This window comes from Legionella maioricensis, assembly GCF_023618015.1.
Lineage (GTDB): Bacteria > Pseudomonadota > Gammaproteobacteria > Legionellales > Legionellaceae > Legionella > Legionella maioricensis.
This window is the reverse complement of the sequence record NZ_JAJKBJ010000002.1, coordinates 173,015-230,685: the sequence shown is the minus strand read 5'-3', so window position 1 is coordinate 230,685 and position 57,671 is coordinate 173,015. Positions and strand designations below refer to the sequence as shown.

The following is a 57,671-nucleotide window of genomic DNA, read 5'->3' as shown; positions in this document are numbered from 1 at the left end:
CTCTATCAAGGGTTATCGCCGATTATATAATGAAATAAAGATCAGCCCAATTGCATCAAACAGCATACAAGACAGTTGGATAACCACCAAAATTCGCAGTCAGATACTCGCTGATTCTTCAATAGATCCTAATGCATTTAAAGTAGTTACTTCAGATCGCGTTGTCTATTTGATGGGGGATGTAAAACAAGATGAAGCTGAAAAAGTGATTAAAATTGCGAGATTTACCAGTGGGGTAGAGCGCGTGGTTAAAATACTACGCTACTTTACCTATCAAGCAAAATGAAAGGATGATCAGAATAAATATGGCCTGAACAAAATCAGGCCATCAGCTGCGCGTCCAATCCAGGAAGTGGCTAACCTGGGAGGATAACATATACTGTATCAATGGATTCTACCTTTATCCAGTCGTTTACGCATTTTTCGTAATTTAAATTCTCTTAAGAGCCCCGTGGACTCATTTAACATGGATTCTTCGTCTTTATCTTGGTTCTGATTGCAGGGATGTGATTTATAGTGTTGCCGATATGCGAGGTGATTTTTGTTGTGTTTATGGTATAACTCATCGCCATAGCGATTGAGCATTTTTTCGCGCAGACTAGCTGCTGTATGTTGAGTTTTTTCAGACATATTAATTCCTTTGGCGAGATTTAATTAAAGCTGCTTAACCACCATATTTTAAGATGATAAGCCCTACACTTATATTATAGCTTGAGAAATGAATAACGGCGTTGATTATTCCAAATGATTGATTTATAATTCGCGCGGTGAAATTAGGTAAATATGTGAACAAACAGCTGAATAGACGTGGTATCATCCGATTATGGTTGGCGCAGATTGCTATTACTTTAATCATTGCAGCTATATGCGCAATATTATTTAATGCGAATGCAGCGACTTCAGCACTACTCGGTGGCATGGTATGTATTATTCCGAATGCATATTTCGCTAGCAGAGTATTTAAATATCAAGGTGCACGAGCCGCAAAACAAATAGTTAATAGCTTTTATAAGGGCGAAGCATTAAAGATAATTTTGTCGATATTCCTGTTCACAGCAGTATTTGTATTATGTAGGATCACACCGCTTGCGTTTTTTGCATCGTATATTTTAGTACTGATGACGCATTGGTTTGCCCCATGGATTATTGTCAATAAACTAAATAGGCCTGAAAGTGACTGAAATGGTATCTAGTACAAACTATATCAAGCATCATCTAACGTACCTTACCTATAACGTTAGTGATATGAAAATGGGTTCATCAGGTGGTTTTTGGACCTTGAATCTTGACACGATCTTCTTCTCTATCGTTTTAGGAACCATCGCTCTCCTTTTAATGTACTATGGAGCCAGAAAGGTAACTACGGGTGTCCCTGGGAAGTTACAGAATTTTGCTGAACTTATGCTGCAATTTGCAGACAATCAAGTGAAAGATTGCTTTCATGGTAAAAATAATTTAATTGGTCCTTTGGCACTGACTATATTTATATGGGTATTCCTAATGAATTTTATGGATATCCTGCCTGTAGACGTATTGCCAATGGCTGCTCAACTGGGCGGGGTTCACTATCTGAAGGTCGTTCCGACTAATGATTTAAATTTAACTTTTGGTTTATCTATTTCGGTATTTTTATTAATAATTTTTTATAGTCTTAAGATTAAAGGTCCAAAAACGTTCTTAAAAGAACTGACTCTTCAGCCTTTTAATCATTATGCTTTTATCCCGTTTAACCTATTGCTTGAGCTGGTAGGCTTAATTGCGAAGCCTATATCATTGGCATTACGGCTATTCGGTAACTTATATGCTGGCGAATTAATCTTTATTTTGATAGCCTTACTAACCTTAAATGCTACATCGACATCACTAATGAGTGCTGTGACTCTTGGCTCGGCTCAGTTTCTTCTGGCTCTTGCCTGGTCAATTTTTCATATTTTAGTGATAACATTGCAAGCATTTATTTTCATGGTGCTGACTATTGTTTATCTCAGTCTGGCACACGAAGAACACTAACCGATTTAATTTTCATCATCCATTGTAAAGGGGATAAATATGCAAGCTGCTGGTTTAATAGCACAAGTTCAAAGTATGACCGTTATTGCGGTTGCGTTGTTAATAGGTTTAGGTGCATTGGGCACAGCGATAGGATTTGGTTTGCTTGGTGGCAAATTCCTTGAAGGTTCTGCTCGTCAACCTGAAATGGTTCCTATGTTACAAGTTAAAATGTTTATCGTTGCAGGTTTATTAGACGCGGTAACTATGATTGGCGTTGGTATAGCATTGTTCTTTACTTTTGCTAACCCATTCCTCAGCAACTTGGGTTCTTGATAACACATAAACAGGGCGCCTTTGCGCCCTAATTGTTACAGGAGATATTACTTTGGATATTAATTTAACATTAGTAGTACAAATGCTGGTTTTCGCCGCGTTTGTTCTGTTTACTATGAAATTAGTTTGGCCTCCATTAGCCAAAGCATTAGAAGAAAGACAAGAAAAAATCGCTGACGGTTTATCGGCTGCAGAGCGTGGTCGAAAGGAACTTGAATTGGCGCAACATCGTGTTAAAGATGAGTTAAGACAAGCAAAAGCTCAATCTGCTGATATTATTGATAAAGCGAATAAACGCGCATCACAAATTATCGAAGAAGCAAAAGAGGCAGCAAAGCGCGAAGCTCAAATTCAGGCAAAACTCGCACAGGAACAATTAGCGCAACAAGTAAATCATGCCAAAGAAGAACTGCGTAAGCAGGTTGCCAAATTGGCTATATCCGGCGCTGAAAAAATACTGATGCGTGAAGTGGATGCTAAAGCGAATAGCGCACTGTTAGATAACTTGATAGAAGAGATTTAAAATGTCTGATAGCACCACCATAGCCAGACCTTATGCAAAAGCTATTTTTGAGCATGCGTTGGCGGAAAATAAATTAGCTGAATGGTCTGAGTATTTACTTATTCTTGCTCATGCAATCCTGGATCCAATAGCATTTGAATTTATTACAAATCCTGCATCAAAAGTGGAACAGCAAATCGACCTTTTGCAATCAATATGCGGCTCTAAAGTTAAAGAGACTAAGTCATTACATAATTTGATTGCTTTACTAGCGACTAACAAAAGACTGATGTTATTGCCAGAAATTAACGCGCTTTATGAGGCTCATAGAGCAGAACAGGAAAAAACATTAGATGTGGTTGTGGTCAGTTACTCTACGCTAACATCCGCTCAACAGCAGCAAATGATAGATTCATTAAGTAAGCGCATTAAACGTAAAGTGTCGTTAAAAATAAGTATTGATCCCTCCTTGCTTGGCGGAGCAGTAATACGAGCAGGTGATTTAGTTATCGATGGTTCAGTTCGGGGCAAGCTCAATAAACTTGGCACCGGCTTGGCCGCTTAATTTAGAGGATAGTTTTCATGTCAGAACAAGTAGCGTTAAATCCTTCTGAAATCAGCGAATTAATCAGAAAGAAAATAGATCAATTCAATGTGGTCTCAGAAGCTCGTAATGAAGGGACAGTAGTTAGTTTAAAAGACGGTATCGTTCGTTTACATGGTCTTGCTGATGCAATGGCCGGTGAAATGATTGAATTCCCTGGCGGTGTTTATGGTCTGGCACTTAACCTGGAAAGAGACTCTGTCGGAGCAGTAATCCTTGGCGATTCTTCATCCTTAGCTGAAGGACAAAAAGGTAAATGTACTGGCCGCATTCTTGAAGTTCCAGTCGGTAACGGTCTTTTAGGCCGGGTTGTAGATGCATTAGGTAACCCTATTGACGGAAAAGGACCTATTGAATCTGCCGGAATGTCTCCAATCGAGAAAGTTGCTCCAGGCGTAATTTCACGTAAGTCAGTTGATCAGCCAGTACAGACTGGATTGAAAGCAATCGACGCGATGATTCCTGTTGGTCGTGGACAACGTGAGCTTATTATTGGCGACCGTCAAACAGGTAAGACAGCAATTGCGATTGACGCGATTATTAATCAAAAAGGTACCGGCGTTAAGTGCGTGTACGTGGCTATAGGCCAGAAAGCGTCGTCAGTAGCTTCTATAGTACGTAAATTAGAAGAACACGGCGCATTGGAACATACTATTGTTGTCGTTGCAGGTGCCTCTGATTCTGCAGCACTGCAGTTCATTGCCCCTTACTCTGGTTGCACCATGGGCGAGTACTTCATGGAGCGCGGCGAAGATGCACTGATCGTTTACGATGATTTGACCAAACAAGCTTGGGCATACCGTCAAATTTCCCTATTACTGCGTAGACCACCAGGTCGTGAAGCTTATCCTGGGGATATTTTCTATTTACATTCACGACTGCTGGAAAGAGCGGCTCGAATTAACGCTGAAGAAGTTGAAAAATTAACTAAAGGCGAAGTAAAAGGTAAAACAGGATCATTAACTGCATTGCCGATTATTGAAACTCAAGCAGGTGACGTATCTGCATTCGTACCAACAAACGTAATTTCTATTACCGACGGTCAGATATTCCTTGATGTAGATTTATTCAACTCAGGCGTAAGACCTGCGATTAACTCTGGTTTGTCTGTTTCACGGGTTGGTGGTGCAGCGCAAACGAAAATTATGAAGAAACTAGGCGGTGGTACACGTTTGGCTTTAGCGCAATTCCGTGAATTGGAAGCCTTCTCGCAGTTTGCTTCAGATTTGGATGATGCAACCCGTAAGCAGTTAGAACGCGGTCAACGTATTACCGAATTAATGAAACAAAAGCAGTATTCACCATTCTCTGTTGCAGAAATGGGTGTGTCTTTATTTGTTGTTGAAAAAGGATATTTGGATGATATTCCCGTGAACGAAATCAGTTCATTTGAAGCATCACTTCATGATTACATGCGCAGCACACATGCAGGCTTGTTGCACTCAATAAATGAAGCCGGTGGTTATGATGACACTATCGAAGCAAAACTGAAAGCTGCTGTTGAAGATTTTAAACGTACGGCTAGTTGGTAAGTTATAAGGTCATTGCACTTGTGGCAATGACCTATAAATCAATAAAGGCGAAGTGAGATATGGCTGGAGCAAAAGAAATCCGCACCAAAATTTCGAGTATTAACAAAACTCGAAAAATTACCCGTGCGATGGAAATGGTGGCAGCAAGTAAAATGCGTAAGACGCAGGAAAGAATGCGTGCATCTAAACCTTATGCCAATAAAATCTATGATGTGGTAAAACATATTGCTCGCGCGAACTCTGAATACCGGCATCCATTTATGGATACGCGTGAAATAAAACGTATAGGTATTATTGTAGTAACTACAGACAGAGGATTATGCGGGGGTTTAAACGCGAATTTATTACGCGAAACTATTCGCACTATTCGCAATTGGAAAGAGCAAGGTAAAGAAGTCGATGTGGCTGTAATTGGTCGAAAAGGCCAGGCTTTCTTTAAGCGCGTTGGCGGTAACATCCTTGGTTCTGTTGATCATCTTGGTGATACTCCAAGCATTAATGATTTTATCGGTCTTGTAAAAGTGATGTTGGATGCTTATTACAACGGTACTATCGATGCATTGCATGTAGTATATAACGAATTTGTTAATACCATGACGCAAAAACCAACGGTAAAACAATTATTACCATTACCGAAATCAGAAGATGACAGCAAGGTCATGGGGCATCATTGGGATTATATTTATGAACCCGACGCTAAAGATCTGCTCGATGATATTTTAGAACGATATATTGAATTACAAGTTTATCAGGCCGTAGTAGAAAATATTGCTTGTGAACAGGCCGCTAAAATGATTGCAATGAAAAGTGCAACGGATAATGCGGGTGATTTAATTAAAGAATTTCAATTGGCCTATAACAAAGCCCGACAAGCTGCAATTACTCAAGAGTTGGCAGAGATTGTCGGTGGCGCAGCCGCTTTATAAGAGGGTATATAATGAGCTTAGGAACTGTAATAGAAGTAATTGGTCCGGTGGTCGACGTAGAGTTTCCCCGTGATGTTGTCCCTAAAATTAATGATGCTTTAACACTTGTTGATGGTGATCTGGTTTTTGAAGTACAACAACAGCTGGGTGACGGAGTGGTTCGTACTATTGCTATGGGTACAACGGATGGACTGAAACGCGGGCTAAAAGCTCAAAATACAGGTAAGCCAATCCAGGTTCCTGTTGGTACAAAAACATTAGGTCGTATTATGGATGTTTTAGGACGTCCTATAGATGATGCGGGTCCTATTGATGCTGAAGATCATTGGGCTATTCATCGCAAAGCACCAAGCTATGAAGAACAAGCCGGTAGCCAAGAACTATTAGAAACAGGTATTAAAGTAATTGACTTGCTCTGTCCTTTTGCGAAAGGCGGTAAAGTCGGTCTGTTTGGTGGTGCGGGTGTAGGTAAAACCGTAAACATGATGGAATTAATCCGCAACATCGCAATCGAGCACAGTGGTTATTCTGTGTTTGCCGGTGTGGGTGAGCGTACTCGTGAAGGTAACGACTTCTATCATGAGATGAAAGATTCTAATGTATTGGATAAAGTATCATTGGTTTATGGTCAAATGAACGAGCCACCAGGTAACCGTTTACGTGTTGCTTTAACTGGTTTGACTATGGCAGAAAAATTCCGTGATGAAGGCCGTGATGTATTGTTATTTATTGATAACATCTATCGCTACACCTTGGCAGGGGTTGAAGTTTCTGCACTATTGGGTCGGATGCCCTCTGCAGTAGGTTATCAGCCTACGCTGGCAGAAGAAATGGGTATGTTACAAGAGCGTATTACTTCTACTAAAACAGGTTCTATTACCTCGATTCAAGCAGTATATGTTCCTGCGGACGACTTGACTGACCCATCACCTGCAACTACCTTTGCTCACTTAGACGCGACAGTAGTTCTTTCACGTCAAATTGCTGAGCTTGGTATTTACCCAGCAGTAGATCCTTTGGACTCTACTTCTCGTCAATTGGATCCACTAGTCGTTGGCCAAGAGCATTATGATACTGCACGTCGCGTGCAGCAAACTTTGCAACGGTATAAAGAATTAAAAGATATTATTGCGATTCTTGGTATGGATGAGTTATCTGAAGAAGACAAACGTGTGGTAACTCGTGCGCGTAAAATTCAAAGGTTCTTGTCGCAGCCATTCTTCGTTGCAGAAGTGTTCACTGGCTCTCCAGGAAAATACGTATCACTTAAAGATACTATTAAAGGTTTCCAAGGCATTCTTGCTGGTGAATATGATGATTTACCTGAGCAGGCATTTTATATGGTTGGAAGCATAGAGGAAGCTGTAGCTAAAGCGAAAACCTTATGAGGCAAGCAGATATGACTATTACAACGCACTTGGATATTGTTAGTGCAGAACATGAAATATTCTCCGGATTGGTAGAGATGGTTGTTGCTACTGGAGAGTTAGGTGAAGTTGGTATTACACCGGGTCATGCTCCATTGCTTACTGTATTGAAACCTGGGGAAGTTAGATTAACTTTGCCAGGTGGCGCCCAGGAAATTTATTATGTCCAGGGCGGCATGCTTGAGGTTCAGCCTAACTGTGTGACCGTACTTGCAGATGTAGTCGAGCGTGCGGATCACTTGGATGAGACTGCTGCACTTGCTGCTAAAGCTCATGCTGAGGCTGCAATGGCCAATAAAGGCGGCGATATAGATTACTCAGTAGCAGCTGCTGAGTTAGCTCGCGCAGTTGCTCAGATACGTGCTATCCAGAAATTTAGAAAAATTGTTAAATAATACCTTTTTAAAGATAAGTGTCGGTAACGTTTAACCGACCTTATCTTGTTTTCTCTTCAATAGATATTACTTTCTACCGAATACACCTTTATTGATAATATGTGTTGGTATGGTTTCATTCTTTCTTTAGTATTACAGAATAAATCACGTATATTACATAGAGTTACTCTACTTATTCATGATTCATACACAAGGTTATCCACAGGCTAAATAAACGGCAATATAATTTAATAAAAAAAATTGATTAAATATCAATGAGTTAATTGAGAGGTGCTTCAGTGCATAAAATAAAGCTCAAAGTTATTCACAGTTAACATGGTGTTTACATTTCTAACATCATGAATATTTTGCTAAAATAGCTTTGCAATACGCACCATGATTGCACTACGATGATCAAATAGCGATTAATAACATAATGACTAAACCTACTATGAATGAAGCGACTGAAAAAAAACCACTGACGGAGTTTACGGAAAAAGCATACCTTGATTACTCCATGTATGTCATTTTAGACAGAGCCTTGCCCAACATAGCTGATGGATTAAAACCAGTTCAACGTCGTATCGTTTACGCTATGTCAGAGCTGGGACTAAAAGCTACAGCAAAATATAAAAAATCAGCTCGCACTGTAGGGGATGTATTAGGTAAATTTCATCCACATGGTGATAGTGCATGCTATGAAGCAATGGTTTTAATGGCGCAACCTTTTTCTTACCGCTATCCCTTTGTGGATGGGCAGGGAAATTGGGGATCTCCTGATGATCCCAAATCATTTGCCGCAATGCGGTATACCGAAGCGCGCTTGTCACCTTATGCAGAGGTTTTACTGGGCGAGTTATTGCAAGGCACCGTTGATTGGGTGGATAACTTTGATGGTACCTTGCAAGAGCCTGCATTGCTTCCCGCTCGCCTGCCTAATATTTTATTAAATGGAGCTACCGGAATCGCGGTGGGAATGGCCTCTGACATATTGCCGCATAACTTAACGGAAGTAGCCAATGCTTGTGTGCATTTATTAGATAATCCTCTGGCTGATTTAGCCGCTATTCGCGAACATATAAAAGGCCCCGATTTCCCCACTCAAGCAGAAATCATTACGCCACGTGAGGCCATTACTGCCATGTATGAAACAGGCAGCGGTTCAATTAAAATGCGGGCTGTTTATGTACAAGAAAAGCACAATATCGTAATTACTGAACTGCCCTACCAAGTCTCTGGGGCTAAGATAATTGAGCAAATTGCCTTGCAAATGCAGCAGAAAAAATTGCCGATGGTAGAAGACTTGCGCGATGAATCCGATCATGAACATCCCACTCGATTGGTCATCATCCCGAAATCCAATCGTGTTGATGCAGAAGGATTGATGTCTCATTTATTTGCCACAACGGATCTTGAGCGTAGTTACCGGGTTAACTTTAATATGATAGGCCTGGATGGCAAGCCTCGAGTTAAAGGATTGCTGCAAATTCTTAATGAATGGCTGATTTATCGTTTAGCTACGGTAAAAAAACGTTTGCAGCACCGATTAGAAAAAGTTTTAGAACGTATCCATGTTCTCGAGGGATTGCTGATTGCCTATTTGAATATTGATGAAGTAATAGCCATTATTCGTGAGCATGAGCACCCTAAGCAAGGACTAATTGCCCGGTTTAATTTGAGTGAGCGGCAGGCCGAAGCTATTTTGGAAATGAAACTGCGTCATTTAGCTAAATTGGAAGAAATAAAATTACGTGGTGAATTGGACGAACTGAGTGTCGAACGAGATAATTTACAACAGATCTTAGCCAGTGAGTCACGGTTGAAATCATTAGTTAAAGAAGAGATTATTAAAGACAGGAATGAATTCGGCGATGCGCGTCGTTCACCAATAATTGTCAGACAAGATGCTCAGGCTTTAAAAGAAGAGGACATTCTCCCTAATGAGCCCATTACGGTTGTCTTATCCAAAAACGGTTGGATAAGAGCAGGGAAAGGACATGACGTTGACGGTAAGGAGCTTAATTATAAAGCGGGTGATGAATTTAAAGCACAAGCTTTGGCCCGATCCAATCAACAAATTGTATTTTTTGATAGCGAAGGAAAAGTGTATTCTTTACCCGGGCACGTACTTCCCTCGGCACGAGGGCAGGGTGAACCTTTAACCGGCAAATTAAATCCAGCGGAAGGGATGGTATTTGAAGCCATAGTTGGGGGAGAGCCAGAACAAAAAGTACTCTTGGCCAGTGATGCAGGATACGGATTTATTGCTAAGGTAAGCGATCTTTATGTAAAAAATCGTAATGGTAAAGCATGCATTAAATTATCCGCAAACAGTCGTGTATTGCCCCCAAGACTCCTGCCCAGTCATGAAGAAATACTTGTTGCTTGTGCTACCAGTGTAGGGCGTTTGCTTATTTTTGCAGTTAACGAATTGCCGGAGTTATCGCGCGGCAAAGGAAATAAATTAATTAGTATTCCTTCAGCTAAAGCAGCCGCAAGAGAGGAATATATAATTGATTTACAGGTTCTATCAATAGAAGATTCGCTAACCGTTCATGCAGGTAAGCGGCATTTTACTCTGAAGGGCGCTGATCTGGCTCATTACAAGGGAGAACGGGGACGAAGAGGTAACCATCTTCCCAGAGGATTGCAGAACGTCACTCATTTACAGGTTACAGAGGCAGGAGCCAGCCAATAGGTACAACTTTCGTGGAGAGTAACCGTTCTCTGGTAGGTAAATTCCGTCGTTGCGAGCCTTGGCGAAGCAATCCAGAACAATGTTTCGTTAGAGTTACTGGATTGTTTCACTGCGTTCGCAACGACGACCTATTGGGAACGGTTACCGTGGAGAAGGGAAAATTAGATGTTCAGTATTTTATTCGCAATGAAGGGATGAGAACTGTTTCCCGTGAAACATTAATTATTTTAACCAAAGCATAGGTAAACTATTTGTGGGGTATGTAAATTCCGTCGTTGCGAGCCTTGGCGAAGCAATCCAGAACAATGTTTCGTTAGAGTTACTGGATTGTTTCACTGCGTTCGCAACGACGACCTATTGGGAACGGTTACCGTGGAGAAGGGAAAATTAGACGTTCAGCATTTTATTCGCAATGACGACTATTTGAGTATGCTATTTTAATAAAATTACATATCCGCAAATTGTTATAACTAATAATGCTGCATGGTTCATAACGATCTAACCCTCGAATTCAGGTTGAAGTAATTGCGTAATGACCTGCTTTTTATCTTCTGTGAGCGATGTTAGCTGAAGAGTAGCTAATCCTGCTGCTTTATAAAATTGTTTCATGACGGGATCTTCCATTGCCTGGAGATGCAGGGCAAGGGTCTCATGATCGCCACGCATTAATGGTCCAGTGAGTGATTCTGATACGTGCGCGGTTTGTTGTAAGTTATTTAAATTTCCCTGCATTAATTTGCAAGTAATTTGTCGGGCTTGTTCTTGAGTTAACCCTGACTGGTGAAGCAATTGTTCACTGCAAGAGGCTAGGGTGATTAAATAATTTGAGGCCAGACACGCTGCGGCATGATAGGTTGCTTTAGTTTCGGGTTTTAAAGAGATGATGTTGGCACCTAAAGCTGTGAAGACGCGATGCAACCAAGTGCAGGCCTGTTCATCTCCTTCTAAAGCACAGTCTACACGGTTAAAGGCATTTGCATCCAAATAGTCCGCTCTAAATGCTTTTAAAGGGTGAAGGCTGGCAACAAGGCAGCCCTGTGCTTTAAGTGGCGCTAATAAAGTGGAATTTAATACACCACTGCAGTGGACGACCAGACTGCCGGCTTTTAATGAAGAATGGGCCATGAGATGGCGTACTATGGATTTAATCGCGTCGTCATTACAGGTAATCCAAGTAATATCTGCAGGAGGTAAATCGTCGATTTGATTTACCGCATTGCCAGAGCCCAATTTAAGACAAGCCTCTTCCCCACTTTTAAGCGTGCGATTCAATACGGATTGTAATAAGGCAATCTGAGCAGTGGAAAGGGCCAAAGCGATATTTTTACCCAGTCTTCCTGCGCCAATGATATTAAATTTCATATGTTCCTTGAGGCAAAAAGCGATGATTTGCGGAAAATTCAATCAATAACAAGATTGCCGAGCTATGGTATCAAAAAACCAACTTTTTTAGTAATTTTTATTTAAAGTGGTTTATAAAAACTATCTATATTCTATTTTGTTGTTCATTACTCCGGTTATGGCAAGAAAAAGCAGTTATCTGGTTGTTGTCTGCAAAAAGAATCAAAATGGCATGCCAGTCAATTACTCATCTGTCGATGAAACAAATAAAACTCATCTTCAAAAAGATGCCTAACCTTAGCGATTAATAAATTGTTAATATTTAGATGATATTATTCTTCTTCTAAATTAATGGAGGAAAAAATATGACTCATGTACAACAAAGCATTGCAAACTTTAAAGAAAGAATGAAAACAACTTTTCAAGTTAGCCTTTCACCATGGTCATTGTTGTATGGGCTGTTTACCGTAGATGGTAGTGGCGATTATGGTTTCATATTTAAATTCGGTGCACTCTTTTTTGGCATAACTTCAAGCCCTGTACTCCTGGCTGCTGGAGTCATTACGGTGGGGCTCGGGATAGTGGCCGGGATAGTGCAATCTTTTATTTTCCCTTTTCAGTTGTTAGCTTCTCAAATTCAAGACACTTTCTCTCCCCTGCCTACGGTTACCCCAAGTAAAGCCTATCCTCTAACTCAGGTCCAGAATTGCGATGCGGAAAAGAGTTTGGAACAGGACCAAGTGCCAGGCCATTTCTCCTCATTATTTGAAATGAAAAATCCACATGAAGAGCTTGGCAAGAAGCATTTAATGGAACAAGATACCTCTGAAGATAGTGCTTCAGTTGCACAGAGAGTATTATAAGCGTTCTGTTGAGGGGCATAACTACTTGGTAATAGCTGGTTTATTTTTAGTGAAAAGTAACCTGCTATTACTAAGGCTTGGCGAGTATGGTGGTTAAGCGTTGATAAGTAGGATGAAAATAATACAGATTTTCGCCAAAAAATCCCTATGAAGCAGCATTCCTGGTTATAATGTCTGCAATTTTAAGGCTTGAGATAATTCATTATGGTTTATTTAGTACAAGGCAATGCGCAAGATCTATTTCGTGCTTGTGGGCAGGAGTGGATGATTGTACCAAGTTCTGATGCTCATCGAATGGAGCAAGATATGCCGCAAACCAGATTTCTTGGTACCGATGCTCAGGCCAAGTATTTTATTAGAACCTGGGAGGCCGAAGCTCAAGGCTCCTATTATTTACCGGGAAACATGTCGGCTGGTAATTTATATTGGTTTATGGGTGAGCCTCTCCCTTTAATCAATAGAAATGAAAAACCCAAAGATTATCAAGAGAATTATGTCCATCAGTATTTTGCCTACGTCAATGAGCATCAAGAGCCTTGTGGTTTCATGTTAATGTTCAGGCAAGATGACCCAAAAAGATGGGTATTGGGCTTGGTAAAAAATAATCATCTGGCCCCCGAAGCAAGAACCGTTGTTCTTTTATCCAGTTTTGATTTGACCCCCTATGTTAAAACGACAGAAGGTATTGTCGTTTCTTCAACAGATCCTTTAAAGAATCCATTAATGGAGCAAATTGACTCCCCCTTCCTCCACAGTTGGTTGCAAAAAACCATTAAAGCGGATACTGGAGAAATGGATCCCAAGGCTGTCCGGTTGGCTCATTTGGTACGTTTGATGCCCGTTTCCGACCAGGTAACTGCAATAAACTTTAATGAATTCAGACCTGATGTAGTGCTTGCAGAAAATCCTACCCTGGATTTAATAGCCGAATATCAGCTTACTTTATCTCCTGCCATGTTAAAAGATTGTTTATCAGAACATAGTGGATTGCGAAAGGAAATTGAAGGCACATCACTATGTGATAGTGAAAAAATCAATAAAAACTTGTTACAAATGGTCATTTTATTTTATGAAGAGAAGATCCTGAGCGCCAATAGAGATTTTCTTGAAAAAAATGTCCTTGCAAAAACCATGACTGGCACGGTGTGGAAGGATGCCCAAGTGCAGTTAATCCCTTTTTTGGTTAGAGAAGCTTATAGCGCTGATTTATTTCAATTAATTTTATCGGAAGAGGCCTATTATCGCTCGGTCCGCCTGCTGGTGCAGCTGGGGTACACTGAGGATATAAGAGAATTTTTTAGAAATCCGGATAAGTGTAAAGAATTAGAATACATAGATCGCTTAGAGGATGGCAATACCAAAAAATTGTGTCTTATTTTTTGGGCTAAAAGCGATTTAAAGCTCAAAGATTATAAAAAAATAGTGGAAGCAACTATAGCCTATCCGTTACTTGCCGAAACGTTAGTGGCTCTAGATCAAAGAGAAATTATTCCCATTAAAAGTTTAAAAAAGCTGGTTATGGATCCCTTTGAACACCAGCAACAATCGATTTTATATCATTTCTCTGCACAACTTGCCCAATCGGGTTCAATAAAAGCAGATTTAAAGAAATTGAATGTGGAAGAATTAGCCGAATTGAGTAAAGCTTTTTTTGTCCTCAAAAAAACAGGGATACCTGCCGGCAATTTATATACCTGGGCTTTAAAGAATAATAAACAGGGGCAATTATTACGCCTGTTTTTACCTCACTTAGATAAAGTCGATAATGTTTCTCATCGCGAGGCATTAATAAATATTCTTTATACCGGAATTCAGTATGGTCCGGTGAGACAAGGCAGAAGTATTCCCGTGATCACCGATAGCGCCCTATTGGTGTTAGCTAAGAATTTACATGAGCGTTTTATTTGCGCCAAACAAATGCAGGACTTGAATTTTGAAAAAGAAATTGTTGCTTTGACTGCTGATGATAGGGGAATACAAGGGAGTCGTTTAAGAAAAATCATTCTGCGGGTCGAGGCGCAATGCAAGGTCGTCCACGAAAGATTACGCGGCTCTTCTGCAGATCAAGACACGATTGGCCAATGGCAACGTGCAGAAAAAAACTATAGACGGTTGTTGTATTGTATTGCCTATGACGGTCTTACCCAACCCAATGTCGATATCCACGACAGGATTAAGCAGGCAGAAAGAGAAGTATTAAATATAGTCGATCCAGAGGTTCGGTCAATATTATATAAAGCCTTTATTGTTATGGCCAACATCGTAATCACTGCTTTAACTCTGGGCATAGCGAATGACATCAAGGAAAAAAGGACGGGAAATTATTGGTTTTTCAATCAAACACCTTTGGGGGAGCAGGTACGTGCTCTGGATAAAGAGGTTATGGAGCTGATCGATTTACCACGTCCTGCCTCAATTTTGACTCCTTAAGGGGCGGGGGTGCCAGACCTTGGGTTACGCGTTTCCTTATTTTGCTCATAATTTCTTATAAGGTGTCTTTTTTTATATCCTTAGTCAGGTTAAAAAAGACATGATGTTCATTATTAACCCAGAACCCCCCTTATTAATAACTATTTGTATGAAAAATACTCTTGAACTTCTTGATTATTTCTGCTTAATATGATGCATGGACGCATTGATTAGATAAAGGGATTTGGTATATGGGGATACCCAAAAAAGGACTTAGACGAAAACAATTAAAAGATTTAACGGCTGGTAAGGCTGTTGAGGGTTCTCATCCAATTATTCGTGTTGAGTTCATAGAAGATGGAATCACAAAGTTCGGCTATTTTAAAGAATTAGAGCCTAAAAATCATTACCCAGAGCTTCTGGCCAAAATAAGCGTTGGCACTTCTCTTTTACAGCGATTGTATCTCGGAAAAAATTGTGCGGAAGAACGGTTGGTCTTTAATGAGAGAGATGAGCTGGTTGGTACTTTATCAATAGCTATTGATGGTTTTAAGCCTTTTAATTACTCCAATGAAACAGTGCCCGAAGAGATTGCCGCCAAAGAACAGGTGGTGCCAAGCACAAAAACGTTACTTAAAAAAAAGCATATAGAAGCCGCCTTTGCATTTTGGTATGGTGATAATGACGATGGGCATCCTCACAATAATGGTTTTGCGGGTGAGGAGGCCGTTATTCTAGATTTCGATATGTTTTTTTATTGGCTCACTATTTTGATGAAGGAAGCCAGGGCTGTTATTGGTATTCCTAAGAAAAGTATTGCCTTAACTGTACGTGATTGGGAAAGTTTTCCCATTGTTAAAGACTCCAAACCTTATCATTGGTTTACTTATTTACATCCAGGGCAGGAAAGTTTACCGATACAATCATCCCTTTTAACTCGAATTCTTCCCAAACCGTATGCTGATCCTTCCCAATTTGAGCAATTAGCACACGAACCTGAAGCTCATGAGCAAAAATTCGCAGTGGCCCTGAAAGCGCTATTAACGTTCCAACCCGAAGTAACGCGAAAGCGTTTAACGGAACTTTTTGGCGACATGACTTTAAATTACACCTCTTTAGATGATACCGATGTCAGTCTGCGGCTAGCCTATGAAAAAGAGTATCCCAACTTATTCAATGAGACGACTAACACCAAGCCATTTGTCGACTTTATGATGGATATTTATCAAAAACATTATGATAATTTGTATCGCGTGGTTGTCTTTTACATGGGCTGTGAAAATAATGGATATGGGGTTCCTCTGCCAGCCACTTGCACGGCTCTTTATCGCAAGCCTTCTTTTTATAGAAAAATAGAGGAATGGGTAAAAACCCAAAATGAGACTATATACAGCAAGGATGAGGCGAGTACTAAGTATAATTTGCCCGAATTACAAAACCGTTATCATCAGGTTTGGCGTGATGCGCATTTTCCAACATATAAAGAATTATTACACAGCTGTTTTCAATTAAATAATAAAGTTTTGTATTTGGTATCATCACAAGTAGAGCTTCCCGAAGTAGAGGGAAAAAAAGTAACGGATGATACTTTAACCAGTGCTTGGGAAATGGTTAATACAATGCCGGAACTATCTAAATCTAAAATTGAATCTTTAATTCTTGTAGATAAAGAAAGTAAGCTGCGAAATGCATGTCTGTTGCTTGTTGATTTTACTAACACATTCCAAGCTATAGGCAAGGATTACTTTGATAAAAAACGCGAGGATTTGACTGAGGAAGATAATCTTCTTTTTGCCACCCAATTAAAACAATTATACGAAAAATTCGATTTGCCCATCCGTGAAAATTTATTGCATACCATGACTCCCGGGGGAGAGTTTAATCGTATTTCCATTCTGCTAAACCAATTTGCTGAGCGGATAAACTTCAAGCGTCATTTAACCACGACCGATGAGCAAATGAAGGATGCTATAAGCTCAATCGCCCCCAAAGAAGTATTACCTCATACTGATGAAAGCATAATAAAACAGTTTAATGACTCTTTATTCCTCTGGGCAAAGGGGTTAAAACCAGGAGAGTTGAGTCTTCACATTAATGAGATTATTGATACTTATTACGCCCCCTATGTGTCTGCCCTTTCAAAACGGCAGCGAACCCAGCCAGTTAAAGAGTATCTGCAGGCCAGCCAGGAGGAAAGTGGTGATCATCGGTTGGCCCATATTTTTAGTTCAGGTATGGTAGAAACAGGGGAGCTAAATCAATTACTCATTCAACACCTCACTCCTCTCATGCTCCAATCCTATCCTTTGCTCAGTGTGCGCAATGCGGTAAGAGACGGGGCTTTTAAAAAGGATATTTTGCTTTATACGGCAGCAACCGTATCCTTTGCCAAACATGATAAACGCTTTACCCATCTTTATAGTGATGGGGGAGTAAAGTTATTCTATAAGACAATGTATGAGTGGGTCGAATCTTTACCGCAAAAAAAATTTCAGGGAATAATCAATTCCGCTCTTTATGATTATGAGCAACAATTATGGTGGGGCACCTCAAGAAGGAAGGAGGTAGAGGGTTATTTTAAAACGGCTAGCAGCCAGACTCAAATTCTTGCTCTGATCTTTCTTAAAGGAGAAAAATCCTCCTCTTTAAATGATAAATTATTTCAGAAAATAATTGCCGGAATTAAAACGGAAATTGAGTCGAGCACGGAGATGAAAAAAGTGCCAGGTTATAAACTCATTAGTCAATTTAATCCTGCAGAAGATTTGAGCATTTACAAAGAGCTGCACACTTATGCTGAAGGCCCATCCCATAGTCAAGGATCTGTACCAAGCTCTTCTACTCTAGTTCATTAAAATAATTCTGTTAATGCTCTGATAAGCATGCTCTTCTTGTGACAATAGAGCGTGCTTTAGGTTATGATTCTATTTTTCAGGATCTGTGAGTACGTTGTATGTTTTTCGATTTATTAAAAACACTGCCGCAATATGTCATCCCGCAACATGGACTTACTACTTTTGCCGGTTGTGTGGCCAATGTCAAAAACCGAAAAGTAAAAAACTATATTATTCAACGTTTTATTAATAAGTATCAGGTTAATATGAGCGAGGCTTTAATTGAAGACCCCCGTGCCTATGCTTGTTTTAATGATTTTTTTATTCGTTATTTAAAACCTGAATCCAGACCCTTGGCCCAGGCAGACATTGTTTCTCCAGTTGATGGTTGCGTCAGTGAAATGGGCGCAATAAAAGAGGGCCAGTTAATACAGGCTAAAGGACGGTATTATTCTGTAGCAGAGCTTCTGGCTTGTGAGCAAACCATGGCCAGGCAGTTTGATGGGGGGCAATTCGCTACTTTATATCTATCTCCTAAAGACTACCATAGAGTCCATATGCCCATAGAGGCCGAGCTTAAATCCATGACCTATATTCCGGGAGCATTATTCTCAGTGCAGCCCACTACGGCTCGGGTTGTGCCTAAATTATTTGCTCGTAACGAACGGCTTGCCGTATTTTTTGAGACCAGAGTGGGCCCTATGGTAATGGTTCTCGTCGGTGCCACTATAGTCGGTGCTATAGGTACAAGTTGGCATGGTGATTTAAAACGAACCAGAAAGAAAGTCAGTTTTGATTATACCCAGAACTCTATGCACAAAATGCTGGCTAAAGGAGAAGAAATGGGCTTCTTTAAATTAGGTTCTACAGTAGTATTGTTGTTTGCCAATGGCCAACAGGTGCAATGGAGCGAAAATTTAAAAGCAGGAAGTACTATTCGTTTGGGGCAAGCATTTGGGTCTATTAACTGAAATTATAATGGTACCGAGAAGAGGACTCGAACCTCCACGGGGTTGCCCCCACTAGCACCTGAAGCTAGCGTGTCTACCAATTCCACCACCTCGGCATTGGGCGCTAAGTTACGCAAATTTTGCTCGTCTGTCAATAGACTTTGCATCGTAGCTGTGCCCGGGCATGTAAATTTCGTCGTTGCGATTGCCCGGAACAAGAAATACCTTAAAAGAGCCCTGTATTTTTAGTAATGACTTTTAACCCGAATTTTGCTACTGAGTTCAGGTTAAATAGAGAAGGGATGGCCTGCTTTTAAAATTCGTTCTCTAACCCCTTGCCACTCGCTGGTTTCAGGAGGGAGCTCTATAGCAATACAAACAGCATTGGAGGCATCTGCTTTTCTTAGTTGATAATATAAATCGAAAGCCACCACTTTAGGGTCAGCTGCCAAAAGATGGAAATGTTTGGTTTCTACGCTTTCAGGTTGTTTGCTGGCGATGACGTATACATCCCCTTCTCTTTTTTTACAAAAGCGGGTCAACATTTCATATTGCTCAAAATAGTATAACTTTTTTTGCGGTTGATAATGACTTTCTAATTTTCCCGGAACGCGAATCGCATTTTCATGAGTTGAGTATTCAGTAGAAATTACTGCGGCTATTGCTTTTTCATCAATAAGACCATGACGTAAAATTTGATAGTGGTCACGTTGCGTTGCGTTAACTATCGTTGACTCTATCCCGACCTGGCATCGGCCTCCATCCAATATGGTCAACTCATAATCATGAAACGCTTGCTTTACATGTAATGCTGTTGTCGGGCTGATTTTACCAAAAGGATTAGCTGAAGGAGCAACAACAGGAGCATCCAGCTTTTGCAATAAGCGCTGCGCTAACGGGTGGGCAGGGCACCGTATGGCTACCGTAGTTTGGCCTCCGGTAATTAAAGGATTAATTTGCTCTTTTTTAGCCTGCAATACCAAAGTTAAGGGACCTGGCCAAAATTCTTGAATTAATTGTTGTGCGTATTCAGGGATGTCTTCAACAAGTTCATTAAGATCATAATCATGTGCCACATGAACAATTAAAGGATGATTAAGCGGTCTATTTTTCATGGCAAAAACGGCTTTAATTGCTTTGGGTTTATTGATCAGCGCAGCCAATCCATAGACCGTTTCCGTAGGTATTGCTACGGGTTTACCTGCTTGTAAATCCAAAACAGCCAGTTCCAGATTGGTAGTAATTAAAGGCATATAGAGATCTCGGGAGTAAAATTAGCTAATAAGACGAGTCTACCGCTTAGCATGGATTAAAAAAACATTGAGTCTACATTATTTTTACACAGTGCGGCCTGTCAATGGAATAGGCGAGGATAAAAAATCAAAACTTAAAGTATGCATGAAGCCATTATTTATCAGAAGGCTGAAAGAAATACTTCATCCTGCCCCTGTTTTGCCTTTTAATCTTGGCCAGCATAGAATGTTTTTATTACCAAAGATTGGGATGAATTTGAGTGTTGCTTACATTAATGGAAAAGATAGTGGATGGTTATTTTGCTGCTCTTCCCAGAAGAAAACCTTACCCTGAGAATTTTAATAATGCACGGTTAATCGCCCATAGAGGGGCTCATAATAATAGGGAGGGTATTTTTGAAAATACTTGTGAAGCGTTTAGATTAGCAAAAAAGGCTGGCTGTTGGGGGATAGAGCTTGATGTACATGCGACAGCAGATAATATTTTAGTCGTTAATCATGATCCTACCTTAAATCGCTTATGGGGACAGGATATTCCCATTGCTCATTTAACTTTTAGTGCGTTACGCTCCCTCGTCCCTGCAATACCCTCCCTTGTCGATGTGGTCGCGGAGTTTGGGGGCCAAATGCATTTGTTTATTGAGCTGAAGACCCCTCTCCAGGATGAGGATGTTTTAGTACAGGCTCTGCAAAGTTTAACACCCTGCAAGGATTACCATTTATTATCCCTTGATCCAGGGATTTTTAGTTCTTTGGCGCAATTTCCCCCCAAGTCATTATTGCTTGTTGCCGTACATAACAACGTTAAAGCGTTTTGCGATTTAAGTATTAAAAATAATTACGGAGGGGTGATGGGCAATTACTTGTTACTAACCAATAAACGACTACAGCAATTAAATGCAGCACATCAGTTTTCAGGGGTCGGTTTTGTGAATTCGAAAAACAGTTTATTCAGGGAGCTAAATCGGGATGTAAAATGGCTATTTACCAATCAAGCGCTGGTTGTTGGCCATTACCTGCATCAATTGAGACTTCATTAAACGGTGCTTACTTATAATATTTTCAGATCTTTTCTAGATCTAAATGAGCCAAAAATAAAATGCAAGCGAAGGAAGAATTCAAAAACGCCATCGAGGAAGCGACTCCGACTTTAGAAAGAGATTTAGGCTGGGGAGATTATCTAAAGAATCTGTTTAAGAAATTGGCCAATATTGTTATGTCGGCGGTAAGATGCGGAGGAGAGCCTTCTACTTTCTTTGCTATTGAGCGATCTTCTTTAGCGCAAGCGGTTGACGCGGCCAAGACCCCTTTAGATAATGCGGCAGGGGAGGATTTGGATCTTGGTTCGGCACCGTAACTGTAAGTTTTAAACCATCATGCTGCTAAGGATAGCAGCGTAAGATGTCTTATAAAGCAACAAACACGTCATCTCGAGCATAGCGAGAGATCTCCCGTATATTAGGAGATCCTTCGTCGTAAGCCCCTCTGGATGACGATAGCAGTGACTTCTCACTGCCGCTCGAGGATAATGTTTATTAATTAGGCAGTAAATTGACTGATGGTTAGTGTCAAACGTTTTACCAACTCGTCTATTTCATCTTCATTAATAATCAACGGGGGTAAAAGCCTTATCACCGTTTCGGCGGTAATATTGAATATTATCCCGTTAGCCAGGCCCACAGCCCTGATATCGTTTGCTGGTCTATCTAATTCTATACCTATCATATAACCTTTGCCGCGTATGGCTTTTACGTGAGGATGTTCTCCAAGGTTACGTATTAATTTATCCATTAAAATAGCGCTATTTTTCGTTACTTTTTCACACAGTTTATCGCGCTCGATGACCTCCAAAACCGTTAAGGCTGTTGCACAGGCCAGAGGATTACCGCCGAAGGTTGAACCATGATTACCGGGTTTAAATAAATTAACCGCTCTTTTGCTCATTAAGCAGGCACCGATGGGCATGCCATTACCCAGTCCTTTAGCGGTAGTGAGAACGTCGGGCTGAATATTATAATGCATACAGGAATACAGTTTTCCTGTACGGCCATTCCCCGTTTGAATTTCATCTAAAATAAGCATCCAGTCATGCTGCCCACACAGTTGAGCCAGAGCACGCAGGTAACCTTCTTCTGCCGCGTAAATTCCTCCTTCGCCTTGAATCGGTTCAATCATGACCGCCACGACATCCTCTCTATTGGCTGCAATCTTATGAATGGCCTCGAGATCATTAAATGGAGCTCGAATAAAGCCAGGTACAAGCGGTTCAAAACCGGCCTGGACTTTGCGGCTTCCAGAGGCGGTTAAGGTGGCCATGGTTCGACCATGGAAGGCTCTTTCCATGACGATAATTGACGGTGTTTCAATTCCTTTTTTATGACCAAATAGACGAGTGAGTTTAATGGCCGCTTCATTGGCCTCTGCTCCTGAATTGGCAAAAAAAACCTGTTCCATTCCAGCCATTGCCGTGAGTTTTGCGGCAAGTAGTTCTTGTTCTTTAATGTGAAAGGCATTAGAGGTATGCAGTAATTTAGCCGCCTGTTGTTGTATGGTATGAGTTACATCGGGGTGAGCATGGCCTAATCCACAAACTGCTATTCCGCTTAAACCATCAAGATATGCTTTGCCCTGTTCATCATATAACCAAACTCCTTCACCGTGGGTGAAGGCAATTGGCATGGGGTTATAGCAAGTAATTAAAGCCATGATCTCTCCCTTTTCTCTTTTATTTCAAATTTTTGGCAACAAATTCCCAATTGACCAATGACCAAAAGCCATTGACGTAATCAGGTCGTGCATTTCGGTAATCGATATAATAAGCGTGTTCCCAGACATCACAAGTCAGCAGCGCCGTTAATCCATCAGTCATTGGCGTGCCTGCATTGCTGGTACTAATGATTTTTAAAGCCCCTGAAGCATCTTGAACTAACCATGTCCAACCTGAACCGAATGTGGCTATTGCGGTTTGAGTAAATTGTTCTTTGAATGCAGCAAAAGAACCAAAATTTTTATTAATGGCGTCAGCTACTTTACCCGTAGGTTCACCGCCACCGTTTGGGCTAAGGCTATGCCAATAGAAAGTATGATTCCAGATTTGGGCTGCGTTATTAAAGATACCGCCCTTGGCTTTCAGGATGACCTCTTCCAGTTTCATTGATTCAAATTCAGTTCCTGCTGCCAATTTATTTAAATTGTTAACATAAGCCTGATGATGCTTGCCGTAATGATATTCTAAGGTTTCTTTAGAAATATGAGGCGCCAATGCGTCCATTACGTAGGGAAGTGGCGGCAACGTAAAAGTCATAAACAATCTCCTGAAAAGTATAAGTATAATGAATAAAGGAGTTAGTGTAGCAGGATGGATATGATATTCAATGCAGCAATGTGGCAATTTGTTAAAAGGCGTCCATGAAGCGCATTGGAGCCTTGATCTAAACGGAGTGGAAAAAAGATAAAGGAGCTGTGAAAAGCACCAAAGAGGGCGTTGCGCAAAAATTGAACTCATAATATAATGCAACAACTAGAAAAATTTTTTTAGTTGGGATATGACACATCCAGGTCATTTTGGTGGTCGAACAATCTGAGTTAGCTGCATTCCTGGGCTCCTGTTCGTTACGATTAGGGTTTATAGAAATCTTAATCGCGAATCAGAATCATTTGTTGCGAGCTCACTCGGTTTTCGCCATAATTAGTTCTATGTAATTTATTAAAAGGTGCATAAGTGGATACTTTAGATAAAATTAAAAAGCAAATTGCAGAGAATGCAATCATGCTTTATATGAAAGGCACACCTAAGATGCCACAATGTGGATTTTCAGCCCGCGCGGTGCAATGTATCGAAGCATGCGGTGTGGATTTTGCCTATGTAGATATTCTTGCTAATCCTGATATTCGCCAAACGCTACCTCAAGTCTCTGATTGGCCTACCTTTCCTCAATTATACGTGAAAGGCGAATTGGTTGGCGGATCAGATATTATTGCTGAAATGTTTCAACAAGGTGAGTTAGAACCAATGTTACGTGATGCGATTGCTGCATAATTATAATAAGAAGCGCAGGACATCCTGCGTTTTGCAATGGAGATCATAGAATGAGTGTATTAGTAGGACGTAAAGCTCCTGATTTTACCGTCGCCGCAGTGATGGGAAATGGTGAAATTGTCGATAAATTTAATTTGCATGAGCATTTAAAAGGCAAGTATGGATTAGTATTTTTCTATCCTTTGGATTTTACTTTTGTATGCCCCTCTGAATTAATTGCTCTTGATCATCGCATAGACGAGTTTAAAAGTCGTAACGTCGAGGTGGTTTCTGTTTCTATTGATTCTCATTTTACTCACAATGCGTACAGAAATACTCCAGTAAAAAATGGTGGTATTGGCCCAGTTCGTTATACGATGGCTGCTGATATGAACCATAGTATTTGCCAGTCTTATGGTATCGAGCATCCAGTTGCCGGCATTGCTTTCCGAGCAGCATTTATTATTGATACCAACGGTATGGTTCGTTCTCAAATCGTTAATGATTTGCCTATAGGCCGAAATATAGACGAAATTATACGCGTTGTAGATGCGGTACAATATTTTGAAGAACATGGTGAAGTGTGTCCTGCAGGCTGGAAAAAAGGCGATGCTGGAATGAAAGCTTCTCCACAAGGTGTTGCAGCTTACCTGGCTGAACACGCAGATTCTCTCTAAGTAATTCTTCTACCCGCAACAAGCTGGACTTGCTGCGGGTTTTCCATCTCCGTCATTCTTAAGCAGTACCCCTTTTCCTTCTATGTGTAAATGTTCACTCAACTTAAGGATGTGTAGCCCTAATTAGACGAAGTCGTAATCTGAGATTGAGATTATATTTCCATATTACACTGCGTTAAGAGGGCCTACGTAAAGCTTAAGTGGATGCCATTGCGTGAACGCTTATTTCTATTCTTTCACCATCTTTCGCCATTGATTAATCATTTCACAAAATAAATCTGCTGTTTTTTCTGCATCATAAATTGCCGAGTGCGCCTCATTGGGATCAAAGGAAATTTTTGCCGCGTGAGCCGCTTTGGCTAAAACAGTTTGGCCATAAATCATCCCGCCTAGTGTTGCCGTGTCAAAACAGGTAAAGGCATGAAATGGAGATTGCAGGCTTGTTCTTTTAATGGCTTCTTTCACAAATAATAGATCAAACCAGGCGTTATGGCCGACTAAAACGGCGCGTTGACAGCGTGCTTTTTTAAGCGCCTTGTTAATCGGAATAAAAAGACGCTCAAGAGCTATTTTTTCATCAACGGCAAAACGCAGCGGTTGAAAGGGATCGATTTGGTTAAAAGCCAAAGATTTTTGATCCAGTTCTGCTCCTGAAAAAGGTAAAATATGTTCAAAATAGCTTTCTCCTCTATAAAGAAAGCCTTGTTCATCCATTTCAACCAAAACGATACACATTTCCAAAAGTGCATTTTTTTGCGGGTCTATTCCAGCCGTTTCCACATCGACCACTACCGGTAGAAAACCACGAAAACGCTCTTTAATATTGAGACTTAAAATACTATTAAGTGAGGTCATGAATACTCCACTGTATGGTTTCTCCGGCAGCCATAGGAACCACTTGATTGAGCCCAAAGGGCATAAACGCGGGTATTTGTTGCGGTGATTTTATCAGCTCAATTTCTTTCTGATTTATTGGCAGTTGATAGAATTCAGCACCAAAGCGGCTGGTAAAGGGGTTGAGTTTTTCCAGCTGATTGAGCTCATCAAACAGTTGAGCATAAAGCGCCAATGCAAAAGGAGCCGAATAAATACCGGCGCAACCGCAAGCATTTTCTTTAGTATTGACTGCGTGGGGTGCGCTGTCAGTCCCTGCAAAAAACTTGGGGTTGCCGCTGCTGACGGCAATTTGCAGCGCCTTTTGATCCTTTTCATGCTTTAAAATAGGGAGACAATAATAATGCGGTCTAAGTCCCCCAGCCAAGAGCCGATTACGATTATATAATAGATGGTGGGGGGTTATGGTTGCTGCAACGGTTGCCGGAGCTTGGGTAACAAAATCGACAGCTGCCTGAGTTGAAATATGTTCCAGTACTATTCTCAATTTGGGGAAATTGGTCACCAAGGGTTTTAAATACTCTTCGATGAATAATGCTTCTCGCTCAAAAATGTCGCTGTGAGTGACTTCACCATGGATTTGCAACACCAAATTATTATTTTGTAATACTTCAAAAAGAGGATACAGAGCGGTTAATGATTTCGCTCCAGCTTCTGAATTAGTGGTAGCCCCTGCGGGATAGAGTTTTGCCCCTAAAATATAAGGAACTAAAGTCGCCTGCTGCAGCGTTTCTGCCGTTACTGATTCATTGAGATAAAAAGTCATATAGGGAGTAAATGACGTATTTTGGGGAATTGCAGAAATAATTCTATTTCTATAATTTTCGATTGCTGGCAAAGTAGTTAAGGCGGGTTTTAGGTTAGGCATCACTAAAGCGCGGGCAAAATGTTGTGCTGTTGCTGGAACCGTATGGCGTAACAGCTCATCATCCCGAAGGTGGACGTGCCAATCATCAGGGCGATTGATAATGACAGTTTGCATAATAAAGATTCCTGAACTATTGCCGATAAACAAGGATAACATGAATTAGGTCATTGGGATGAGCAAAAAATGGCGTTTGGACATAAAACAGGCAAACTTATAAGGGCGAGCGCGATGTATTATCTGCTCGCGATCAATACCGCTTTTGCAGTCCCCCATGTTGATTTTTTAAGCCCTATGGGGGATGAGCAATGGCGGATGAGCGGCAACCCTATTCGCTGCGGTTTGTCCTTGATGATTCCGAATTACGGTATTGGCTATTTTGAACAATATGCAACAAAACCACCTCATTTTATTTTACGCAAGTGGGATCAGGTTCAGCGGGCTTTACCCGCGCAGGTTGTGGCAAGGCCACCGGTTTGGAAGCCTTTTGGACAATCTTTTTGGGTCACTCGATCGTTTATTAAACCAGGGGCCTACGGAATTTTTTTACCGCGTGAACCCACCTTGAAGTTATTAACTTATTTGTCTCAAGGTTATCAAGCAAATTTTAACTATCAGTCTGAAGAAGGGTTTGGGGTGACTGTTGCTCTTTCTCCCATACGCTTTCAAAAAGTATATTCACGCTATCAACGGTGTCTGGGAAATTTATTGCCCTTTAACTACGAGCAGGTGAAAGAAAGTGTGTTTCATTTTGATGTGGACAGTAAACTTTTAACTGATGCTGATAAAGAGCAATTAAGACGAATTGCTCAATATGCCGAGGCAGATGTCCAGATTGAAGTCATTAGAATAGTTGGATATGCTGATGAAAGTGGCCGTAAAGGATATAATAATGCGGTGTCTCAATTTCGGGCTGAGGCAGTAAAACATTATTTATTGTGGCTTGGTGTACCTAAAAAGAAATTATCAGTTACATGGTATGGTGCTCTGAAACCTATTGCCAGAAACGATACGGATGAGGGGCGGGCTGCTAACCGCCGTGTTGTTGTCAATCTGCTCAAAAAATAGCGCTAATGGGTAATAAGAAGATATCCCCATGAAAATATTGATTTTTTTTCCTTGAAACTCTTGACATATGTAAAATCCCTGCAGATACTGGTATCGTTGCATGCTTCGAACCTAAGCGACGATGCGTGCTATTGACAACTCCAAACGGTGAGTTATCAATGAAATGGGAACTCAATAATAATCTAGTGGAGACAAAGCATGTTTAGTTTGAAAAAAACAGCAGTAGCAGTACTCGCTTTAGGAAGCAGTGCGGTATTTGCTGGTACCATGGGCCCAGTTTGCACTCCAGGGAATGTAACCGTTCCTTGCGAACATACTGCATGGGATATTGGTGGTCAAGCATTATACCTGCAAACAGTTTATGCTGGCAGCAATAACAATTTTGCTAATTTAGCTGATTTTCTTGCTTATGGTACAGTTAATGGCTTCAGTAACAACAATAACAACTGGGATTGGGGCTTTAAATTAGAGGCTTCTTATCACTTCAATACTGGTAACGATGTGAACATCAATTGGTACCACTTGGATGTTGATAACAACGACAACAACTTCTTCGGTAACTCTTACGGTTATAACTTCAACCGTGCTAAATGGGATGCTGTTAATGGTGAGTTAGGTCAGTTTGTTGATTTCAGTGCTAACAAGAAAATCCGTTTCCACGGTGGTTTCCAATGGGCACGTGTTACAACTGGTGACAACAACAATAACAACTTTGTTGTCTTCAACCCATTCCATTCTACATTCAACGGATTCGGTCCACGTACTGGTATCGACATGAACTACGTGTTCGGTAATGGTTTTGGTGTATACGCTAAAGCAGCTACTGCAATTTTAGTTGGTACTCAAAACAACCAATTGAATAACGTTGCTCCAGCTGGCTTCGTATTCGATTCACTGAATGCAATCGTTCCTGAAGTTGAAGCTAAGTTAGGTGCTGATTACACTTATGCTATGGCACAAGGTGATTTGACAATCGATGCTGGTTACATGTGGTTCAACTACTTCAATGCTGTGAACAATGGCTTGGGTGGATTTGGATTCGGCGTTAACCACAGAACTGACTTTGCTGCATCTGGCCCATACGTTGGTCTGAAGTATGTTGGTAATGTATAATTTGTTAACTTTTTAAGAAATTTCAGCAATACTGTTGACTTTATTAAAGTCCAGCTGGATAATTTATCCAGGTACGCTCTCGATTAGAGCGAAAAATGCGTACTGTTGCTGATAATTTTAAAATTAGTAACGAACGGAAATTAATAATAAAAAAGTGGAGATAAGCATGTTAAATTTGAAAAAAACAGCGGTAGCTGTTCTTGCTTTAGGTAGCAGTGCAGTATTTGCTGGTACTATGGGCCCAGTTTGCACCCCAGGAAATGTAACCGTTCCTTGCGAACACACTGCATGGGATATTGGTGGTCAAGCATTATATCTGCAACCAGTTTATGCTGGCAGCCAAAACAATTTCGCTTCTTTAGCTGATTTTCTTGCTTTTGGTACCGTTAATGGTTTCAACAACAACAATAACAACTGGGACTGGGGCTTTAAATTAGAAGCTTCTTATCACTTCAATACTGGTAACGATGTAAACATCAACTGGTACCATTTGGATGTTGATAACAACGACAACAACTTCTTCGCAGCTTCTAGCTTTAACGGTTTCAACCGTGCTAAATGGGATGCTGTTAATGGTGAGTTAGGTCAGTTCGTTGATTTCAGTGCTAACAAGAAAATCCGTTTCCACGGTGGTTTCCAATGGGCACGTGTTACAACTGGTGACAACAACAATAACAACTTTGTTGTTTTCAACCCATTCCATTCTACATTCAACGGATTTGGTCCACGTACTGGTATCGACATGAACTACGTGTTCGGTAATGGTTTTGGTGTATATGCTAAAGCAGCTACTGCAATTTTAGTTGGTACTCAAAACAACCAATTGAACAACGTTGCTCCAGCTGGCTTCGTATTCGATTCACTGAATGCAATCGTTCCTGAAGTTGAAGCTAAGTTAGGTGCTGATTACACTTATGCTATGGCACAAGGTGATTTGACAATCGATGCTGGTTACATGTGGTTCAACTACTTCAATGCTGTGAACAATGGCTTGGGTGGATTTGGATACGGCGTTAACCACAGAACTGACTTTGCTGCATCTGGCCCATACGTTGGTCTGAAGTATGTTGGTAATGTATAATTTCTTAATTAATTAAGATCTATAATAGAGCCCATCATATAACTGATGGGCTTTTTTTTTAGGAATGGAGTTCATATGTTGAAAAAGACAACTTTAGCTGTAATTGGATTGGCAGCAAGTGGTTTTGCATTCGCCGGAACTATGGGACCAGTTTGTACCCCAGGAAATGTGACTGTTCCTTGTGCAGCAAATCTTTGGGATTTAGGTATTCAGGCGCTGTATTTACAAACTATTTATGGTGGTGCTAAAGAGCGGGCCGCGATCAATCAATTCAATCATGTAGAAAATGACTGGAATTGGGGATTTAGAGCAGAAGGCTCATATCACTATAATACTGGAAGCGATATCAGTGTTAATTGGACGCATTACAGCAGTGACACTGGCCAAGCCGGATTTATTGGCCTTATCCCAGTGGCTCCTTTTATTAGTCCATTTACCCAAGCTAATCAGAATAGATTAGATCAAATCAATGTGGTAGCGGGACAACATGTCGATGTGGGCTTAGTAAAGAAAATGCGTTTCTATGGCGGAATGCAATATGCTAATATCCAGACAGAAGTGACTAATTATTATCCTTCTGCATTTATTCCTCCTTTGGCGCAAAGATCTCCTATTAGCTTATTTGACAACAGTGATTTTAAAGGATTTGGTCCAGTACTCGGAATTGATTACTCTTACAATGTAACTCCTGCATTCAGCGTAACAGCTAATGGCGCGACTTCAATTCTTTACGGAACCAGTCGTTACGATGCGGGGTATGTTGCTGAGAACGTTGCACTGGTTCTCTCCTCGACTTACAATGCCAAGAAAATAGTGGTTCCAGCTTTTGAAGCGAAGCTTGGATTGAACTATGCGTACACTATGCCTCAAGGCGTCATGAATTTTGAAGGCGGTTATCAAGTAATAAACTATTTCCATGCCCTAAAAACGCAGCCTCTCCAAAATCCTCTGCAGCCTATTTTAAGTACTGACTATGGGCTCTATGGTCCTTACTTTGGTTTTAAATATTTAGGCAATGCATAATCGTAAATGGTTCACTAAGAGCCCATCGTAATGATGGGTTTTTTATTGCCTAAATTCAACAAGTCATAGACTATACACCCTCATCGCTAGCCTGAAATAGCCGCGTTGCCTCAAGAAAAAATCAAAAGATATTATTCATTCTGAGTAAAATTAAATCAAATTTAATCAATAGCTTATGTATAATAGAATCTATAAATTTAGCATACCTGCTAATTTATAGTAAGTTCGATTAATTATAGGTCTAGCCAACCTTAATTTGCCGAGATATAATCCTTCGCCCAATGGGAAGTAAAAATAATACGCAGGAGTAACCGCATGAAGTTTAAAAAAATCATATTGGCTCTAGCCTGTTTATCATCGCCACTATATGCGGAAAATGATCAACAATTGCTTCAGGAAATTCAACGGTTACAAAAACAAACGCAAATGTTGCAGTCGCAATTAAATAAACTTCAAAAAAGAATGGTGTCTCATCATACCCGTCATGAACAGCATGCAAAGAGAGCAACAAAAAAACCGGTTATCAATACTGCTCCTCATAGCCAGAAGAGTGGGAGAGCCCGAGATCACTATCATTCAAGCCATGTTACGGTGCATGCTCCTGAATTACATCCAGAATCTATCGGCTTTTATCCTACGGCCTTGGTTGCTGAAAATCGCGTGGTAACTTATATTGCCGGAACGCCTGTTGTAAGCTCTCCCTATTTGGGAGACAGACCTGCTTTTGATGGATCTGATTATATTGTTAACATTTCAAGTATTAACCGTGATATTCGTTTAATGCAACAACGCCGTCGTTTATATGATGCCTATAAAAGTATAGGTTATCCCGTTCCACACATGCCTATCATTGCCATCAGTGGAAAGGCAGAGCCTGTTGGGGTGATTAATGCTCCCTTCCGTTCAAATACCAGTGCAGATATTACCCTGGGCTCGAGCGAGTTGGATGTTGCAGCGGCTTTAAACCAAAATGTAGAAGCCTATATGTCCATAGCCTATGACGAGACGCCGCCTGCTGTTGGACCACGAATTAATAATTCGGCCTTCAATTTGAACATGGGCTTTGTCAATATTGGGAATCTGGATAAGACCCCCATATATTTTACTGCCGGGCAGTTATATGTACCCTTTGGACGATATTCCAGCTCAATGGTTAGTTCTCCTTTAACCATGAATTTAGCACGAACCAAAACAAGACCATTTATTTTAGGGTATAAATCCCAGGAAAATACTGGACCATTTGCCGCAACTTATATCTATCGAAGTGACACAACCTTAGGTAAATCAGGGGTTGGCGGGGTTAACTGGGGTTATAACTACGACTTTAGGGGGCTAAGTGGAGAAATAGGAGCAAGTTATATAAGCTCCATTGCTGATGCTGCTGGAATGCAAAGCACAGGTGCTGATATTGGTACAACCTTTGGTGGCTTTGGATCCTTTACCAATGGAAATGAAGCTGTACGTAAGACTCAAGCTGCAGATGTGCACGGTAACGTGAGCTTCGATCGCTTTAACCTCTTTGCGGAATGGGTGGGTGCTGTACAACGCTTTAGACCTCAGGATTTGAGTTTTAATGGCCTGGGAGCCAAGCCACAAGCTGTCCAGACAGAATTAGGCATGACCTTTAGAGCCTTTAATCGACCCTCGTCAATAGGCATAGGATATCAATGGTCAAAAGAAGCTCTGGCTTTAAACATACCACAACATCGTTTCATTGGTGTATTTAACATATCCATTTGGAAAGATACTGTGGAAAGCTTAGAGTACAAACATGATGTCGATTACAATATTTATCAATTTGCAAATGGAGCCGCCCCAGCAGGGTTGGTGAATGCAACCTCTTTTGGTACTGGGCGATCAGCAGATACTGTATCCGCTCAAATCGGGGTTTATTTCTAAGCAATTCATCTCGTCAAAATATAACCCGTAAGAAAGTTATGTCTTGCGGGTTATAAAAGCTAATAATGCCAAAATCACTATTTTTCACACAAGTTGTGCTATCTTTTATCATATGGCCCCTCAAAAGGAACCGGGCATGTGTAAATCCTACTGCATGCGGGAGGCGGTTAATTTGCTCGCTAGACCAGAGTTATTTTTATCCCGATTAATGAATCATCTACTCATCTTAATCGTTCTGACTGTGTTGGGATCTTCGCCTATTTATGCGGCAAAAATAGTAGAACTTAGCATAAAAGGGCCAATCGGTCCCGCTACTGCAGATTATATAGATAGAGGAATAGCTAAGGCTCAAAATGCAGACTTAATTCTGGTTTTATTGGATACCCCCGGTGGTCTTGATGACGCAATGAGGGCCATTATCCAAAAATTTTTAACTTCAAAAGTGCCCATTGTGACTTATGTAAGTCCCAATGGGGCAAGAGCTGCGAGCGCTGGAACTTATTTATTATATGCCAGTACTTTAGCCGCTATGGCGCCCGGAACTCAATTAGGAGCAGCAAGCCCGGTGAATATTGGAAGTGGATTCGAGAATAAGAAATCTACTACTATGGAGAAAAAGATGCGCAGTGATGCTGTAGCTACCATTCGCTCATTGGCCCAGCTACGGGGGCGGGATCCGCTTTTTGCTGAAAAAGCTGTAGTCGATGCGGTTTCCATAACCGCTCCAGAGGCTCTGAAAGCTGGAGTAATTAATTATATTGCAACGGACGAGGCCGATTTATTGGCTCAGCTTAATAAAGTGACCGTCATGCAAAATAATCAAAAAATATCATTAAACACGCTTAATCCATCAATTGCAGTGGTGGCGCCCGATTGGCGCCCCCGTTTTTTATCAGCTATCACCAACCCAACAGTAGCCTACCTTTTAATATTGTTTGGCATATATGGTCTTATTTTCGAGTTTATGAATCCAGGAGTTGTTCTGCCTGGAGTCGTTGGTGCAGTAGCCATGATTATTGCACTCTATGCTCTACAATTATTACCCGTTAATTATGCTGGACTTGGGTTAATTCTTCTAGGAGTAGTCTTTGTTATAGCAGAAGGATTTACACCGAGTTTTGGTGCCTTGGGTTTGGGGGGAACGGTAGCCTTTATTCTTGGTTCCATTTTGTTAATCAATACCACGAACGAGACATATCAAATCGCTTGGTCAGCAATATGGGCAATGGCCGCGGCTAATATTGTAATTTTTGTGTTTCTTTTAGGCGCGGTGATTAAATCCCGACGTCAAACCGTTAAAAATGGACTCATTGTGTTAGTTGGCGCTAAAGGCCGGGCATTAGGGGCGATTAATTTACACGGTCAGGCGGTAATTCGAGGGGAAATATGGAGTGTTCATGCCAAGATGCCAATTGCCGCGGATAAAAATATTAAAGTCATAGCAACATCAGGACTGTTACTCGAAGTAGAAGAAGAGGATTCAGCGGAGTAGTTTATTGGTGTGATGAGGATTCAAGGAGAAAAAGATGGCTGCTTTTTTCGGAGTATTGATTGTTATACTTGGTTTATTGTTGGTGTCCATGTTCCGGGTATTCAGAGAATATGAGCGCGGGGTGGTTTTTATGCTGGGACGGTTTTGGCGCGTTAAAGGCCCCGGTTTAGTCATTATTATTCCAATTATTCAACAGGTGGTTCGCGTTGATTTAAGAACTATAGTGATGGATGTTCCTAGCCAGGACGTAATATCCAGAGACAACGTGTCGGTAAGAGTTAATGCCGTATTGTATTTTCGGGTGGTCGTTCCAGAACACGCGATAATACAAGTAGAAAACTATTATGAAGCGACCAGCCAATTAGCGCAAACAACACTGCGCTCGGTTCTGGGACAGCATGAGCTCGATGAAATGTTATCTGAGCGCGAACGCTTAAATAGCGACGTGCAAAAAATATTAGATGCACAAACGGATAGCTGGGGCATTAAAGTATCCAATGTGGAAATTAAACATGTAGATCTGGATGAAAGTATGATTCGCGCGATTGCAAAGCAAGCTGAAGCCGAGCGGGATAAAAGAGCGAAAATTATTCATGCCGAGGGCGAGCTGCAAGCATCGGAAAAGCTATTACAGGCATCACAAGTTTTAGCACAACAACCCCAGGCCATGCAATTAAGATATCTCCAGACTTTAGCAGCAATTGCCGGGACGAATAATTCAACCATAGTGTTTCCCATGCCTATGGAGTTGGGCGAAATATTAGCGAATATGGCCGCAAAGAAAAAATAAGTGTCAACTGCTTCTAGGATAAAATAACTTAAGTTGGGTACTCAGAGGAGGCCTGCTTTTGTAAAAAATTTAACCTAAACTTTCGTTTGAGCGTAATTTATGATAGAACTCTATTTTTTGCAGAATTAAAGAGGTTTAACCATGTCAATTAAATCAGATCGATGGATAGAAAAAATGGCTCTGGAACATGGGATGATCACTCCATTTCAATCTGGCCAAGTGCGCGAGAACGACGGTGGTCGGATCATTTCTTATGGCGTATCCAGTTATGGTTATGATGTACGTTGCTCCAATGAGTTTAAGATTTTCACTAATATTAACTCTGCCATTGTAGATCCCAAGGCCTTTGATGAGAATAGTTTTGTTGATGTGCATTCAGACGTATGCATTATTCCGCCTAATTCTTTTGCTTTGGCACGAACAGTAGAGTATTTCCGCATCCCTCGAAATGTATTGACTATTTGTCTTGGAAAATCCACCTACGCGCGATGTGGGATAATCGTGAACGTAACCCCTTTAGAGCCAGAGTGGGAAGGACATGTAACCCTTGAATTTTCCAATACAACAACTCTGCCCGCTAAAATTTATGCAAACGAAGGTGTAGCGCAAATGCTTTTTCTTGAAGCCAGTGAGGTTTGTGCCGTTTCCTATCGTGATCGTAATGGTAAGTATCAGGGGCAAACAGGCGTTACCTTACCTAGAACCTGATAAAAAATAACGCCCATTTTCCTTTCTATTGGATGGATGGCGATTCCTAAACTGCCCCTCAATGAGATGATAGGAAATAGTCCGATTTATTCATCTTCTGGCAGAGGGCAGTTCATGCGTGACGCGTCCACACGTTCGCGCAATTCTTTTCCTGGCTTAAAGTGAGGACTGTGTTTGGCTTCAGTCACTACTTTTTCACCTGTTTTAGGATTATGAGCATTTCGTGGTGGTCGGTAATGGAGTGAAAAGCTACCAAAACCACGAATTTCTATTCTTTGTCCATTAATGAGTGCTTCGCTCATTAACTCTAATATTCTATTAATTCCATCAGCCACTTGTTTTTCAGTAAGATGCGTCATTCGAGCAGCGATGTGTTCAATGAGTTCCGATTTAATCATACCCACCTCGTTTTGTCGCGTGTCTGTCATAGTCTGTCACCAAGACACATCAGGTGCTGACAATTTATCCTTTGTTTTATAAGTATAGACTGGGTAAAAAATTATTCAATCTTTTCAAGCCAGTTAGTACAAATTTGTTTTTCGCCTGTGAATATAAGCCTCGACCACGCCCCAACTCATCTCTATTTTAGTGTGATTTGTAACTAAAAAATTATTGGAGATTAGGGTTTTACTGGTTGTAATTACGGTATTCAGTTGGGGTAGATCATTGATCCGTGCACAAAGACTCTCCCACACGGTACCCAATAGAGTCGTTGAATTGATAAAAACTAGCGTTGCCTCATTGAGATTAACTTCTAAAAAACTTCCCAGGATAAACTCAATTTTCTTTGCTTTTTCCGCGTAGTTTGGATCCATTGCCAACTGTTCGGCTTGACTGCACGCCCCCAAATGTAATTCTGGTAGTAACTCTACTCCAACACTTTTACGGACTGGATATACCATGGCACAGGCAAGAACTGCTTTGCCAATACCACTACCCAGATCATAAAAAATTGTTTTGTGATCCGGTTTTACCAACGATAAAAGAGCGATAAAGGGTAAAAATTTTATTTCTCCGTACGTGTATTCAATTGCATTTTGTTTTTGTCGTGCTTGGTTGGAAAGCATGAATCCATCGATCGGTTGATATAATTGCTGAAAAATTTGCTGATGCTCCTGTAAATTCAGCATTTTCTGCCATTGCCTGATTCGCCGCAGTTTTCTCTTTTTCCGTAACAAGAAAAGAAGCAACACCATGACAATAAATAAATAAACGAGACCAACTGTTGAGTCCATCAAAGTAAAGACTTTATCCACCATGCTGCAAGCTGTCGTCGTTTAATATCTTGGTTTTTTCTTCAAGAGTTAGATTGGGCCAGGCCTGAAGTAATACTTTGCCGGCATGGCGTTCATTTACGGCCTTATGGTGCATTTCCCAAGGAAGTTCCCCATTTAAATACAACACAATAACAAAGGCAGTAAGTACGGTAGTAAATACCGCAAAGAGACTAAATCGCATTTGAAACAAGCGGAGCAATTTATTACTTTTGTTCACTGCATCATTTGCAACACGCTCTACGTGATCACAACTTTCATTGGCAATGCGATGGAATTGATGCGCGTCATATTTAGCTAATTGGGTTGCAATTACCTGAGTTGCCTTTGAGCAGTGTTGTTCGATTTTAGTAATGCATTGAGCGGTAAGTAATTCCAGTTGTTCTTGTTGCTCTTGAAAATTTTCAGTGAATTGATTGCAGCTGTTTTCCATGATTTGGAGTTGGAGCTCCCCTTGAGATAGTGCCTTTTCTGCAATCACTCTAAAACGGGTAGTGCCTGCTTGTGATAATAGCTCGTGTACGGAGGCCAATTCATTTTGTAGTCTTTGTGAATGCTGGGTTAATCGGGCAGCTTGTTGCTCCATTTCCTCGCGCCACTCAATCATTTTAGTTTCTGCCAGTTCAAAATAGGCAATAAATTCACCGGTGTGTCTTAATAACTCTTTGACACGAATTAAATCACCTTCCTGAGAATGTTCCATGCGTTCTCCTTACTTTTTAGAGCTCTGAGCTGTGAGGATGCTCTATGCAAAAGCTCCTTAATCCTAAACTACGCTTTTTAACCCTTTTATGGTCTTCAAAATCCCTATATAACTATAGCTTTATTTTGAGAAAACTATAGTTATATTTTTAAATCGCGGCTATTTATTTGCAGATTTAAAAATGGGCTTTTTATCTGGTATTAAAAAAAAGTTCAAGCGTGAAAATTTAGGGTCTAATTGGAAAAAACAGTCGTGTGACATCAGGGTGCCAAATTATAGACAGTTTGTTAATATTTCCTTAATCTTGATTCATTAGAATAGAAGTATACCTTCAAGGTAGGAGAGCACAATGACACGCACTGGGGGACATACTGGTTTTTTTACTAGGACTCCTGCGAATCAAAGCAGTACGCAGACAGCAACCGAACTCAGTTTTATTAATGTCGGTGGAGAGCAATTTCATGCTTTAGCCGTGGCATTAATTGATAGTATCAGAAATGCATCGCGTGTGAATGAAACGACTTTGAAGATATTACTGGATCGTTTTTTTGACTATTATCCCAAGTTTAAAGCTCAACTACCGTATCTGACTCCAGCCGAACGAATGGGAATGCTGATCAATGGGCCGCGTAAATCTGAAAAGGTCGAATGCATGGCCTTTGTGTTGCGTCAGCTTGTTATTGATGAAATTTATGCCCATCCTTTAGATTATCGCGAAGTCTTCGACGGTTTGGATGTCACTACTTCAAAAGGTTTTTTACGCGAGTCAACTACAGTACTTCCTCCTTCAGTGCTAGGTGCTCTGGCCCGAACGTTGGGGATAACCATTACTTTATCTATTACTGAACATGGAAAAGAAATAAGAAAGCGGGACGTTTTTACAGACAGTACCGTTCATAACCCAAAACTGGAATTAGTACTTCAGGTCCAGGGAGAACATTATTTTCCCGGAGTAGCGAATAAAGCAGACTTTGCTTATGTCGGTCAATTGGCTATAAGCCCACCTGAACCTGTTGTGGATAGTCATGAGAATACGGGAACCATAGCTCCGATAGTTGCTTTAATAGAGGCCGATAATAAACGTTTATTACAATCCTTTTTGCAATGGCGAGAGAATTTTCTGACGATGATAAAAGGCAATGAATTAACCACTTCAAGTTTGATGGATTTTTATATTAAATTTTTACCCACTGTAAGGGGCATTATAGCTGATACTACTGCATTTTTTTCCAAATTAACGCAAGCGGCTGAAACTCCGGTGACCCTCGAATCATTTAATGGACCGAACAAACAGATTAATGAATTATTGGCCAGTTCTTTGGCTGGCTGGATTAGTACAAATAAAATTGAGGTAGATCAACTATTTGAGCGTATAGAGGCTGAGTCCAGTCAGTCAGCAAGTCCTGCTGCGTAAAGTGATAGAGGCTCTACCCACTTAAGAGTGGGTAGGCAACAGAACTATTTAGAGAAAACCTTGAACCTTCATCCACTCATCATTAGCAAATTTAGACATGTAATTGCGAATAGAGTCGGGCAAAATCACCAGGCATTTTTTTCCTTTACCTAAAGATTTGGCTGCTTGTAAAGCCCCCCACATTGCCGCACCACTGGAGCCTCCTACTAATAATCCTTCGTCACGAATTAACTGTCTTGCTGTACGAAATGAATCAGCATCATTGGTTTTAATATAGGTATCAATTAAGTCATTATTCAGTACATCAGGGAAGAAATCATAGCCTATGCCTTCTACCTGATAGGGTTTGATTTCCGTACCTCCGCCAAGAATTGAACCTTCAGGATCTACTCCTATAATCTTAATTGCCGGATTATATTCTTTAAGGCGTTTTGCTATACCGCTAATTGTTCCGCCAGTTCCTACACCGGCGACGACCATGTGTAAATCCTTACCAAAATCATCAATGATCTCTTGAGCTGTTCCACGATAATGGGCGTTAGGATTATTAGGGTTCGCGTATTGATCCAGAATATAGGAATTGGGTATTTCTGCCTGTAATTTTTTAGCTAAAGAAATATGACTGTCTGGATCATGGGAGGCTGCCTCGGTTCGGGTTCTATAGATTTTTGCACCCAGACGTTCAAGCACACATTGTTTTTCCTGACTCATTTTTTCCGGCATGGTAATAATCACTTTATAGCCTAACACAGCACCGGCCAGAGCAATGCCTATTCCTGTGTTGCCGGAAGTAGGTTCAATGAGGGTATAACCAGGTTTGATTTTTCCATCGCGTTCCGCGTTAATTACCATTTCATAGCCAATACGGTCTTTTACCGAGCCCCCTGGGTTGAAAAATTCACATTTGACGTAGAGTTCACAATCCAGGTCACGGCCCAGACGATTAATTTTGACGACAGGAGTATGTCCTATGGTGGCCAGAATATTGGGGTAAATCATGGTAGTCCTTTATGATGGTGGAATGCCTGATTATAAGCATATAGCTTGAAAAAGCAAAACCTGACCCAATTAAAAAGCGGGTGGGTATGGGGGCGTTTTGCCTTCTTTGAAAGTCAGACGTGCCGCGATATATTCGCGGCATCCGAAGGGTTAATTACTCTGAAATAACACTGATAACAGAGGTTCAATTAGTTGTTTTATGATTATGAGCCACCCAGCTCCAGAACTCTCATATCGAAGAAAACGGTACTTGTATTGTTACCTTTTATAGGGATGGTTGTTTGAGGGTGCACCTGCGTGTTGGAGCCTGGCGCAAAAATCAGTGAGCAGGATTCGTGGGCTTTTAATACCTCACAGATGGATACCTGGTTTACATCATTAAATTCACTAGGCAAGATTGCCTGTACATTTATGGCATCAACATTAGACGTATTCTCAATGATCACAAATCCCTGATTGGGAGGCATAAGAGTTAGCGTGACAACACAGTTTGCCAGGGTGTTGCGACACTTTGCCAACGTTGATTTTGAGTTTGTTGATACTGCCGTTATTGATAAAGTCGCTTGTCCCGAGGAACTAACAGGAACAGCGGCTTCTGCTATCCCAAAGGCGAGAGAAATTGCGGTGAACAGGGCGGCACTTTTTGAGCAGATTTTTTTCATCATTCCATCCTTAGTTGTGTTTTTAAAGTTTTTTTATCCGGTACTCATCAAGCCAATCCTACATTTAGCCCCAACGTAACACAACGACTCTATCCGATTATTTGAATAAAAGGGGGGAGGGCATTATTGCTTATGATTTAAGATTAACTTATATTCTTATTTTACATAACAGTATTACAGGATGTGCACTATGTCATGTTATTTGTTCTTTAAACGAAGCCGTTGGGTTATTTTATCCTCCCTGCTTTGGCTTGCTGCCTGCGGGGGTGATAATGCGCCAAAAGTGGATGATCCGGGGCCTGCGCCCGCGGCGAATGCGCAAAACCAAGCAAATGTGGGGCAGGTTAATAATGGTATGAACGCGGCGGTACAGCCTCAGGCTACCCTGGAAGTGTCCACCTGCGGACAGACAACATCGTTGATGCTTCCACATTAAAAACTGGAGTAGGCTTCTGAGTTTAATGCCTATAAAAATTAAGTAACTGGACTATTTATAAAGGAATGTAATGAGAACTAATGTTTTTTTCTCTTTGTTGCTTCTATTATCCACCGCTGTTTCTGCTCAAAATCAGTCTCTTGCTATCAAAGATAAAATGAAGAGTGAGCAAGAGATGGAGCAATTAATTCAACAATACTTACAACCCAAAGCTATTGTTAATTCGTTTTATGATGATTTTAAATTTTCATCAAGTCAGGGCGCCTTTTTTAATCAATATTCGGGCCATACTAATTTTATCTCGGTTGGTGGCGACAATTTTAAAACGCGTAATTTCTATTGGGGGCTGAATTTTTACAATATAACTACCAATACGAACGCCCTCTCCCGGATGACGAGCGTGCTTAACCAAACCACTCAGTCACTTCAGGACAACGGAGTGTATGTGCATGTGATGAAACAAGTATTTTTCCCTGTTTTTATCGATGTATTTGCCAGCTTTGGTCGTGATAATTATCACCTGATTAATACCCTTAATGGCGATACGGCTAATCCTTTAAGCGGTTTTGCGAATTATAACGGTAATGACAGCACCATAGGTGCGCGTACTTTCTTTGGCCAAAGTTACAAGGCATTCTATTTGCAAGGTGATTTAACTTATTTTTATAGTAATTTTCGCCAGCAAAATTATACTGTTATTTACTCCAATCAAAATGTTTTTGTGCCTTCCCTGAAAACAAGAATAGGGACGACAATGGAATACGCGCGCTTGTATTATCAAGTAAATGACCGTGTTTCTCCCTTTATAAGCGGCGGGTTCATTCAGATAGTTAGTCGAGATTTCAGCAGACCCATATCAGCGGCTAATATTGGGGCTCTTTCTGCCACTCCGGAGATCCTTTTGGGTCGATATGGCTATGGTTATGGTATCGGGATAGATTATCACTATAAGCAATTGCGTATTACTCCTTCTTACGCACATTCGGTGCGTGGAAGTACTTACGCTGATAATTTCGTAGGGATTAATTTTCAGCTTAGTGGCATGGTCTAAGGAAGAGTAAGTTTTTAGCCTACAAAAATATTTATGGTTATTTGATGCCTTTTAATTTATATTAATTAATGAGTTAAAATGTTTTCAAGAAATACCCGAGCTATTTATATTAACTTATGCAGGAAGCTAATTATGAAAAATTTTAAGTCTTTTAAATGGGGTTATGGGATCGTTGTGTCTTTGGTTTTGGGATTATCTGGCTGCTATATGGATGGGCGGAATCCTCAGAACGTGGATTATTCAGCACATCAAACGATGAAACAAAATACAGGCGCTACTACCGGTAAGGCAAAAACAGCTACTAAGAGTTATGCGTCTAAAGATCCGGTTCAAAAGTCCACACCAGGTCCTAAACAAACAGCTGCTCCTCAACTGCCAGTAATTCAATAATCTTATTATCCTTCACTTTATTCCCTCTTATCGATAACATAAGAGGGGATGCATTAATTGCTCTTAGTAAGAAATAGCGGGGATGCGGTTGTTTTCTGGTTCTAACTTCTTCTATATAGGTTTAAATTACATTATACTCAAAAGTTTATATGTCTGTTTTAGATGTATCAGTTGTGCCATGGGAAAATGGAGTTCGCTTTATTTATGAATATGAAAACAGTTGTCATTATCATTCCAACTTATAATGAGTCCCTTGTAATTGAAGAAACGATTCATCAGGTTTTTAAAGCCACTTCTTCTTCTGCAATGAGTTTTCATGTTTTAGTCTTTGATAGCTGCTCTACGGACAATACTCAAGACCTAGTGTCTCAGCTTCAGAAGCAATATCCCCAGTTACATTTAATAACCGAACCGAAAAAAACAGGTTTAGGTTCTGCCTATTTACAAGCGATGCGTTATGCATTAACTCATTTAGGGGCCGACATTGTTGTCGAGTTTGATGCCGATTTATCGCATCAGCCGCATTATCTCTTGCCCATGATTGAAAAAATGCATGATCACGATGTCGTTGTAGGCAGTCGCTACATCAATGGGGGATCTATTCCTCGCAATTGGGGTTGGCATCGTAAGTTTTTGTCTAAACTGGGTAACATAGTGGCGCGCATCGCTCTAACGCCCAAGTATAAAGATTTTACTAGCGGCTTTAGGGCAACTCATTATCTTGCCTTGAATAAAGCGTTACCGGAACGATTCATTTCTAATAATTATGCTTATAAATTAGAATTACTATGGGCCTTACACAAAACTAAAGCAAAAATTGCTGAGTATCCGATTGAGTTCGTGGATAGAGAAAAAGGACAAAGCAAACTCCCGGCAAATAGTATCTTTGATTCTCTGCGCGTTTTGGCCACTTTGCGTTTTCACGAACTGAAACCTTATATGAGCATGTGTGCAGTGGGTCTGATAGGCTTAGTCATTCAGTGTCTGGTCTATAATGCGTTGCGCTTAAATTTTGCTCCTTTTTTTGCTGCGCAATTGGCTGTTATAGCTGCTGTAGTGAATAATTTCATCTTAAACAATCAATTTACATTTAAAAAAAGAAGCCTAAGCCAACGGTTTAAGTCCTTTGCTTTTTTTGTAGGATACTCCGTATTGATGGTAGGCTTTCAAGGCAACTGGGTTAAACTTGGGACTCATTACTTTGGTACGGGGTATGTAAAAGAAAATCTAATCATGGTTTCAGGCGTTATCCTGGGCTCGGTATTAAATTATTTTTTTTATTCGCGTCTTGTTTGGCGAGAAAAAAGACAGCCGGCCGTTTTACAGTAATTTATTCTTTCATTTGCACTACCTGATAATAAAACGGAATATTTCTTACTCCTTGGCCTTGACCTTTTGACCATACCTTCTTCAATTTTGATTGTTCAATGGTTTGTCTTTTGATTTCCGGAAGATCAAAGCGCCATAGCTCTTTTGAAATTAAAATCAGCGGTCTTCCCGCAAGTTCCATATCTTTTGACCAATAGCGATACATTAAACTGTCTAAACCAAAAAGGTGAGAACCGGCAATGGGATAACTTTTTAGTATACTGCCTTTCTCCAGGAACTTAGTCTGATAAAAAGAAAGTTCGCTGCCTATAGGGAAGTTATCTAAAGGTATGAAAACGGGGGTTTTCTTGGTTTTCGCTTCAACTTGTTGGGCTATATGATGAAATTTTTTAATTAAAGGCTCCCAAGCGACAACTTTTATAAATAATTTTTCCTGCACCAATTCAGAAGTATTAAAAGTGGCTATTAGCAATGCACTGCTATACCCTGTCAATAAAGAGAGGGCGGTACCTAACCAAAGAGCATGATTTTTAGGACTGTTTGCTATAAGCAGAGTAAGCCAGGGTATAAGGGCTAAGAACAGGGGACCTATCCAATTTAAATTGACTTCATGATTCAGGCTAAACAAGGCAAAAAATCCCAACGGCACCAGGATAAAAATGCGCAGGAAACGCTTCGTATTGACTGTATCGCTAATAACCGGCAGAGTATTTTTTTTCAAAAGCTCCCACAAGCCCAAAACACCTAACGGAGTAATAAAAATAAAGATTAAAGCAAGAAGATAATGTAAATCTATAGAAGAGGTTGAGGCGAAGCGACGTGTGCTTTGAAATAAAAAAGAAGCCCATTGGTGGGTTGCATTCCAATAAATAACCGGAGTAAATAACAGGGCGGCAATAAGAACAGATGCATAGGGCTCTTTGCGTCTGAACCATTGGCGCGCAGTAGGTACCGTAGTTACATAATAAAGGCTTGCCAGTCCCAGTAATACGATTGTATATTTTGACAGCATACCTAAACCAAGCCAGACTCCAGCAAGATACCAATAGTTTGCTTCATTTAAAATCAGGGCGCGATAAAGACAATAAAGCGATGCCGACCAGCAAACAAGAAGGGGGAGATCGGGGGTAATGACCAGCGACTGAAGGAAAAAAAAGGGCAATATTGCTAGCAACATTACTGCGTATAATGCCGCGTCAGGGTTAATTAACCGCGTTAATTTATAACTAAAAAGGGCGGTTAGCAGCCAGCAGATGATGCTTGTCAGGCGCACACTTAATTCATTGGTACCAAAAATTGAAGTAGAGAATTTAATGAGCAGAGCGACCATCGGGGGATGATCCAGATAACTAAAATCCAGATGTTGGGCATAATTCCAATAGTATGCTTCTTCAACCAGTAAATCAGCTGATGCCATACATACTAAATGGATTAATAAGGAAATACCAACAATAAGCAAAAGATACAGTAGGGTCTGGGGGGCTTTTTGCATGCTGCCCGAATATGATTTAGATAGCTTAGTCATTTGATTTTTTTATTAAAAAAGTGCAATTTCTCATATTATCTTCTTGAACGATGATTATGGTGCAAAATGTAATTGGGTTAGTATTTAATCGAAACCTGCCCAGCGAAAAACAAGAGCCTTCCTTTTACTAACGCTTATGTATCTAACGAAGCAGGGAATTCCGAAGTAGATTAATGCAGGCGATTATAGTATGAAATCAACTCAATGAGAAAGACCTTCTTTCTCTGGTGAGAAATTGGAGAATAAAAGGCTGGGTTGCTCTAGATGGCGTATTTCTTCTCATGCCTACGTGCAATAAAATATTTTCTATTGTTTTAGTTGTACCACCTTGTAGTAGTAGGGAGTACTGATTATTCCCTGGCCCTGGCTTACCGAGTCCACTTTTTTTGCTTCTGAGAGCTCAATAATTTGTTGTTTAAGTGCAGCAGTGTTAAAAGATTGGAGATCTGTAGTGATCAGAATCAAGGGTTTATTTAAAAAATCTTCTTTTTTTGACCAGTAACGATACATTAAACTCTCTCCCCCTAAAATATGGGCTCCTGCTATGGGATAAACATTGGTTATATTGCCTTGGGTCAGAAACTTGGCCTGATAAAAGGACAGCTCACTACCTATGCGGTAATTATCCAGCGGAACAAAGGTTGGTATGGCCTTTGTTTTTGCTTCCACGCTTTTGGCAATCTCATGAAATTGCTCTGTTAGGGTATCCCAGGCAATGACGTCTTTGAGGAGCTTCTCTTGGATTACTTCTGATTTGTTGGCATAGCCAATTAATAGAATCGCACCATAACATATTACTAAAAAAACCGAGGATTTTAACCAGAGAGGGCGTTTTTTCTGGTCGTTAGCGATAAGTGCTGCCAACCAGGGAAGAAGAGCTAAAAATATGGGGCCTATCCAATTAAATTTTATAGAATGATTTAAACTAAATAAAGCAAAAAATCCCAAGGGAATTAAAGTATAAATACGCATGAAATGTTTCGCCTGGGCATTAATCTCCGGTAACTCCAAAGTACCTTTTTTCACCAGTTTCCAAAATCCATAGATGCCAATTGGCATTAAAAAAAGAAGGGACAATCCAATCAATTGAGGTAAATGGAAAGACGAAATGGAAGCAAAGCGGCGGCTGCTTTGAAATACAAAGGAAACCCAGTGGTGAGTTGCATTCCAATAAATAACCGGGGTAAAAATAAAGGCCGCAATAAGAGCACAAAGGTAGGGTTCTTTACGCCTGAACCATAGGCGAGCAGTAGGGATGATGAGCATATAAAAAAGAGTCGCTATTCCTAACAGGGAAATGGTGTATTTTGAAAGCATGCCTAATCCAAGCCAGATTCCTGCGGCGTACCAGAAATTCGATTCATTTAGAGTCAGGGCGCGATAAAGGCAGTAAAGCGATGCGGACCAGCAGGCAATAAGGGGAACGTCAGGAGTAATGACCACAGAATGGAGAACAAAAAAGGGTAATATGGCCAATAACATAAGAGCGTATGGCCCTGAGCCTTTATTGATTAATTGAGTTTGTTTATAACTAAAAAAAGCCATCAGCATCCAACAGACCAGGCTTATCATGCGTACGCCGAATTCATGAGTACCCAAGACTGATGTAGATAATTTAATAAGTAGAGCCACCATAGGTGGGTGATCCAAATAACTAAAATCAAGGTGTTGGGCATAGTTCCAGTAATAAGCCTCTTCCGCCAGCAATACAGTGGACGTGATGCATACTATATGAATTAATAAGGAAAGGCCTATAATTAGAAAAACATATTGGGTGGCCTGACGGTCTTTCTGAATACTCTGCGCGTGGGTTTTAAAAGGATTAATTAGCCGATTTTTTATTAGCGAGAAATTACTATTTTGCATCTTATCTTCCTGATTCCGGGTATTATTTTTATCGTTTCCATTGTTAGTAAAAACCGGCTCGCGCGCACTTGAGCTGGTCAAAAGCGCAAATGCGATTACCCGAGGTAATCGCATTTGCATTGAGCGGTTGTCTTCTTTCTGGTAAATGGGGTCAATTTATTTTGGTGCAGTCATTTCTTCAGGCTTCACAAATTCTGCAAATTGCTCAGCGGTTAAGAAACCAAGTTTGACAGCAGCTTCTTGCAAAGAAGAGTTGTCATGATGAGCTGTTTTAGCGATTTTTGCTGCTTTATCGTAGCCTATATGCTGATTAAGGGCCGTAACCAGCATTAACGAGTGATGTAAGTAGTAATCAATCACCGCATGATTGGCCTCTATACCTTCGGCACAAAATTCCTGGAATGAACGACAAGTATCCGTGAGTAAATTCAGGGAGTGAAGCACATTAAAGATAATAACGGGCTTGAATACGTTTAATTCGAAATTACCTTGGCTATCAGCTATACCTACCGTAGCATCATTGCCTAAAACCTGGGCACAAACCATGGTCATCGCTTCACACTGGGTTGGGTTCACCTTGCCAGGCATAATCGAAGAGCCAGGTTCATTTTCGGGAATGTGCAATTCGCCTATGCCACAACGAGGGCCGGAAGCTAACCAGCGGATGTCATTTGCTATTTTCATCAGCGCACAAGCGAGGGTTTTCATGGCGCTGTGAGCAAAAACAAGCGGTTCATGGGACGCTAATGCAGCAAATTTATTGGGTGCTGTAACAAAAGGCAGTTTGGTAATTTTAGCAATGTGTTCTGCTACTTTACTGGCAAATTGGGGGTGAGTATTTAATCCGGTTCCTACCGCAGTTCCTCCTGCCGCTAACTCATATAATTCCGGCAATACTTCTTCAAGTCTGTGGATGCACGCATCTAATTGAGCGACATACCCTGAAAATTCCTGGCCTAGGGTAATAGGGACAGCATCTTGTAAATGAGTTCGGCCAATTTTTACGATGTCTTTAAAAGCAGCCATTTTTGTTGCAAAAGCATCGCGTAAATTGCGTACCGCAGGGATTAGTTTTTCATGAAAAGCCATGGCTGCTGCAATATGCATGGCGGTTGGAAAAGTATCATTTGATGATTGGGACATGTTGACATGATCATTGGGATGAATAGGGGATTTACTGCCCATTGTTCCACCCGCGAGTTCAATTGCTCGATTTGAGATGACTTCGTTGGCATTCATGTTTGATTGAGTACCGCTTCCTGTTTGCCAGACATGCAGGGGAAAATGATTGTCTAACATGCCTTTACTGACTTCTTCTGCTGCTTTGACAATTAAGTCTGCTTTGTCTTTCGATAATTTTCCCAGATCCAAATTGGTCAGTGCCGCTGCTTTCTTTAAAATTCCAAAAGCATGGGTCACTTCACGCGGCATGATGTCCTTGCCTATGTTAAAGTGGTGCAAAGAGCGTTCAGTTTGTGCTCCCCAATATTTATCAGCAGGGACTTCGATTTCACCCATGCTATCTGATTCGACGCGTGTTTTGGCCATAAGTATTCCGTTCCAATAGTAAAATTGAAAATTCTAGCATAGCCGACGAAAATAAGTAATTTTTGTGATACTGTGCGCAATAATATATCTACCGTCTCATTCTAAAATTATGGTGAATAAAAAGTGAGAGAAATACGTATTTATCAGCCTGGCGAATATCATAGGGGTCAATTATTAGAGTTATCTCCCGAAGCCGGGCAGCATGTCGCTGTGGTTCTGCGAATGCAACCGGGTGAGAAACTGACTTTGTTTTGTGGTGATAACCGAGAATTTGCGGCGTCTATAGAGACGGTTAAAAAAAAGCACGTTATGGTTCGCATCGATTCAGTAAAGGAACAAAGCAGGGAGTCACCGCTGACTATTCACTTGGCTCAAGCGGTTTCTAAAGGAGAACGCATGGAGCTGGTCATGCAAAAATCAGTTGAGCTGGGTGTATCCAGTATTACTCCATTAATTACTGAGCGTTGTGCCGTAAAATTAGATAAAGAACGGATGACAAAAAAACTGCATCAGTGGCAAGGCATTGTTGTTGCTGCCTGTGAGCAGTCTGGTCGTAATCAGGTTCCGGTTGTTCATCCACCTGTAAGTCTGGAGCATTATGTAAAAGCCACTCAAGCCCAATTAAAATTTATCCTACATCCTGCTTGCAATGCTAGCTGGCGTAATTATTCTGTTGGACAGTCGGATATTGCTTTGGTGATTGGCCCTGAGGGTGGTTTAACGGATGACGAAATTAATTTGGCTTGCCGCCATGAATTTTTACCTTTATCTTTGGGACCAAGAATATTACGCACAGAAACTGCAGCAATTACTGCGTTAAGTGTATTGCAAGCTGTGGGTGGTGATCTATAATAGAATTTTGGAGTGGTAAATAACTGGGGTTTAGACATGAGTGAACATATTAAAACGGTAACCGATGCGAGTTTTGACCAGGACGTTATAAATGCCAACAAACCGGTATTGGTTGATTTTTGGGCTGAGTGGTGTGGTCCTTGCAGGGCTTTGACGCCAATTCTGGAAGAAGTAGCTGCCACACATGGCAAAGATGTAACTTTTGCTAAGATAAATATAGATGAAAATCCTCAGGCTCCAGCAAAATTTGGGGTAATGAGTATTCCTACTTTAATTTTGTTTAAAAATGGTGAAGTTGAAGCAGTTAAAATGGGTTTATTATCTAAATCACAATTAAGTGCTTTTGTAGAAAGTCATGTATAACAAATCATTGCCTCATGGTTAGAACATAGGGCACTGCCATTGATTTAAGAAACGTCATCCTGAACGCAGTGAAGGATCTCCAAGGAGAGCTCTTCCCCTGTTCGTGGTGGCGTTTTTTGAACAGATTGAAAAGTGACTGATAAATATATTAACCTATTGATATTTATAAAAAATAATATTTGGCTTGTAAGTTTTAGAATTACTTTCTATTTTTTACTACAAAAATGTTGGATCTTGTTGTAAAGCTGTGATAGCCTGTTTGCAATATGAAACGTATTTTAATGCAAGTATGCTTCATAGGCAGCAGAATCCTTAGCTGCTATTCCCTAACAAAAATTTTCTCGGATATTCAATTCGTTTAAACAATAAATCAAGTGAGAAGTATGAATCTTAGTGAACTTAAGCAATTACCTATTGCCGATCTCGTTAACATCGCACAAGAAATGGGGGTGGAAAATACCTCTCGTATGCGCAAGCAAGACATTATTTTCGCCATTCTGAAAGCTCATGCCTTAAAGGGTGAAGACATCCATGGCGATGGCGTTTTAGAAGTTTTGACTGATGGCTTCGGTTTCTTGCGTTCTGCTGACGGTTCTTATTTGGCCGGTCCTGATGACATTTATGTCTCACCTAGCCAAATCAGACGTTTTGGTCTTCGTTCTGGTGACACCATCTCTGGTAAAATTCGTCCTCCAAAGGACAGTGAGCGTTATTTTGCGTTGTTGAAAGTAGATCAAATCAACTACGATACGCCAGACAGTGCTAAGCGTAAGATTTTATTCGAAAACTTAACTCCATTGTTTGCTTCTGAACGTTTGGTTATGGAACAAGGTAATGGCAGTACTGAAGATCTGACCGCCAGAGTTGTTGATTTGTGTGCTCCTTTTGGTCGTGGTCAACGTGGCTTGATTGTTTCCCCACCTAAAGCGGGTAAAACATTAATGCTGCAAAACATTGCCCGTTCTATAGAGAAAAATTATCCGGAATGTTATCTCATTGTTTTATTGATTGATGAGCGTCCCGAGGAAGTCACTGAAATGCAACGCTCTGTTAAAGGCGAAGTGGTTGCCAGTACTTTCGATGAGCCTGCTAATCGTCACGTTCAAGTGGCTGAAATGGTCATTGAAAAAGCAAAACGCTTGGTTGAGCATAAACGAGATGTCGTTATTTTGCTTGACTCCATCACTCGTTTGGCACGGGCTTATAACACAGTGGTTCCTTCATCAGGGAAAGTACTTACTGGTGGGGTTGATGCAAACGCATTACAAAGACCAAAACGTTTATATGGTGCCGCGCGAAATATCGAAGAGGGAGGTAGCTTGACCATTATCGCTACCGCTTTGGTGGATACTGGTTCTAAAATGGATGAAGTAATTTACGAAGAGTTCAAGGGAACTGGTAACATGGAAATTCACTTGAGCCGTAATATTGCTGAGCGTCGTGTTTTCCCTGCGATTAATATTAATCGTTCAGGTACTCGTCGCGAAGATCTCCTGTTAAGCCCAGAAGATTTACAACGTACCTGGATATTGCGCAAAATTCTGCAGTCTATGGATGAATGTGATGCAATTGAGTTCTTGCTTGAGCGCATGAAGAATCATAAGACTAACGCTGAATTTTTTGATGCAATGAAACGCCAAGAGTAAGAAGTTGATGGCTTATAAGCCTAGTTTTGTGGTTTATCTAATGTAGCCCGTATTAGCGAATGCGTAATACGGGCTACATGCGTCAAGATGGGATTAGCGCTTTGAATCCCAATAATTTTTGAGATACATCATCAATGAAATACTCTGATCTTAGAGACTTTATCGCTCAACTCGAATTACGTGGATTATTAAAACGTATTGATTACCCCGTATCTCCCTATCTTGAAATGACTGCAGTAAGTGATCGTGTTTTACGCGCTGGTGGACCTGCTCTTCTTTTTACTAATACCCCAAACTATGACATGCCTGTTCTTACTAATTTATTTGGTACCGTTGAACGGGTGGCCATGGGCATGGGTGAAGAAACCATCACTGCATTGCGAGAGGTTGGTAAATTATTAGCTGCTTTAAAAGAGCCAGATCCCCCCAAAGGATTTAAAGATGCTTTTAGCAAACTGCCCCTGTTGAAGCAAGCGCTGAATATGGCGCCAAAGTATATTAATGGCGCAGAGTGTCAAACCCACGTTTGGGAACATGATGAAGTAGATTTAACTCGTTTGCCTATTCAAACGTGTTGGCCTGGTGATGTCGCCCCCTTGATTACCTGGGGCTTGGTGACTACTAAAGGGCCACAGCAAACCCGGGAGAATATGGGGATTTATCGCCAGCAATTATTGAGTAAGAATAAATTAATTATGCGTTGGTTATCCCATCGAGGCGGTGCTTTGGATTATCAGGCTTGGCAACAGGCTTATCCAGGCGAACGGTTCCCCGTAGCGGTAACTTTGGGAGCGGATCCGGCCACCATATTGGCAGCAGTAACCCCAGTTCCTGATACTTTATCCGAATATGCATTCGCGGGCTTATTACGTGGCCAACGTACCCGATTGACTCGTTGTATCGGCAGCGAATTGCACGTGCCAGCCAGTGCAGAAATTATTTTAGAGGGTTATCTTGAACCGGGTGTGGAAGCGCCAGAAGGACCTTATGGAGATCACACCGGTTATTATAACGAAATCCAATCATTCCCTGTTTTTACGGTCGAGCGTGTAACGCATAGAGAGAAACCAATTTATCATAGTACTTATACCGGAAGGCCTCCTGATGAGCCTGCTATTTTAGGCGTGGCCTTGAATGAAGTGTTTATCCCTTTATTGCAAAAACAATTTCCGGAGATTGTGGATTTTTATTTACCCCCAGAAGGATGTTCTTATCGTTTGGCCATCGTAACGATGAAAAAACAATACCCGGGGCATGCCAAACGGATCATGATGGCCGTATGGTCGTTTCTGCGTCAGTTTATGTATACCAAATTTGTTATTGTCTGCGATGATGATGTCGACGCGCGGAATTGGCAAGACGTTGTCTGGGCAATGACTACACGTATGGATCCTGCGCGGGATACAGTAATGATAGAAAATACACCTATAGACTACCTTGATTTTGCATCACCTGTATCCGGTTTGGGCTCAAAAATGGGAATGGATGCGACCAGTAAATGGCCTGGAGAAACACAAAGAGAATGGGGCAGGCCAATTATCATGGATAAAGAAATATTAGATAAAGTGAATGGGTATTGGCCTTCTTTAGGGTTAGACGAATGAGCGAAAAAATGATTCAGGCTCAAGTAGAGGCCATTTCACCACTGACTGATAGTATCGTGCAATTGATTTTGACTCCTGATGAATTCGTTGATTATCAGGCGGGACAATATCTGCAAATTTTATTTGATGATGAAGCCTTTAGCTATTCCATTGCGAATGCACCCTTAGGGTCGCATAAATATGAATTGCATATCAGACACAGTCTGGATAACCCTTATAATCAACGTTTATTTGCTCATATTAAAAAACAAGGCTCTGTGGCCATACGCCTACCCTTTGGTGAGTGCAGCATTAATCATTTAGCGGAGCAAAGACCGATTATGTTTATTGCCGGAGGAACAGGATTTGCTCCGGTTAAAGCGATGATAGAACAGCTATTGGCTAATTCAGATCAGAGACCTTTTGAGTTATATTGGGGAGCCCGATCGCAAAGTGATCTGTATATGGATGAAAAAGTAACCAGTTGGGAAGCCCATGTCAGCCGTTTTAACTATTTCTCTCTTCTTGCTGACGTAAGTAAAGAAACTCTGGCCTCTCAAGTTTTAAAAAATCATCCAAAAGACCTTGGTGAATGGCAAATGGTAATCAGCGGCCCTTTCGATATGGTGTACCGCACCAGAGATACATTAGTTGCTAACGGGGTGTCACCCGCCCATTTATTTTCAGATGCGTTTAGCTTTGAATCCAAATAATAAAACCACGTCAAACAAAGGGAACATGAAATGAATACTTTATATCAAATTTTAGGTGTTTTAGGTGCTGTCATGATTGTCTTTGTGTTATATCGCACCATTAAAGGTAGGCCTGATCAATTCAGCAAAGAAAACTTAAGTAAAAGCTTTTTAACCATGGGGGTATTAGCCCTGGGATTAATTGGCTTTATTGCCTTGTTGGTTTTAATGTTAAGAAACAGCTAGCATAACCAGAGTTCTTTACACGTTGTCCAATCTCTAATGCTTGGCATTAACATTTTGATAACTCCCTTCTTTTTCATTTAAATAATGATGAAGATGGGGATTGTTGATGGGGTGTTGGCTAGGATCAGCAATTAACATATTTTCCTCAACATAAGTTATTTGACTGCTGTCATCAACCAGTAGCCTGTACCAAGGGTTACGCGTTGCGAATTCACGCTTGCTTGCCTGCGGATTGTAAGTTCCCGAAGCCTGAAATAAAGGATCCACATCGACCACTATGGCTCTATAGCGAACGCGTTTATGAATCACCAAATCTCCGATGTTGAATTTAGCAATTTTATTCATCATTGGTCCCTTTTTTTGAGCATCATGATTCTTATATCGGTATCTTTAAAGAGATCTTGAGTCTTAATTGGTTTTTACAAGAGATGAATGGCAACGCAACATGCATGCCTAATTGGATTATTAACCTAATTAGTTAATTAATACATTGATGTCGTTAAAATTGATTATCAATAATGCATTAGATAATCTTAAGAACGAAATAGTTTAAATGGAGTAAAAATGTCATTTAGGAAATGTTGTATTTTATTAATTACAATTGTTCTATTAAAAACTTCATACGCTCAGGATAAAAAAGAAGCTCTAACACGATCTATTGAGCGAATAGAAATGCATGATCAAACATATATAAAGAAAAAAGGTCCTTCTTTTTTTAGACATATTAGTAGTGGACAAACGCCTCTTTTTACAATTGTCGCCTGTTCTGATTCGCGGGTACAAAGCAATATACTTGATGATAATCCAGAAGGTGATTTTTTTACGGTCAGAAACATTGGGAATCAAATACAAACCTCAATGGGGTCAGTAGATTATGGAGTTTCTCATCTCAATACCCAAATACTATTAATCATCGGTCATTCGGAGTGTGGTGCGATTGATGCTGTTATGGGTGATTATAAACATCTGGAGCCGGATATTGTAAAAGAGTTAGATACAATTAAGATTAGCTCAGGCGTTTCAAACATCGCTGGTGTTCAACAAAATGTTAATAACCAAGTTAATATCGCATTAAATAAATACTCTCAAAAAATTAAAAACGAGCAGTTATTCGTAGTGGGGGCCGTTTATGATTTTGCTAATGAAATGCATAAAGGCGCTGGGGAACTACTTATTATTAATATTAATGGTGAAACGAACCCAGCTAAATTAAAGAAAATAATTAATATAAAAATTAATGAATAACTAACTTTTCTTATGAAGCTCGGCAAGCGAGGCCTGGGTTAAGATCTGCAAACTGCAACCTGGGCTTCACTTTTTTCACTCAGGTTGCGCTTGCTAAACAATAATTAAATGAAACAGTTTTCTTAAGGTTTGGCGAAATGGTACTTTGCCAGTTCTATATCCACCAAAGGCAAGTTGCACCAGATATCAGATTAAGGACTAATTTGCTGGCAAAAAATCAAAAGGTTTGGTCGGCTTGAATAGTTTTGATACTTCGCCAGAGTGAACCTCTCCATTTTCCACGGCCAAGCTAAGTACAGGAGCATCCTGGGAAAAATTCAAGCTTTTTAAGTCAATCCAAAATGTATTGGGATAAGTTGACGAGTCATAATAATAAACCCTGTTCTTTTGATCGGAAATAGTACGATATATCGTCGATGCAATATTGGGTTTATCGGGGGTTGTAATGCCTAATGGCACCGAAACGGAACGCATAACTCCTAATACACCTGCAATAGCCTGATAAGTATAGGCTTGTTCTGGAACTCCTTGAATGTAATTACTACTTATTTGCTTAGGAATAGACTGAATCAAGAATGAGGCTCGGGCGAATCGATCCGCAGCCCGGCTTGTCCCTGGTAAGAATACATCGCCATTAATTTCCTGCCAGTATTCATTTAAGGCTAACTGTTTGCTGTATATTGGTGAGTTAGTCATGACTTGATATTGTTTGCCATGATGAATTACCAGCTCACCTGCAACATATTCCAAAATAGCCGAGTCCCCGCTTGGATCAGACAAAGATAAATGCACTTGGCTCGCTGTTCCATTCGGAAGGTTAGGTGCAATAATTTGGAAGGTTGTTTTCGACATAGCGTCTACCGCTTCATTCACCGTAGCAAAATTATCTAAAGCATACTGCCCCCAAAGGCTAATTGATAAAGGTGGATTGCCTTTTTTAGCACTACCATAATCTGATTCAGCCAAATAAAGCATATTCATCACCAGACCGCGTTCATTCATGCCGTCTGCAGTAGCAATATTATAAACAGAGGTAATCACAGAGCCGTATTTAGATACCCACTTGGGGGAGTCAGGGCCAGCTAAGCCATCGCGTTTCATACCTCTGGGAAATACCCAAAGGCTGGAATGCATGTTTTCCATCCAGTCCATAGAGCGTCCAGTAATGACAAGATCGTCTGAGCCTAAATAGACTGCTCTGGTGCACGCATGAGTTACTGGTATTTGGGCTAATAACCATGCTGTGCATAGGAGCAACGATGTTTTTTTCAGAGAAAATTTTTTCATTTATTCAATCCTTGAATTTGAGGTATGATTTAATGCTTTTAAGACGCATTATCGGAGATCTAAATTTCGATAGCAAGAAATCAGATTTCATTGCACCGCCCGTTGCAGATTTCTAAGAAGTAATCGCTAACAGTCCTTAAGCAAAATAAAGGGCCAAAATAATGCCTAACTCATAAAGCAAACACAGCGGCAAAGCAAGCATGATTTGGGAAAACACGTCTGGCGGGGTCAATAACATGCCAATGATAAAGGCCCCGACAATAATATAGGGTCTTATCTTTTTTAGCGTTATTACATCAATGATCTTTAAACGCACTAAAATCAGGGTAATTAAGGGAATTTGAAAGCAAAAGCCAAATAACAGCAACATTCGCGTGATAAAGTCCAATGCATAGGCCATATCAGGCATAAAATGTACTCCTTTAGGTAATGCATGGGTAAAAAACTGGAACATAAAAGGAAGAATCAGATAAAAGCAAAACGTTAATCCTGCAAAAAAAAGTAATACGCTTAAGAAGATTGCCCCACGAAATTGTTCTTGCTCATTTTTATGAAGGCCTGGACTGATAAAACGCCACAGATGAAATAAAGCAAATGGAGCGCTTAATAATAGTGCCGCATCAGCCGCAAGTTTAAGGGGAGTCACTATGGGGGAAGTAATTTGAGTGGCGATTAATTCACTTCGGTTAGGGAGAGCGGACAACAATGGACTCATTAAGGCATGAAAAAGATCCCCGGCTATGAAAAAAAATAAGAAAAAAAAGGCGCCAAAGAACAAGAGTATGTAGATGGCTCGACGACGTAATTCAAGTAAATGAGTTAACATGAGCTAAGATTTGAGTGGTAAACGAAACAATGCAAAATTTATCTCCATCCAGGACTTGCGCATTATCT

The 57,671-nt window shown here is 40.6% G+C and carries 58 protein-coding genes and 1 tRNA gene (1 of these 59 cut by a window edge); 40 read left to right on the top strand and 19 right to left on the bottom strand.

Translation table 11 applies throughout. The features are described from left to right. On the top strand, window positions 1-286 hold the 3' end of the coding sequence (locus LOX96_RS03285) for a BON domain-containing protein (protein ID WP_250422233.1). Its footprint begins 290 nt before the window's first position; the window shows 286 of its 576 coding nt (coding positions 291-576); its start codon lies off the left edge, out of view; it ends in the stop codon at window positions 284-286. Between the two features lie 98 nt (window positions 287-384). On the opposite strand, the gene LOX96_RS03280 is transcribed toward LOX96_RS03285, so the two are convergent. Then, the gene (locus LOX96_RS03280) at window positions 385-630 is read right to left on the bottom strand and encodes a hypothetical protein (protein WP_250422232.1); all 246 of its coding nucleotides are present in this window, start codon (window positions 628-630) and stop codon (window positions 385-387) included. A 155-nt stretch (window positions 631-785) separates the two neighbouring features. Between LOX96_RS03280 and LOX96_RS03275 the strand changes: the two genes are divergently transcribed. From LOX96_RS03275 to LOX96_RS03225, 11 genes are all read left to right on the top strand, one after another. Continuing rightward, complete coding sequence (locus LOX96_RS03275) at window positions 786-1,181, top strand: ATP synthase subunit I (protein ID WP_250422231.1); 396 nt, start codon at window positions 786-788, stop codon at window positions 1,179-1,181. A 1-nt stretch (window position 1,182) separates the two neighbouring features. Next, a complete protein-coding gene (gene atpB, locus LOX96_RS03270; protein WP_250422230.1) occupies window positions 1,183-2,010 on the top strand; it encodes a F0F1 ATP synthase subunit A in 828 nt (275 codons plus the stop codon). A 39-nt stretch (window positions 2,011-2,049) separates the two neighbouring features. Beyond that, window positions 2,050-2,325: a F0F1 ATP synthase subunit C gene (gene atpE / locus LOX96_RS03265; protein WP_045097282.1), complete on the top strand. Its 276-nt coding sequence runs from the start codon at window positions 2,050-2,052 to the stop codon at window positions 2,323-2,325. 52 nt (window positions 2,326-2,377) lie between these two features. Beyond that, a complete protein-coding gene (locus LOX96_RS03260; RefSeq protein WP_250422229.1) occupies window positions 2,378-2,848 on the top strand; it encodes a F0F1 ATP synthase subunit B in 471 nt (156 codons plus the stop codon). A gap of 1 nt (window position 2,849) precedes the next feature. Beyond that, window positions 2,850-3,392, top strand: coding sequence for a F0F1 ATP synthase subunit delta (locus LOX96_RS03255; RefSeq protein WP_250422228.1), 543 nt, complete (start codon window positions 2,850-2,852; stop codon window positions 3,390-3,392). Window positions 3,393-3,409: 17 nt separating this feature from the next. Next, window positions 3,410-4,963: a F0F1 ATP synthase subunit alpha gene (gene atpA, locus LOX96_RS03250; protein WP_250422227.1), complete on the top strand. Its 1,554-nt coding sequence runs from the start codon at window positions 3,410-3,412 to the stop codon at window positions 4,961-4,963. 59 nt (window positions 4,964-5,022) lie between these two features. Then, a complete protein-coding gene (gene atpG / locus LOX96_RS03245) occupies window positions 5,023-5,889 on the top strand; it encodes a F0F1 ATP synthase subunit gamma (RefSeq protein ID WP_250422226.1) in 867 nt (288 codons plus the stop codon). An 11-nt stretch (window positions 5,890-5,900) separates the two neighbouring features. Continuing rightward, on the top strand, window positions 5,901-7,277 hold the full coding sequence (atpD, locus tag LOX96_RS03240; protein ID WP_250422225.1) for a F0F1 ATP synthase subunit beta: 1,377 nt from the start codon (window positions 5,901-5,903) through the stop codon (window positions 7,275-7,277). 11 nt (window positions 7,278-7,288) lie between these two features. Further along, the gene (locus LOX96_RS03235; RefSeq protein ID WP_250422224.1) at window positions 7,289-7,711 is read left to right on the top strand and encodes a F0F1 ATP synthase subunit epsilon; all 423 of its coding nucleotides are present in this window, start codon (window positions 7,289-7,291) and stop codon (window positions 7,709-7,711) included. A gap of 415 nt (window positions 7,712-8,126) precedes the next feature. After that, on the top strand, window positions 8,127-10,388 hold the full coding sequence (gene parC / locus LOX96_RS03230; protein WP_250422223.1) for a DNA topoisomerase IV subunit A: 2,262 nt from the start codon (window positions 8,127-8,129) through the stop codon (window positions 10,386-10,388). An 11-nt stretch (window positions 10,389-10,399) separates the two neighbouring features. Then, window positions 10,400-10,630, top strand: coding sequence for a hypothetical protein (locus LOX96_RS03225; RefSeq protein WP_250456347.1), 231 nt, complete (start codon window positions 10,400-10,402; stop codon window positions 10,628-10,630). Between the two features lie 256 nt (window positions 10,631-10,886). Here the strand turns inward: LOX96_RS03225 and LOX96_RS03220 are convergent, their stop codons facing one another. Then, the gene (locus LOX96_RS03220) at window positions 10,887-11,750 is read right to left on the bottom strand and encodes a Rossmann-like and DUF2520 domain-containing protein (RefSeq protein WP_250420612.1); all 864 of its coding nucleotides are present in this window, start codon (window positions 11,748-11,750) and stop codon (window positions 10,887-10,889) included. A gap of 344 nt (window positions 11,751-12,094) precedes the next feature. Between LOX96_RS03220 and LOX96_RS03215 the strand changes: the two genes are divergently transcribed. From LOX96_RS03215 to asd, 4 genes are all read left to right on the top strand, one after another. Beyond that, window positions 12,095-12,592: a hypothetical protein gene (locus LOX96_RS03215; protein WP_250420609.1), complete on the top strand. Its 498-nt coding sequence runs from the start codon at window positions 12,095-12,097 to the stop codon at window positions 12,590-12,592. Window positions 12,593-12,796: 204 nt separating this feature from the next. Next, complete coding sequence (locus LOX96_RS03210; RefSeq protein ID WP_250420606.1) at window positions 12,797-15,022, top strand: hypothetical protein; 2,226 nt, start codon at window positions 12,797-12,799, stop codon at window positions 15,020-15,022. Between the two features lie 230 nt (window positions 15,023-15,252). Beyond that, a complete protein-coding gene (locus tag LOX96_RS03205; RefSeq protein WP_250420604.1) occupies window positions 15,253-17,856 on the top strand; it encodes a hypothetical protein in 2,604 nt (867 codons plus the stop codon). Between the two features lie 98 nt (window positions 17,857-17,954). Further along, window positions 17,955-18,806: an archaetidylserine decarboxylase gene (asd, locus tag LOX96_RS03200; RefSeq protein ID WP_250420602.1), complete on the top strand. Its 852-nt coding sequence runs from the start codon at window positions 17,955-17,957 to the stop codon at window positions 18,804-18,806. 8 nt (window positions 18,807-18,814) lie between these two features. On the opposite strand, the gene LOX96_RS03195 is transcribed toward asd, so the two are convergent. Continuing rightward, a tRNA-Leu gene (locus tag LOX96_RS03195) sits at window positions 18,815-18,901 on the bottom strand. Between the two features lie 171 nt (window positions 18,902-19,072). Then, window positions 19,073-20,038, bottom strand: coding sequence for an L-threonylcarbamoyladenylate synthase (locus LOX96_RS03190; protein ID WP_250420599.1), 966 nt, complete (start codon window positions 20,036-20,038; stop codon window positions 19,073-19,075). A 260-nt stretch (window positions 20,039-20,298) separates the two neighbouring features. Here LOX96_RS03190 and LOX96_RS03185 point away from each other — a divergent pair, with 260 nt between their 5' ends. Both LOX96_RS03185 and LOX96_RS03180 read left to right on the top strand, forming a co-directional pair. After that, entirely contained in the window at window positions 20,299-21,078 is a 780-nt protein-coding gene (locus tag LOX96_RS03185) for a glycerophosphodiester phosphodiesterase (RefSeq protein WP_250420596.1), read from the top strand. A gap of 59 nt (window positions 21,079-21,137) precedes the next feature. Then, entirely contained in the window at window positions 21,138-21,395 is a 258-nt protein-coding gene (locus LOX96_RS03180; RefSeq protein WP_250420594.1) for a hypothetical protein, read from the top strand. Window positions 21,396-21,577: 182 nt separating this feature from the next. Here LOX96_RS03180 and LOX96_RS03175 read toward each other — a convergent pair whose 3' ends face one another. After that, window positions 21,578-22,744 (bottom strand): aspartate aminotransferase family protein, encoded by a 1,167-nt coding sequence (locus LOX96_RS03175; protein ID WP_250420591.1) that lies wholly within the window; start codon window positions 22,742-22,744, stop codon window positions 21,578-21,580. A gap of 19 nt (window positions 22,745-22,763) precedes the next feature. Then, window positions 22,764-23,342, bottom strand: a complete 579-nt coding sequence (gene sodB / locus LOX96_RS03170) for a superoxide dismutase [Fe] (protein ID WP_250420589.1) — start codon at window positions 23,340-23,342, stop codon at window positions 22,764-22,766. Window positions 23,343-23,807: 465 nt separating this feature from the next. On the opposite strand from sodB, the gene grxD reads away from it, so the two are divergent. Beyond that, window positions 23,808-24,077: a Grx4 family monothiol glutaredoxin gene (grxD, locus tag LOX96_RS03165; RefSeq protein WP_250420631.1), complete on the top strand. Its 270-nt coding sequence runs from the start codon at window positions 23,808-23,810 to the stop codon at window positions 24,075-24,077. Between the two features lie 50 nt (window positions 24,078-24,127). Then, entirely contained in the window at window positions 24,128-24,733 is a 606-nt protein-coding gene (locus tag LOX96_RS03160) for a peroxiredoxin (RefSeq protein WP_250420585.1), read from the top strand. 228 nt (window positions 24,734-24,961) lie between these two features. On the opposite strand, the gene rnt is transcribed toward LOX96_RS03160, so the two are convergent. Together rnt and pyrC are read right to left on the bottom strand one after the other, a co-directional pair. After that, the gene (rnt, locus tag LOX96_RS03155; protein ID WP_250420583.1) at window positions 24,962-25,588 is read right to left on the bottom strand and encodes a ribonuclease T; all 627 of its coding nucleotides are present in this window, start codon (window positions 25,586-25,588) and stop codon (window positions 24,962-24,964) included. Further along, window positions 25,575-26,609, bottom strand: coding sequence for a dihydroorotase (pyrC, locus tag LOX96_RS03150; protein WP_250420580.1), 1,035 nt, complete (start codon window positions 26,607-26,609; stop codon window positions 25,575-25,577). The genes rnt and pyrC overlap by 14 nt, the downstream gene beginning before the upstream one ends. 114 nt (window positions 26,610-26,723) lie before the next feature. On the opposite strand from pyrC, the gene LOX96_RS03145 reads away from it, so the two are divergent. From LOX96_RS03145 to dcd, 8 genes are all read left to right on the top strand, one after another. Next, window positions 26,724-27,560: an OmpA family protein gene (locus LOX96_RS03145; protein WP_348645822.1), complete on the top strand. Its 837-nt coding sequence runs from the start codon at window positions 26,724-26,726 to the stop codon at window positions 27,558-27,560. Between the two features lie 198 nt (window positions 27,561-27,758). Beyond that, window positions 27,759-28,673, top strand: a complete 915-nt coding sequence (locus LOX96_RS03140; protein WP_250420574.1) for an Lpg1974 family pore-forming outer membrane protein — start codon at window positions 27,759-27,761, stop codon at window positions 28,671-28,673. A gap of 166 nt (window positions 28,674-28,839) precedes the next feature. Further along, window positions 28,840-29,754, top strand: a complete 915-nt coding sequence (locus LOX96_RS03135) for an Lpg1974 family pore-forming outer membrane protein (RefSeq protein WP_250420571.1) — start codon at window positions 28,840-28,842, stop codon at window positions 29,752-29,754. Window positions 29,755-29,829: 75 nt separating this feature from the next. Further along, entirely contained in the window at window positions 29,830-30,777 is a 948-nt protein-coding gene (locus tag LOX96_RS03130) for an Lpg1974 family pore-forming outer membrane protein (protein WP_250420568.1), read from the top strand. 315 nt (window positions 30,778-31,092) lie between these two features. Further along, window positions 31,093-32,676 (top strand): FlxA-like family protein, encoded by a 1,584-nt coding sequence (locus tag LOX96_RS03125; protein WP_250420565.1) that lies wholly within the window; start codon window positions 31,093-31,095, stop codon window positions 32,674-32,676. A 136-nt stretch (window positions 32,677-32,812) separates the two neighbouring features. Continuing rightward, window positions 32,813-34,168 carry an NfeD family protein gene (locus tag LOX96_RS03120; protein ID WP_431606626.1) on the top strand — a complete coding sequence of 452 codons (1,356 nt, stop codon included), beginning with the start codon at window positions 32,813-32,815 and terminating at the stop codon, window positions 34,166-34,168. A gap of 34 nt (window positions 34,169-34,202) precedes the next feature. Further along, complete coding sequence (locus LOX96_RS03115) at window positions 34,203-34,958, top strand: slipin family protein (RefSeq protein WP_250420562.1); 756 nt, start codon at window positions 34,203-34,205, stop codon at window positions 34,956-34,958. Between the two features lie 141 nt (window positions 34,959-35,099). Next, a complete protein-coding gene (gene dcd, locus LOX96_RS03110) occupies window positions 35,100-35,666 on the top strand; it encodes a dCTP deaminase (RefSeq protein WP_250420559.1) in 567 nt (188 codons plus the stop codon). Between the two features lie 86 nt (window positions 35,667-35,752). On the opposite strand, the gene LOX96_RS03105 is transcribed toward dcd, so the two are convergent. The 3 genes from LOX96_RS03105 to LOX96_RS03095 all read right to left on the bottom strand — a co-directional run bounded on the left by LOX96_RS03105 (window position 35,753) and on the right by LOX96_RS03095 (window position 37,643). Next, window positions 35,753-36,064: an integration host factor subunit beta gene (locus tag LOX96_RS03105; RefSeq protein WP_250420625.1), complete on the bottom strand. Its 312-nt coding sequence runs from the start codon at window positions 36,062-36,064 to the stop codon at window positions 35,753-35,755. Window positions 36,065-36,187: 123 nt separating this feature from the next. Beyond that, window positions 36,188-36,925 carry a class I SAM-dependent methyltransferase gene (locus LOX96_RS03100; protein ID WP_284498287.1) on the bottom strand — a complete coding sequence of 246 codons (738 nt, stop codon included), beginning with the start codon at window positions 36,923-36,925 and terminating at the stop codon, window positions 36,188-36,190. Further along, the gene (locus LOX96_RS03095) at window positions 36,915-37,643 is read right to left on the bottom strand and encodes a hypothetical protein (RefSeq protein WP_250420556.1); all 729 of its coding nucleotides are present in this window, start codon (window positions 37,641-37,643) and stop codon (window positions 36,915-36,917) included. The genes LOX96_RS03100 and LOX96_RS03095 overlap by 11 nt, the downstream gene beginning before the upstream one ends. Before the next feature lie 349 nt (window positions 37,644-37,992). Here LOX96_RS03095 and LOX96_RS03090 point away from each other — a divergent pair, with 349 nt between their 5' ends. Next, the gene (locus LOX96_RS03090; RefSeq protein ID WP_250420553.1) at window positions 37,993-39,057 is read left to right on the top strand and encodes a hypothetical protein; all 1,065 of its coding nucleotides are present in this window, start codon (window positions 37,993-37,995) and stop codon (window positions 39,055-39,057) included. 48 nt (window positions 39,058-39,105) lie between these two features. Here LOX96_RS03090 and LOX96_RS03085 read toward each other — a convergent pair whose 3' ends face one another. Together LOX96_RS03085 and LOX96_RS03080 are read right to left on the bottom strand one after the other, a co-directional pair. Further along, entirely contained in the window at window positions 39,106-40,056 is a 951-nt protein-coding gene (locus LOX96_RS03085) for a PLP-dependent cysteine synthase family protein (RefSeq protein WP_250420550.1), read from the bottom strand. Window positions 40,057-40,259: 203 nt separating this feature from the next. After that, a complete protein-coding gene (locus tag LOX96_RS03080; protein WP_250420547.1) occupies window positions 40,260-40,721 on the bottom strand; it encodes a hypothetical protein in 462 nt (153 codons plus the stop codon). Window positions 40,722-40,908: 187 nt separating this feature from the next. On the opposite strand from LOX96_RS03080, the gene LOX96_RS03075 reads away from it, so the two are divergent. The 4 genes from LOX96_RS03075 (at window position 40,909) to LOX96_RS03060 (ending at window position 43,924) form a co-directional block, all read left to right on the top strand. Then, window positions 40,909-41,154 (top strand): hypothetical protein, encoded by a 246-nt coding sequence (locus tag LOX96_RS03075; RefSeq protein WP_250420544.1) that lies wholly within the window; start codon window positions 40,909-40,911, stop codon window positions 41,152-41,154. 70 nt (window positions 41,155-41,224) lie between these two features. Continuing rightward, window positions 41,225-42,205, top strand: a complete 981-nt coding sequence (locus LOX96_RS03070; protein ID WP_250420543.1) for a hypothetical protein — start codon at window positions 41,225-41,227, stop codon at window positions 42,203-42,205. 132 nt (window positions 42,206-42,337) lie between these two features. Next, window positions 42,338-42,595 (top strand): hypothetical protein, encoded by a 258-nt coding sequence (locus LOX96_RS03065; protein WP_250420540.1) that lies wholly within the window; start codon window positions 42,338-42,340, stop codon window positions 42,593-42,595. 204 nt (window positions 42,596-42,799) lie between these two features. Beyond that, window positions 42,800-43,924 carry a glycosyltransferase gene (locus LOX96_RS03060; protein ID WP_250420537.1) on the top strand — a complete coding sequence of 375 codons (1,125 nt, stop codon included), beginning with the start codon at window positions 42,800-42,802 and terminating at the stop codon, window positions 43,922-43,924. A 1-nt stretch (window position 43,925) separates the two neighbouring features. Here the strand turns inward: LOX96_RS03060 and LOX96_RS03055 are convergent, their stop codons facing one another. The 3 genes from LOX96_RS03055 to fumC form a co-directional block, all read right to left on the bottom strand. Next, window positions 43,926-45,449 carry a glycosyltransferase family 39 protein gene (locus tag LOX96_RS03055; RefSeq protein WP_250420534.1) on the bottom strand — a complete coding sequence of 508 codons (1,524 nt, stop codon included), beginning with the start codon at window positions 45,447-45,449 and terminating at the stop codon, window positions 43,926-43,928. A gap of 306 nt (window positions 45,450-45,755) precedes the next feature. Then, a complete protein-coding gene (locus tag LOX96_RS03050) occupies window positions 45,756-47,435 on the bottom strand; it encodes a glycosyltransferase family 39 protein (protein ID WP_250420532.1) in 1,680 nt (559 codons plus the stop codon). 36 nt (window positions 47,436-47,471) lie between these two features. Beyond that, window positions 47,472-48,863 (bottom strand): class II fumarate hydratase, encoded by a 1,392-nt coding sequence (fumC, locus tag LOX96_RS03045; protein ID WP_250420529.1) that lies wholly within the window; start codon window positions 48,861-48,863, stop codon window positions 47,472-47,474. 123 nt (window positions 48,864-48,986) lie between these two features. Here fumC and LOX96_RS03040 point away from each other — a divergent pair, with 123 nt between their 5' ends. From LOX96_RS03040 to LOX96_RS03015, 6 genes are all read left to right on the top strand, one after another. Beyond that, window positions 48,987-49,715, top strand: coding sequence for a 16S rRNA (uracil(1498)-N(3))-methyltransferase (locus tag LOX96_RS03040; protein ID WP_250420525.1), 729 nt, complete (start codon window positions 48,987-48,989; stop codon window positions 49,713-49,715). Between the two features lie 36 nt (window positions 49,716-49,751). Next, the gene (gene trxA / locus LOX96_RS03035; protein WP_173238318.1) at window positions 49,752-50,078 is read left to right on the top strand and encodes a thioredoxin; all 327 of its coding nucleotides are present in this window, start codon (window positions 49,752-49,754) and stop codon (window positions 50,076-50,078) included. Window positions 50,079-50,461: 383 nt separating this feature from the next. Further along, entirely contained in the window at window positions 50,462-51,724 is a 1,263-nt protein-coding gene (gene rho / locus LOX96_RS03030) for a transcription termination factor Rho (protein ID WP_250420522.1), read from the top strand. A 134-nt stretch (window positions 51,725-51,858) separates the two neighbouring features. Further along, window positions 51,859-53,328, top strand: a complete 1,470-nt coding sequence (ubiD, locus tag LOX96_RS03025) for a 4-hydroxy-3-polyprenylbenzoate decarboxylase (protein WP_250420519.1) — start codon at window positions 51,859-51,861, stop codon at window positions 53,326-53,328. After that, a complete protein-coding gene (locus LOX96_RS03020; RefSeq protein WP_250420516.1) occupies window positions 53,325-54,020 on the top strand; it encodes an NAD(P)H-flavin reductase in 696 nt (231 codons plus the stop codon). Before ubiD ends, LOX96_RS03020 begins: the two co-directional genes overlap by 4 nt. Before the next feature lie 30 nt (window positions 54,021-54,050). After that, window positions 54,051-54,245 (top strand): hypothetical protein, encoded by a 195-nt coding sequence (locus LOX96_RS03015; RefSeq protein ID WP_250420513.1) that lies wholly within the window; start codon window positions 54,051-54,053, stop codon window positions 54,243-54,245. 33 nt (window positions 54,246-54,278) lie between these two features. Here the strand turns inward: LOX96_RS03015 and hspQ are convergent, their stop codons facing one another. After that, window positions 54,279-54,590 (bottom strand): heat shock protein HspQ, encoded by a 312-nt coding sequence (gene hspQ / locus LOX96_RS03010; protein WP_250420619.1) that lies wholly within the window; start codon window positions 54,588-54,590, stop codon window positions 54,279-54,281. Window positions 54,591-54,809: 219 nt separating this feature from the next. Here hspQ and LOX96_RS03005 point away from each other — a divergent pair, with 219 nt between their 5' ends. Next, window positions 54,810-55,490, top strand: coding sequence for a carbonic anhydrase (locus tag LOX96_RS03005; RefSeq protein WP_250420511.1), 681 nt, complete (start codon window positions 54,810-54,812; stop codon window positions 55,488-55,490). 198 nt (window positions 55,491-55,688) lie between these two features. Here the strand turns inward: LOX96_RS03005 and LOX96_RS03000 are convergent, their stop codons facing one another. Further along, window positions 55,689-56,777: a linear amide C-N hydrolase gene (locus tag LOX96_RS03000; RefSeq protein ID WP_250420507.1), complete on the bottom strand. Its 1,089-nt coding sequence runs from the start codon at window positions 56,775-56,777 to the stop codon at window positions 55,689-55,691. Between the two features lie 136 nt (window positions 56,778-56,913). After that, the gene (tatC, locus tag LOX96_RS02995) at window positions 56,914-57,603 is read right to left on the bottom strand and encodes a twin-arginine translocase subunit TatC (RefSeq protein ID WP_250420503.1); all 690 of its coding nucleotides are present in this window, start codon (window positions 57,601-57,603) and stop codon (window positions 56,914-56,916) included. Window positions 57,604-57,671 lie beyond the last annotated feature (68 nt).

What these genes read in the sequence shown, in the direction of transcription:
- grxD (WP_250420631.1), top strand. Translation starts at nt 23,808, where the DNA reads ATGCTTTATATGAAAGGCACACCTAAGATGCCACAATGTGGATTTTCA.
- rho (WP_250420522.1), top strand. Translation starts at nt 50,462, where the DNA reads ATGAATCTTAGTGAACTTAAGCAATTACCTATTGCCGATCTCGTTAAC.
- LOX96_RS03130 (WP_250420568.1), top strand. Translation starts at nt 29,830, where the DNA reads ATGTTGAAAAAGACAACTTTAGCTGTAATTGGATTGGCAGCAAGTGGT.
- LOX96_RS03055 (WP_250420534.1), bottom strand. Translation starts at nt 45,449, where the DNA reads ATGACTAAGCTATCTAAATCATATTCGGGCAGCATGCAAAAAGCCCCC.
- LOX96_RS03000 (WP_250420507.1), bottom strand. Translation starts at nt 56,777, where the DNA reads ATGAAAAAATTTTCTCTGAAAAAAACATCGTTGCTCCTATGCACAGCA.
- LOX96_RS03210 (WP_250420606.1), top strand. Translation starts at nt 12,797, where the DNA reads ATGGTTTATTTAGTACAAGGCAATGCGCAAGATCTATTTCGTGCTTGT.
- LOX96_RS03280 (WP_250422232.1), bottom strand. Translation starts at nt 630, where the DNA reads ATGTCTGAAAAAACTCAACATACAGCAGCTAGTCTGCGCGAAAAAATG.
- LOX96_RS03220 (WP_250420612.1), bottom strand. Translation starts at nt 11,750, where the DNA reads ATGAAATTTAATATCATTGGCGCAGGAAGACTGGGTAAAAATATCGCT.
- LOX96_RS03065 (WP_250420540.1), top strand. Translation starts at nt 42,338, where the DNA reads ATGAAAAATTTTAAGTCTTTTAAATGGGGTTATGGGATCGTTGTGTCT.
- sodB (WP_250420589.1), bottom strand. Translation starts at nt 23,342, where the DNA reads ATGACTTTTACGTTGCCGCCACTTCCCTACGTAATGGACGCATTGGCG.
- LOX96_RS03190 (WP_250420599.1), bottom strand. Translation starts at nt 20,038, where the DNA reads ATGCCTTTAATTACTACCAATCTGGAACTGGCTGTTTTGGATTTACAA.
- atpG (WP_250422226.1), top strand. Translation starts at nt 5,023, where the DNA reads ATGGCTGGAGCAAAAGAAATCCGCACCAAAATTTCGAGTATTAACAAA.
- LOX96_RS03015 (WP_250420513.1), top strand. Translation starts at nt 54,051, where the DNA reads ATGAATACTTTATATCAAATTTTAGGTGTTTTAGGTGCTGTCATGATT.
- LOX96_RS03205 (WP_250420604.1), top strand. Translation starts at nt 15,253, where the DNA reads ATGGGGATACCCAAAAAAGGACTTAGACGAAAACAATTAAAAGATTTA.
- LOX96_RS03115 (WP_250420562.1), top strand. Translation starts at nt 34,203, where the DNA reads ATGGCTGCTTTTTTCGGAGTATTGATTGTTATACTTGGTTTATTGTTG.
- LOX96_RS03050 (WP_250420532.1), bottom strand. Translation starts at nt 47,435, where the DNA reads ATGCAAATGCGATTACCTCGGGTAATCGCATTTGCGCTTTTGACCAGC.
- atpE (WP_045097282.1), top strand. Translation starts at nt 2,050, where the DNA reads ATGCAAGCTGCTGGTTTAATAGCACAAGTTCAAAGTATGACCGTTATT.
- atpA (WP_250422227.1), top strand. Translation starts at nt 3,410, where the DNA reads ATGTCAGAACAAGTAGCGTTAAATCCTTCTGAAATCAGCGAATTAATC.
- tatC (WP_250420503.1), bottom strand. Translation starts at nt 57,603, where the DNA reads ATGTTAACTCATTTACTTGAATTACGTCGTCGAGCCATCTACATACTC.
- LOX96_RS03180 (WP_250420594.1), top strand. Translation starts at nt 21,138, where the DNA reads ATGCAAGCGAAGGAAGAATTCAAAAACGCCATCGAGGAAGCGACTCCG.
- LOX96_RS03145 (WP_348645822.1), top strand. Translation starts at nt 26,724, where the DNA reads ATGTATTATCTGCTCGCGATCAATACCGCTTTTGCAGTCCCCCATGTT.
- LOX96_RS03005 (WP_250420511.1), top strand. Translation starts at nt 54,810, where the DNA reads ATGTCATTTAGGAAATGTTGTATTTTATTAATTACAATTGTTCTATTA.
- LOX96_RS03135 (WP_250420571.1), top strand. Translation starts at nt 28,840, where the DNA reads ATGTTAAATTTGAAAAAAACAGCGGTAGCTGTTCTTGCTTTAGGTAGC.
- asd (WP_250420602.1), top strand. Translation starts at nt 17,955, where the DNA reads ATGTTTTTCGATTTATTAAAAACACTGCCGCAATATGTCATCCCGCAA.
- LOX96_RS03070 (WP_250420543.1), top strand. Translation starts at nt 41,225, where the DNA reads ATGAGAACTAATGTTTTTTTCTCTTTGTTGCTTCTATTATCCACCGCT.
- rnt (WP_250420583.1), bottom strand. Translation starts at nt 25,588, where the DNA reads ATGACCTCACTTAATAGTATTTTAAGTCTCAATATTAAAGAGCGTTTT.
- fumC (WP_250420529.1), bottom strand. Translation starts at nt 48,863, where the DNA reads ATGGCCAAAACACGCGTCGAATCAGATAGCATGGGTGAAATCGAAGTC.
- pyrC (WP_250420580.1), bottom strand. Translation starts at nt 26,609, where the DNA reads ATGCAAACTGTCATTATCAATCGCCCTGATGATTGGCACGTCCACCTT.
- LOX96_RS03080 (WP_250420547.1), bottom strand. Translation starts at nt 40,721, where the DNA reads ATGATGAAAAAAATCTGCTCAAAAAGTGCCGCCCTGTTCACCGCAATT.
- LOX96_RS03160 (WP_250420585.1), top strand. Translation starts at nt 24,128, where the DNA reads ATGAGTGTATTAGTAGGACGTAAAGCTCCTGATTTTACCGTCGCCGCA.
- LOX96_RS03075 (WP_250420544.1), top strand. Translation starts at nt 40,909, where the DNA reads ATGTCATGTTATTTGTTCTTTAAACGAAGCCGTTGGGTTATTTTATCC.
- LOX96_RS03060 (WP_250420537.1), top strand. Translation starts at nt 42,800, where the DNA reads ATGAATATGAAAACAGTTGTCATTATCATTCCAACTTATAATGAGTCC.
- parC (WP_250422223.1), top strand. Translation starts at nt 8,127, where the DNA reads ATGACTAAACCTACTATGAATGAAGCGACTGAAAAAAAACCACTGACG.
- LOX96_RS03105 (WP_250420625.1), bottom strand. Translation starts at nt 36,064, where the DNA reads ATGATTAAATCGGAACTCATTGAACACATCGCTGCTCGAATGACGCAT.
- atpD (WP_250422225.1), top strand. Translation starts at nt 5,901, where the DNA reads ATGAGCTTAGGAACTGTAATAGAAGTAATTGGTCCGGTGGTCGACGTA.
- LOX96_RS03120 (WP_431606626.1), top strand. Translation starts at nt 32,813, where the DNA reads ATGTGTAAATCCTACTGCATGCGGGAGGCGGTTAATTTGCTCGCTAGA.
- ubiD (WP_250420519.1), top strand. Translation starts at nt 51,859, where the DNA reads ATGAAATACTCTGATCTTAGAGACTTTATCGCTCAACTCGAATTACGT.
- LOX96_RS03175 (WP_250420591.1), bottom strand. Translation starts at nt 22,744, where the DNA reads ATGGCTTTAATTACTTGCTATAACCCCATGCCAATTGCCTTCACCCAC.
- LOX96_RS03235 (WP_250422224.1), top strand. Translation starts at nt 7,289, where the DNA reads ATGACTATTACAACGCACTTGGATATTGTTAGTGCAGAACATGAAATA.
- atpB (WP_250422230.1), top strand. Translation starts at nt 1,183, where the DNA reads ATGGTATCTAGTACAAACTATATCAAGCATCATCTAACGTACCTTACC.
- LOX96_RS03020 (WP_250420516.1), top strand. Translation starts at nt 53,325, where the DNA reads ATGAGCGAAAAAATGATTCAGGCTCAAGTAGAGGCCATTTCACCACTG.
- trxA (WP_173238318.1), top strand. Translation starts at nt 49,752, where the DNA reads ATGAGTGAACATATTAAAACGGTAACCGATGCGAGTTTTGACCAGGAC.
- LOX96_RS03095 (WP_250420556.1), bottom strand. Translation starts at nt 37,643, where the DNA reads ATGGAACATTCTCAGGAAGGTGATTTAATTCGTGTCAAAGAGTTATTA.
- LOX96_RS03090 (WP_250420553.1), top strand. Translation starts at nt 37,993, where the DNA reads ATGACACGCACTGGGGGACATACTGGTTTTTTTACTAGGACTCCTGCG.
- LOX96_RS03125 (WP_250420565.1), top strand. Translation starts at nt 31,093, where the DNA reads ATGAAGTTTAAAAAAATCATATTGGCTCTAGCCTGTTTATCATCGCCA.
- LOX96_RS03100 (WP_284498287.1), bottom strand. Translation starts at nt 36,925, where the DNA reads ATGGTGGATAAAGTCTTTACTTTGATGGACTCAACAGTTGGTCTCGTT.
- LOX96_RS03215 (WP_250420609.1), top strand. Translation starts at nt 12,095, where the DNA reads ATGACTCATGTACAACAAAGCATTGCAAACTTTAAAGAAAGAATGAAA.
- hspQ (WP_250420619.1), bottom strand. Translation starts at nt 54,590, where the DNA reads ATGAATAAAATTGCTAAATTCAACATCGGAGATTTGGTGATTCATAAA.
- LOX96_RS03085 (WP_250420550.1), bottom strand. Translation starts at nt 40,056, where the DNA reads ATGATTTACCCCAATATTCTGGCCACCATAGGACATACTCCTGTCGTC.
- LOX96_RS03255 (WP_250422228.1), top strand. Translation starts at nt 2,850, where the DNA reads ATGTCTGATAGCACCACCATAGCCAGACCTTATGCAAAAGCTATTTTT.
- dcd (WP_250420559.1), top strand. Translation starts at nt 35,100, where the DNA reads ATGTCAATTAAATCAGATCGATGGATAGAAAAAATGGCTCTGGAACAT.
- LOX96_RS03140 (WP_250420574.1), top strand. Translation starts at nt 27,759, where the DNA reads ATGTTTAGTTTGAAAAAAACAGCAGTAGCAGTACTCGCTTTAGGAAGC.